This is a genomic window from Streptomyces tibetensis, from assembly GCF_007655005.1.
GTDB classification, from domain to species: Bacteria; Actinomycetota; Actinomycetes; order Streptomycetales; family Streptomycetaceae; genus Streptomyces; species Streptomyces tibetensis.
The window spans coordinates 114915-172263 of the sequence record NZ_SZVW01000012.1; the positions used below are offsets into that span (position 1 = coordinate 114915).

The 57349-nt window shown below is 71.3% G+C and carries 50 protein-coding genes and 7 tRNA genes (2 of these 57 only partly in view); 20 read left to right on the forward strand and 37 right to left on the reverse strand.

Features of this window, described 5'->3' with window-relative positions:
• From mutM to FDO69_RS21220, 8 genes are all read right to left on the reverse strand, one after another.
• Positions 1 to 742, reverse strand: partial view of a bifunctional DNA-formamidopyrimidine glycosylase/DNA-(apurinic or apyrimidinic site) lyase gene (gene mutM / locus FDO69_RS21185; protein WP_104781439.1) — the 5' portion only. It extends 119 nt beyond the left edge of the window; 742 of the gene's 861 nt are visible here — the first part of the coding sequence; it begins with the start codon at positions 740 to 742; its stop codon lies beyond the left edge, outside the window.
• A gap of 101 nt (positions 743 to 843) precedes the next feature.
• Positions 844 to 1692 carry a ribonuclease III gene (rnc, locus tag FDO69_RS21190; RefSeq protein WP_104781440.1) on the reverse strand — a complete coding sequence of 283 codons (849 nt, stop codon included), beginning with the start codon at positions 1690 to 1692 and terminating at the stop codon, positions 844 to 846.
• Positions 1693 to 1699: 7 nt separating this feature from the next.
• On the reverse strand, positions 1700 to 1873 hold the full coding sequence (rpmF, locus tag FDO69_RS21195) for a 50S ribosomal protein L32 (RefSeq protein WP_003951102.1): 174 nt from the start codon (positions 1871 to 1873) through the stop codon (positions 1700 to 1702).
• A 2-nt stretch (positions 1874 to 1875) separates the two neighbouring features.
• Positions 1876 to 2526 carry a YceD family protein gene (locus FDO69_RS21200; protein WP_104781441.1) on the reverse strand — a complete coding sequence of 217 codons (651 nt, stop codon included), beginning with the start codon at positions 2524 to 2526 and terminating at the stop codon, positions 1876 to 1878.
• Positions 2527 to 2653: 127 nt separating this feature from the next.
• Complete coding sequence (locus FDO69_RS21205) at positions 2654 to 3802, reverse strand: ATP synthase F0 subunit B (protein ID WP_104781442.1); 1149 nt, start codon at positions 3800 to 3802, stop codon at positions 2654 to 2656.
• A 121-nt stretch (positions 3803 to 3923) separates the two neighbouring features.
• Positions 3924 to 4403, reverse strand: coding sequence for a pantetheine-phosphate adenylyltransferase (gene coaD, locus FDO69_RS21210; protein WP_104781443.1), 480 nt, complete (start codon positions 4401 to 4403; stop codon positions 3924 to 3926).
• Positions 4404 to 4429: 26 nt separating this feature from the next.
• Positions 4430 to 5017: a 16S rRNA (guanine(966)-N(2))-methyltransferase RsmD gene (rsmD, locus tag FDO69_RS21215; protein ID WP_104781444.1), complete on the reverse strand. Its 588-nt coding sequence runs from the start codon at positions 5015 to 5017 to the stop codon at positions 4430 to 4432.
• Between the two features lie 79 nt (positions 5018 to 5096).
• Complete coding sequence (locus FDO69_RS21220) at positions 5097 to 8339, reverse strand: helicase-related protein (RefSeq protein ID WP_104781445.1); 3243 nt, start codon at positions 8337 to 8339, stop codon at positions 5097 to 5099.
• 186 nt (positions 8340 to 8525) lie between these two features.
• Between FDO69_RS21220 and FDO69_RS21225 the strand changes: the two genes are divergently transcribed.
• Entirely contained in the window at positions 8526 to 10364 is a 1839-nt protein-coding gene (locus FDO69_RS21225; RefSeq protein ID WP_104781583.1) for an HSP90 family protein, read from the forward strand.
• Positions 10361 to 13318 carry a hypothetical protein gene (locus FDO69_RS21230; protein ID WP_104781446.1) on the forward strand — a complete coding sequence of 986 codons (2958 nt, stop codon included), beginning with the start codon at positions 10361 to 10363 and terminating at the stop codon, positions 13316 to 13318. Before FDO69_RS21225 ends, FDO69_RS21230 begins: the two co-directional genes overlap by 4 nt.
• Before the next feature lie 25 nt (positions 13319 to 13343).
• Here FDO69_RS21230 and FDO69_RS21235 read toward each other — a convergent pair whose 3' ends face one another.
• Entirely contained in the window at positions 13344 to 15269 is a 1926-nt protein-coding gene (locus FDO69_RS21235; RefSeq protein ID WP_104781447.1) for a DAK2 domain-containing protein, read from the reverse strand.
• A 267-nt stretch (positions 15270 to 15536) separates the two neighbouring features.
• Here FDO69_RS21235 and rpmB point away from each other — a divergent pair, with 267 nt between their 5' ends.
• On the forward strand, positions 15537 to 15722 hold the full coding sequence (gene rpmB / locus FDO69_RS21240; RefSeq protein WP_004924906.1) for a 50S ribosomal protein L28: 186 nt from the start codon (positions 15537 to 15539) through the stop codon (positions 15720 to 15722).
• Positions 15723 to 15814: 92 nt separating this feature from the next.
• Here the strand turns inward: rpmB and thiD are convergent, their stop codons facing one another.
• Both thiD and FDO69_RS21250 read right to left on the reverse strand, forming a co-directional pair.
• Positions 15815 to 16612 carry a bifunctional hydroxymethylpyrimidine kinase/phosphomethylpyrimidine kinase gene (thiD, locus tag FDO69_RS21245; protein ID WP_104781448.1) on the reverse strand — a complete coding sequence of 266 codons (798 nt, stop codon included), beginning with the start codon at positions 16610 to 16612 and terminating at the stop codon, positions 15815 to 15817.
• The gene (locus FDO69_RS21250) at positions 16609 to 17574 is read right to left on the reverse strand and encodes a thiamine-phosphate kinase (RefSeq protein ID WP_104781449.1); all 966 of its coding nucleotides are present in this window, start codon (positions 17572 to 17574) and stop codon (positions 16609 to 16611) included. The genes thiD and FDO69_RS21250 overlap by 4 nt, the downstream gene beginning before the upstream one ends.
• Positions 17575 to 17780: 206 nt before the next feature.
• Here FDO69_RS21250 and FDO69_RS21255 point away from each other — a divergent pair, with 206 nt between their 5' ends.
• Positions 17781 to 18014, forward strand: a complete 234-nt coding sequence (locus FDO69_RS21255; protein WP_104781450.1) for an Lrp/AsnC ligand binding domain-containing protein — start codon at positions 17781 to 17783, stop codon at positions 18012 to 18014.
• A gap of 20 nt (positions 18015 to 18034) precedes the next feature.
• Positions 18035 to 18553 carry a DUF3515 domain-containing protein gene (locus FDO69_RS21260; protein ID WP_234388022.1) on the forward strand — a complete coding sequence of 173 codons (519 nt, stop codon included), beginning with the start codon at positions 18035 to 18037 and terminating at the stop codon, positions 18551 to 18553.
• An 82-nt stretch (positions 18554 to 18635) separates the two neighbouring features.
• On the opposite strand, the gene FDO69_RS21265 is transcribed toward FDO69_RS21260, so the two are convergent.
• Genes FDO69_RS21265 through FDO69_RS21275 form a run of 3 tightly spaced genes read right to left on the reverse strand, consistent with a single transcriptional unit; the run spans position 18636 to position 21651 of the window.
• Positions 18636 to 19793 (reverse strand): D-alanine--D-alanine ligase family protein, encoded by a 1158-nt coding sequence (locus FDO69_RS21265; RefSeq protein ID WP_104781451.1) that lies wholly within the window; start codon positions 19791 to 19793, stop codon positions 18636 to 18638.
• Between the two features lie 59 nt (positions 19794 to 19852).
• Positions 19853 to 20863: an NAD(P)H-dependent glycerol-3-phosphate dehydrogenase gene (locus FDO69_RS21270; protein WP_104781452.1), complete on the reverse strand. Its 1011-nt coding sequence runs from the start codon at positions 20861 to 20863 to the stop codon at positions 19853 to 19855.
• Positions 20860 to 21651: a lysophospholipid acyltransferase family protein gene (locus FDO69_RS21275; RefSeq protein ID WP_104781453.1), complete on the reverse strand. Its 792-nt coding sequence runs from the start codon at positions 21649 to 21651 to the stop codon at positions 20860 to 20862. Before FDO69_RS21275 ends, FDO69_RS21270 begins: the two co-directional genes overlap by 4 nt.
• A gap of 158 nt (positions 21652 to 21809) precedes the next feature.
• On the opposite strand from FDO69_RS21275, the gene cofC reads away from it, so the two are divergent.
• Together cofC and FDO69_RS21285 are read left to right on the forward strand one after the other, a co-directional pair.
• Positions 21810 to 22448 (forward strand): 2-phospho-L-lactate guanylyltransferase, encoded by a 639-nt coding sequence (gene cofC / locus FDO69_RS21280; RefSeq protein ID WP_104781454.1) that lies wholly within the window; start codon positions 21810 to 21812, stop codon positions 22446 to 22448.
• Between the two features lie 9 nt (positions 22449 to 22457).
• A complete protein-coding gene (locus FDO69_RS21285; protein WP_104781455.1) occupies positions 22458 to 22661 on the forward strand; it encodes a hypothetical protein in 204 nt (67 codons plus the stop codon).
• Between the two features lie 79 nt (positions 22662 to 22740).
• Here the strand turns inward: FDO69_RS21285 and FDO69_RS21290 are convergent, their stop codons facing one another.
• The 4 genes from FDO69_RS21290 to leuC form a co-directional block, all read right to left on the reverse strand.
• The gene (locus tag FDO69_RS21290; protein WP_030851950.1) at positions 22741 to 23382 is read right to left on the reverse strand and encodes an HU family DNA-binding protein; all 642 of its coding nucleotides are present in this window, start codon (positions 23380 to 23382) and stop codon (positions 22741 to 22743) included.
• A gap of 136 nt (positions 23383 to 23518) precedes the next feature.
• Positions 23519 to 23749: an SCO5555 family protein gene (locus tag FDO69_RS21295; RefSeq protein ID WP_053668772.1), complete on the reverse strand. Its 231-nt coding sequence runs from the start codon at positions 23747 to 23749 to the stop codon at positions 23519 to 23521.
• A 276-nt stretch (positions 23750 to 24025) separates the two neighbouring features.
• The gene (gene leuD / locus FDO69_RS21300; RefSeq protein ID WP_104781456.1) at positions 24026 to 24619 is read right to left on the reverse strand and encodes a 3-isopropylmalate dehydratase small subunit; all 594 of its coding nucleotides are present in this window, start codon (positions 24617 to 24619) and stop codon (positions 24026 to 24028) included.
• A 2-nt stretch (positions 24620 to 24621) separates the two neighbouring features.
• Positions 24622 to 26049 (reverse strand): 3-isopropylmalate dehydratase large subunit, encoded by a 1428-nt coding sequence (gene leuC / locus FDO69_RS21305; RefSeq protein WP_104781457.1) that lies wholly within the window; start codon positions 26047 to 26049, stop codon positions 24622 to 24624.
• Positions 26050 to 26244: 195 nt separating this feature from the next.
• Here leuC and ndgR point away from each other — a divergent pair, with 195 nt between their 5' ends.
• Entirely contained in the window at positions 26245 to 26961 is a 717-nt protein-coding gene (ndgR, locus tag FDO69_RS21310; RefSeq protein WP_003993203.1) for an IclR family transcriptional regulator NdgR, read from the forward strand.
• Between the two features lie 185 nt (positions 26962 to 27146).
• Here ndgR and FDO69_RS21315 read toward each other — a convergent pair.
• The 12 genes from FDO69_RS21315 to FDO69_RS21370 all read right to left on the reverse strand — a co-directional run bounded on the left by FDO69_RS21315 (position 27147) and on the right by FDO69_RS21370 (position 33745).
• Positions 27147 to 27219: transfer RNA gene (locus tag FDO69_RS21315), tRNA-Glu, on the reverse strand.
• A 28-nt stretch (positions 27220 to 27247) separates the two neighbouring features.
• Positions 27248 to 27319 (reverse strand) — tRNA-Gln (locus FDO69_RS21320).
• 20 nt (positions 27320 to 27339) lie between these two features.
• Positions 27340 to 27412, reverse strand: a tRNA-Glu gene (locus tag FDO69_RS21325).
• Positions 27413 to 27459: 47 nt separating this feature from the next.
• Positions 27460 to 27532: transfer RNA gene (locus FDO69_RS21330), tRNA-Glu, on the reverse strand.
• Positions 27533 to 27579: 47 nt separating this feature from the next.
• Positions 27580 to 27652: transfer RNA gene (locus FDO69_RS21335), tRNA-Glu, on the reverse strand.
• A 47-nt stretch (positions 27653 to 27699) separates the two neighbouring features.
• A tRNA-Glu gene (locus FDO69_RS21340) sits at positions 27700 to 27772 on the reverse strand.
• A 21-nt stretch (positions 27773 to 27793) separates the two neighbouring features.
• A tRNA-Gln gene (locus FDO69_RS21345) sits at positions 27794 to 27865 on the reverse strand.
• Between the two features lie 89 nt (positions 27866 to 27954).
• The gene (locus FDO69_RS21350) at positions 27955 to 28686 is read right to left on the reverse strand and encodes an HAD family hydrolase (RefSeq protein WP_104781458.1); all 732 of its coding nucleotides are present in this window, start codon (positions 28684 to 28686) and stop codon (positions 27955 to 27957) included.
• Positions 28687 to 28715: 29 nt separating this feature from the next.
• On the reverse strand, positions 28716 to 30932 hold the full coding sequence (locus FDO69_RS21355; protein ID WP_138430135.1) for a FlgD immunoglobulin-like domain containing protein: 2217 nt from the start codon (positions 30930 to 30932) through the stop codon (positions 28716 to 28718).
• A gap of 173 nt (positions 30933 to 31105) precedes the next feature.
• Positions 31106 to 32590, reverse strand: coding sequence for a glutamate--tRNA ligase (gene gltX / locus FDO69_RS21360; protein ID WP_104781459.1), 1485 nt, complete (start codon positions 32588 to 32590; stop codon positions 31106 to 31108).
• Positions 32583 to 33359, reverse strand: a complete 777-nt coding sequence (locus FDO69_RS21365; RefSeq protein WP_104781460.1) for a fumarylacetoacetate hydrolase family protein — start codon at positions 33357 to 33359, stop codon at positions 32583 to 32585. The genes gltX and FDO69_RS21365 overlap by 8 nt, the downstream gene beginning before the upstream one ends.
• Positions 33360 to 33553: 194 nt before the next feature.
• The gene (locus FDO69_RS21370) at positions 33554 to 33745 is read right to left on the reverse strand and encodes a hypothetical protein (RefSeq protein WP_104781461.1); all 192 of its coding nucleotides are present in this window, start codon (positions 33743 to 33745) and stop codon (positions 33554 to 33556) included.
• A 603-nt stretch (positions 33746 to 34348) separates the two neighbouring features.
• On the opposite strand from FDO69_RS21370, the gene FDO69_RS21375 reads away from it, so the two are divergent.
• The 8 genes from FDO69_RS21375 to FDO69_RS21410 all read left to right on the forward strand — a co-directional run bounded on the left by FDO69_RS21375 (position 34349) and on the right by FDO69_RS21410 (position 45314).
• Positions 34349 to 38488 carry a sensor histidine kinase gene (locus FDO69_RS21375; RefSeq protein ID WP_104781462.1) on the forward strand — a complete coding sequence of 1380 codons (4140 nt, stop codon included), beginning with the start codon at positions 34349 to 34351 and terminating at the stop codon, positions 38486 to 38488.
• Between the two features lie 9 nt (positions 38489 to 38497).
• The gene (locus FDO69_RS21380; RefSeq protein WP_030851929.1) at positions 38498 to 38911 is read left to right on the forward strand and encodes a roadblock/LC7 domain-containing protein; all 414 of its coding nucleotides are present in this window, start codon (positions 38498 to 38500) and stop codon (positions 38909 to 38911) included.
• A 110-nt stretch (positions 38912 to 39021) separates the two neighbouring features.
• The gene (locus tag FDO69_RS21385; protein WP_030851927.1) at positions 39022 to 39417 is read left to right on the forward strand and encodes a DUF742 domain-containing protein; all 396 of its coding nucleotides are present in this window, start codon (positions 39022 to 39024) and stop codon (positions 39415 to 39417) included.
• Entirely contained in the window at positions 39398 to 39973 is a 576-nt protein-coding gene (locus tag FDO69_RS21390) for a GTP-binding protein (protein ID WP_104781463.1), read from the forward strand. The genes FDO69_RS21385 and FDO69_RS21390 overlap by 20 nt, the downstream gene beginning before the upstream one ends.
• A 376-nt stretch (positions 39974 to 40349) precedes the next feature.
• A complete protein-coding gene (locus FDO69_RS21395) occupies positions 40350 to 43655 on the forward strand; it encodes a sensor histidine kinase (protein ID WP_167526649.1) in 3306 nt (1101 codons plus the stop codon).
• 10 nt (positions 43656 to 43665) lie between these two features.
• The gene (locus FDO69_RS21400; protein WP_003993185.1) at positions 43666 to 44079 is read left to right on the forward strand and encodes a roadblock/LC7 domain-containing protein; all 414 of its coding nucleotides are present in this window, start codon (positions 43666 to 43668) and stop codon (positions 44077 to 44079) included.
• Between the two features lie 94 nt (positions 44080 to 44173).
• Positions 44174 to 44752, forward strand: a complete 579-nt coding sequence (locus tag FDO69_RS21405) for a DUF742 domain-containing protein (protein ID WP_029181511.1) — start codon at positions 44174 to 44176, stop codon at positions 44750 to 44752.
• Positions 44733 to 45314 carry a GTP-binding protein gene (locus tag FDO69_RS21410; protein WP_014675207.1) on the forward strand — a complete coding sequence of 194 codons (582 nt, stop codon included), beginning with the start codon at positions 44733 to 44735 and terminating at the stop codon, positions 45312 to 45314. Before FDO69_RS21405 ends, FDO69_RS21410 begins: the two co-directional genes overlap by 20 nt.
• Positions 45315 to 45491: 177 nt before the next feature.
• On the opposite strand, the gene FDO69_RS21415 is transcribed toward FDO69_RS21410, so the two are convergent.
• From FDO69_RS21415 to FDO69_RS21430, 4 genes are all read right to left on the reverse strand, one after another.
• Positions 45492 to 45686 (reverse strand): acyl-CoA carboxylase subunit epsilon, encoded by a 195-nt coding sequence (locus FDO69_RS21415; RefSeq protein WP_104781465.1) that lies wholly within the window; start codon positions 45684 to 45686, stop codon positions 45492 to 45494.
• A gap of 35 nt (positions 45687 to 45721) precedes the next feature.
• Positions 45722 to 47305, reverse strand: coding sequence for an acyl-CoA carboxylase subunit beta (locus FDO69_RS21420; protein ID WP_104781466.1), 1584 nt, complete (start codon positions 47303 to 47305; stop codon positions 45722 to 45724).
• Positions 47306 to 47459: 154 nt separating this feature from the next.
• Positions 47460 to 49829 carry a polysaccharide lyase 8 family protein gene (locus FDO69_RS21425; protein WP_104781585.1) on the reverse strand — a complete coding sequence of 790 codons (2370 nt, stop codon included), beginning with the start codon at positions 49827 to 49829 and terminating at the stop codon, positions 47460 to 47462.
• Between the two features lie 113 nt (positions 49830 to 49942).
• Positions 49943 to 50800, reverse strand: a complete 858-nt coding sequence (locus FDO69_RS21430) for an SDR family NAD(P)-dependent oxidoreductase (RefSeq protein ID WP_104781586.1) — start codon at positions 50798 to 50800, stop codon at positions 49943 to 49945.
• A 360-nt stretch (positions 50801 to 51160) separates the two neighbouring features.
• On the opposite strand from FDO69_RS21430, the gene FDO69_RS21435 reads away from it, so the two are divergent.
• Positions 51161 to 51760: a YceI family protein gene (locus tag FDO69_RS21435; RefSeq protein WP_104781467.1), complete on the forward strand. Its 600-nt coding sequence runs from the start codon at positions 51161 to 51163 to the stop codon at positions 51758 to 51760.
• A 218-nt stretch (positions 51761 to 51978) separates the two neighbouring features.
• On the forward strand, positions 51979 to 52764 hold the full coding sequence (locus FDO69_RS21440; protein ID WP_104781468.1) for a S1 family peptidase: 786 nt from the start codon (positions 51979 to 51981) through the stop codon (positions 52762 to 52764).
• 56 nt (positions 52765 to 52820) lie between these two features.
• Here the strand turns inward: FDO69_RS21440 and FDO69_RS21445 are convergent, their stop codons facing one another.
• Both FDO69_RS21445 and FDO69_RS21450 read right to left on the reverse strand, forming a co-directional pair.
• Positions 52821 to 53399: a YdeI/OmpD-associated family protein gene (locus tag FDO69_RS21445; protein ID WP_104781469.1), complete on the reverse strand. Its 579-nt coding sequence runs from the start codon at positions 53397 to 53399 to the stop codon at positions 52821 to 52823.
• 39 nt (positions 53400 to 53438) lie between these two features.
• Positions 53439 to 54023, reverse strand: a complete 585-nt coding sequence (locus FDO69_RS21450; RefSeq protein ID WP_104781470.1) for a TetR/AcrR family transcriptional regulator — start codon at positions 54021 to 54023, stop codon at positions 53439 to 53441.
• Positions 54024 to 54094: 71 nt separating this feature from the next.
• On the opposite strand from FDO69_RS21450, the gene FDO69_RS21455 reads away from it, so the two are divergent.
• Positions 54095 to 55033, forward strand: a complete 939-nt coding sequence (locus FDO69_RS21455; protein WP_104781471.1) for a DMT family transporter — start codon at positions 54095 to 54097, stop codon at positions 55031 to 55033.
• 167 nt (positions 55034 to 55200) lie between these two features.
• A complete protein-coding gene (locus FDO69_RS21460) occupies positions 55201 to 56373 on the forward strand; it encodes a Cmx/CmrA family chloramphenicol efflux MFS transporter (protein ID WP_104781472.1) in 1173 nt (390 codons plus the stop codon).
• 360 nt (positions 56374 to 56733) lie between these two features.
• Here FDO69_RS21460 and FDO69_RS21465 read toward each other — a convergent pair whose 3' ends face one another.
• Positions 56734 to 57349: the end of a hypothetical protein gene (locus tag FDO69_RS21465; protein WP_104781473.1), read on the reverse strand. Its footprint extends 734 nt past the window's final position; only the last 616 of its 1350 coding nucleotides appear in the window; the start codon falls outside the window, past its right edge; its stop codon occupies positions 56734 to 56736.

A 57349-nucleotide genomic window follows, 5' to 3' on the forward strand; every position in this document is an offset into this window, starting at 1 on the left:
ACGCGTCGAGCGACCGGTCGAAGTAGCCCGACTCGCCGTTGACGTTGACGTACAGGCTGTCGAAGCTGGTGCCGCCCACCGCGAGGGCCGCGTTCATCACGTCCCTCACATGCCCCAGCAGCATCAGCGTGCGCGGGCGGGTGAAGGTCGCGGTCGGGCGTTCGTAGTGGATGCGGGCGCGCCACAGGGCCTCGTCCGCGTAGATGTTGCCGACGCCGCTGATCAGCGACTGGTCGAGCAGGGCCCGCTTGATCGTGGACCGCTTGCGGCGCAGCGCCTGATGGAAAGCCTCGTCGTCGAAGAGCTCGTCGAGCGGGTCCCGGGCGATGTGCGCGATGACGTCCGGCAGACCGTCGGGGGTGTTGTCGTGCAGCGAGAGGCCGCCGAAGGTGCGCTGATCGACGAAGCGGAGTTCGGTGTCCGCGGCGTCGGTGAAGCGGACGCGGATGCGCAGGTGCTTCTCGTCCGGGGCGGTGTGCGGCTGGACCAGGAGCTGGCCGCTCATGCCGAGGTGGGCCAGGATCGACTGGTCGGTGTCCTCAAGGGGCAGCCACAGGTACTTGCCGCGCCGGCTGGGGACGCCGATGCGGTGGTCCTTCAGACGGTGTGCGAAGTCGTCGGCGCCCGCGAGATGGCGGCGTACCGCGCGCGGGTGCAGTACCTCGGCCTCGGCGACGGTCCGGTGGGCGACCCACCGCTCGAGACCGCGCCGCACGACCTCGACCTCGGGCAACTCGGGCATGTCTCCCCCGTCACGGACCTGCGGATGACGCGAGCGCCCGCCCCGGGCAGGGGCGGGCGCTCGGGTGCGCTGTGCTTGCCGCCCGGTGAGGGCGGCGGCGGTCAGTCGCCGGCGCTGCCGTCGGCGACCGTCTGGGCGGCCTGAGCGGCTGCCGTCTGCGTCGCCTCGGCGTCCTTCGCCGCCTTGGCGCGCTCGTCCGCCGCGGCCCGGATGGACCGCCATGCGGACTCGGCGGCCTGCTGCTCCGCCTCCTTCTTGCTGCGGCCGGTGCCGGTGCCGTACGAGACGCCTCCGACGCGGGCGGCAGCAGTGAAGGTCTTCTCGTGGTCGGGGCCGGTCTCCGTGACCAGGTACTCGGGGACACCGAGCCCTTCGGTCGCGGTGAGCTCCTGGAGACTGGTCTTCCAGTCCAGGCCGGCTCCGAGGTTCGAAGACTTCTCGATCAGGGGGTCGAACAGGCGGTGCACGAGCTCCGCCGCCGAGTCCAGTCCCTGGTCCAGGTAGACCGCGCCGATCACGGCTTCCAGCGTGTCGGCGAGGATGGACGCCTTGTCCCGGCCGCCCGTGCCCTCTTCACCCCGGCCGAGCCGGATGAAGGAGCCCAGGTCGAGCCCGCGGCCCACTTCGGCGAGCGCACGCGAGTTCACCACCGCGGCCCGCAGCTTGGCCAGCTGGCCTTCTGGCAGGTCGGGGTGGGTGCGGTACAGCGTGTCCGTGACCACGAGGCCGAGGACGGAGTCCCCGAGGAACTCCAGACGCTCGTTGGTCGGCAGACCGCCGTTCTCGTATGCGTACGACCGGTGGGTCAGTGCGCGCACCAGAAGGGCGGACTCGAGCTTGTACCCGAGCCGCCCTTCCAGAAGCGTGTGGGACGAGGCCTGGTTGTCCGCCGGAGCACTCCCGCTCGCACGGGAAGACTTGTTCTTAGGCGTGGACACAGTGCCTCTCACCAGCCGCTCAGACCTCGAGGACCTGGCGCTTGTTGTAGGTGCCGCACGACGGGCACGCGATGTGCTGCTGCTTGGGCTCGTGGCAGCGCTCGCACGCAACCAGGGTGGGGACCGCAGCCTTCCACTGCGACCGGCGGTGGCGCGTGTTGCTGCGCGACATCTTCCGCTTCGGAACAGCCACGGCTACTTCTCCTGCTTCTCGTCGACGCCCGCTTCCGCTTCGGCGCCGCTCATCTCGTCCTTCTCGCCGTCCTTCATGGTGCCGGCGAGTCCCTGCAATGCCGCCCAACGGATGTCGACGGCGTCGTGGTGGTGGTCCGGATCGTCCGCCAGCCGCGCGCCGCACTCGGCACACAGCCCGGGGCAGTCTTCCCGGCACACCGGCTGCATCGGCAGTGCGAGCACCACCGCATCACGCAGCACGGGCTCGAGGTCGAACAAGCCGTCCTCGAGGAAGAGCCTGTCCTCGTCGTCCTCGGCGTCGTCGCCCGGTTCCGCGATCACGCGGCCCCGGTCGTCGGCGTCAGGGTACGAGAACATCTCCTGGAACTCCGCTTCGAGCTCCTGCTCGAGCGGCTCCAGACACCTTACGCACTCCCCTTCGGCCGTGGCACGGGCGGTGCCCGTGACGAGCACCCCTTCCATGACCGACTCCAGGCGGAGTTCGAGCTCCACCGGGGCGCCTTCCGGCACTCCGATGACTCCCTTGAGACCGAGGTCCTTGGGAGCGTCGACCGAGCGGGTCAGGCGCTGTAGCGCACCGGGCCGCCGGCCCAGCTCGTGCGTGTCGAACACGAGGGGGTTGCGGTGGTCGAGGCGGGCGTTCAGGGCCATTCCAACTTTCGGTCTGCTGAGCTCGGGGGCGCTGCCCTTCGTTGTTCCCGGGCAGCGTTGATCGCGGACGTACGCGCGACCGAAGAGCCAGGATACTGGACCTTTCGCTCTCGTCCCAATCCGGGGCTCAGCCCTGGCCGCGACCCTGCTCGTAGGCCCGCAACTGCTCGGCGCTGATCATGCCGGTGTCGAAGAGGCTGGTCTCGTCGAGGGCGTAACCCTGCTGGGCGTGGTGACCCTGCTGCGGCTGCTGCTGGGCATGGCCTTGCTGCGGCTGCTGCTGGGCGTGGTGGCCCTGCTGCGGCTGCTGCTGGACCTGGTTCGGGTCGTAGGCGGCCTGCTGAGGGTCGTAGCCCTGGAAGGCGTAGGGATCGGCGTGCTGATAGCCGTAGGGGTCCTGCTGGGCGGCGTAGGCCTGCTGCGGGTAGCCGCCGTACGGATCGGACTGCTGGGCGGGGTCGCCTCCCGCGGGGGCGTAGCCGGGGGCCTGGGCATACGCCGGCTGCGGCTGCCCGTAGTCCTGCTGCTGGGCGGGTCGCCCGGCCGGGGGCTTCTGGTCGGTGAGGGCGGCCAGATCGGCCAGGTAGTCGGCGTCGCTGGAGTGCTGGACGGTGCTCGCGTCGTCGGCGAGGGAGCCGAGGTCGTCGGTGGCGATCCGGCCGTGCAGCTTCTGCCGACCGCGGCCGACGGCCTCCAGGGTCTTGGCGAGGACCGCCTCGAAGGCGCCGAGCTTGACGTCGACGTATTCGTCGGCGCTGCGGCGCTGGGTCTCCGGGTCGTGGCTACGCTCGGGGGCGTCCTCGTCCTCGTAGCCCTGCTCGTCGGTGCCGGGGCCGGTGCCCAGGAGCTTCTCGCGGCCGCGGCCGACGGAGCCCAGGGTCTTGGTGAGGACGACCTCGAAGTTGGCGAGCTTGGAGTCGACGTACTCGTCGGCCTCGGCGCGGATCTCCTCGGCCTCCTGGCGGGCCTCGGCGAGGATCCGGTCGGCCTCGGCCTGGGAGCGGCGGGCGACCTCGGTGCCTGAGATCAGCGATCCGCGCTCGGCGTGCGCGCTCTCGATGATCTGCTGAGCCTCGTGGCGGGCCTGCTCGACCATCTGCTCGCGGCCGCCGATCAGCTCCTGGGCCTGGGCGAGGGAGTCGGGCAGGGCCGCGCGCACCTCTTCCAGCATCGCGAGCAGGTCGGCGCGGTTGACCACGCACGAGGCCGACATGGGCATGGACCGGGCGCCGGAGACCGCGGAGACGATCTCGTCGAGCTTCTTCTGCACGTCCACCGTGTGCTCGCCACTCTCTACAGATGCGTTGGAGACGGACGGGACGACTGTACGGCCACGAGGTCGCCCCGGAACACCGGGTGACGGGCCGTCAGACCCCGTGGGGACGCCGGGGGCCGGTTCAGTCCTTCCTCAGGCGCTCGGTGAGCTCCTGGAGGACCTCGGCCGGGACCAGGTGGGACACGTCGCCGCCCCAGGTCGCGACCTCCTTGACCAGAGAGGAAGACAGGAAGCTGTAGGTGGGGTTGGTGGGGATGAAGAGGGTCTCCACGCCGGAGAGGCCGTTGTTCATCTGGGCCATCTGCAGCTCGTAGTCGAAGTCGCTGACCGCGCGCAGACCCTTGACGATGGCGGGGATGTCGCGCTGCTTGCAGAAGTCGACGAGCAGGCCGTGGAAGGCCTCCACGCGGACGTTGCCGTACTCGGCGGTGACCCGGCGGATCAGGTCGATCCGCTCTTCGATCTCGAACAGGCCCTTCTTGGCCTGGTTGATCATCACCGCGACATAGACCTCGTCGTACAGCCTGGAGGCGCGGGAGATGATGTCGAGGTGTCCGTTGGTGATCGGGTCGAACGACCCGGGACATACGGCGCGGCGCACTTGTGATCCCTCGCTCTCCGGTCCGGTCATCGTGCGTCTTCGCACGTAGAGGCGGCGCGACCGTACCAAAACGTTCCCTCGCCGTAGCGACGGGCCCGGAGGGGTTCGAAACCCTCGGGCCACCGGAATTCACCGCCTCTGGTGCTGCGCTCCACGGTGACGAGGGCTTCTCCAGCGAGCCAGCCTTCGGTGCGGAGTGTGAGGAGGATCTCCCGAAGATCGTCGTCCGTGACGGCGTAGGGCGGGTCGAGGAAGACGAGGTCGTACGGGTCGCCGGGGGGTGCCGTGCGGATGATCTGCTCCGCTTTGCCCGATCTGACCTCGGCGCCGGGAAGTCCGAGGTTCTTCACGTTGTCGCGGACCGTGCGGACGGCTTTGGCGTCGGCCTCGACGAGGAGGGTGTGGCTCGCGCCTCGGGAGAGGGCCTCGAGGCCCACGGCGCCCGAGCCTGCGTAGAGGTCCAGGACGCGTTCGCCGTCCAGGGGGCCGCCGAGGAGGGACTGCCAGGTGGAGAAGAGGCCCTCGCGTGCGCGGTCGGAGGTGGGGCGGGTGCCGGTGCCGGGGGGTACGGCCAGTCGACGTCCGCCGGCTGTGCCGGCGATCACGCGGGTCATCTGTGGTCCTTGGTCGTGGGCGGCTTCAGGTTCATTGTGGCCGGTCGCGCAGTTCCCCGCGCCCCTCAGGGCGGCAAGCTCACCCCTTCTCCAGGTACTGCTCCCTTTCCTCGTCCAAGAGGGCGTCCAACGCGGCCCGAAGAGCAGGGAAGCCGGTCAGCTCCGGGTCGCCGGCCACGACCGCCGTCGCCTCCTCCCTCGCCTCCGCGATGATCTCCTCGTCCTCGATGACGGCGAGGACCTTCAGGGAGGTCCTGGCGCCCGACTGGGCCTGGCCCAGGACATCGCCCTCGCGGCGTTGTTCCAGGTCGATGCGGGAGAGCTCGAAGCCGTCGAGCGTGGAGGCCACGGCGCCCAGACGCTGGCGGGCCGGGCTCGCCTCGGGCATCTCGGTGACCAGGAGGCAGAGGCCGGGGGCCGAGCCACGGCCCACGCGGCCGCGCAGCTGGTGGAGCTGGGAGACGCCGAAACGGTCGGCGTCCATGATCACCATGGCGGTGGCGTTGGGGACGTTGACGCCGACCTCGATGACCGTCGTGGCGACCAGGACATGGGTCTCGCCGGCGGCGAAGCGGCGCATGACGGCGTCCTTGTCGTCGGGGTGCATCCTGCCGTGGAGCACCTCGACCTCGAGTCCCTGGAGGGGGCCCTTGACGAGCTGGTCGGCCACGTCGAGGACGGCGAGGGGCGGGCGCTTCTCCGCCTCGTCCTCCGGGGACTTCTTCTTGGCGGACTTCTTCGGGTCGTCCTCCTCGTCGCCGATGCGGGGGCAGACCACGTAGGCCTGGTGGCCGTTCTCCACCTCCTCGCGGACCCTTTCCCACGCGCGGGACAGGAAGTGGGGCTTGTCGGCGGCGGGGACCACATGGCTGGCGATCGGCGAGCGGCCGGCCGGCAACTGGTCGAGGACGGAGGTCTCCAGGTCGCCGAAGACGGTCATGGCGACGGTGCGCGGGATGGGCGTGGCGGTCATGACCAGCAGATGCGGGGGTTGTTTGCCCTTGCCGCGCAGGGCGTCGCGCTGCTCGACGCCGAAGCGGTGCTGTTCGTCGACCACGACCAGGCCCAGGTCGTGGAACTGCACCTTGTCCTCGATCAGCGCGTGCGTGCCGATGACGATGCCGGCCTCGCCGGTGGTGAGGTCGAGCAGGGCGTGCCGCCGGGCGGCCGCTCCCATGGAACCCGTGAGCAGCACGACCTTGGTGGCCCGCTCGGCCCCGCCCAGCATGCCGCCCTCGGCCAGTTCGCCCATCATCTCGACGATGGAGCGGTGGTGCTGCTGCGCGAGCACTTCGGTGGGCGCGAGCATGGCGGCCTGCCCGCCGGCGTCGACCACGGCGAGCATGGCGCGCAGCGCCACCATGGTGTTGTGGGTGACGGTGAAGTTGTCGGTGACGTAGGCATGGCTGGGGTGGGCGACGCTGATGCACTGGACAGGCTTCCGCCCCACGTACTCGACCGCCCGGATGCCGCGCCGGAACGTGTTGTACTTCGGCCTCGGACGCACGCGTTCTGCCTTGCGGGTGAGCCGGAACGGGGCGTACGCATCCGGCAGCGACACCTGCACGTTGTACGCGGTTTTCTTCGGAAACACGCGCGCCCGGCCGCCCAGAGAGCGCACGAGCCATGCGACGTCCTCCGCGAGCCGGCGTGAAGCCGAGGAGAGGGAGATGCTCATGCCGTCGGCCTGGACGGTGCCGTCCGTGTCCAGAAGCCCTTGCAGGACGGCGAGACGGTCCTTGATGGAAGCGTTCTTGAAAGCCGGGGGGACGAACTTGTCGTGGGACGTCCTCCCCCAGAGGCCCAGCTCGCGCAGGACCTGGATGACGGGATTCCGCACGCCTCCGGCACGTTGCTTGAGCTGGATCGTGTAGTCACAGTGGGACCCCTTCACCGGTACGAGCGAGCACTCAGGTGCCACTGCCGCCGCCACCGCCTCACGGATTTCGTCGTCGATGGTGGAAAGACGGAAGTTGTGCCGGAATGAACCATCCCCCAGCAGCAGCCCGATCAGGTAAGGGTCGAGGGGTAGCCCGGCGTCACCGCCGAGATCGACCGGCTGCGCAGGCGGGATGTACCACTTCGAGGACCCGTTGGCCTTGAACGTGTCGAGACGGATCTCCCGGGTCGTCATGACCTTGGGAGTCTGGCCGCGGTGCCAACCACAGCTCGTGCCGACGATCCAGAGATGCTCGTCGTCGCACTCGACGGAACTCCCGTCGGAAAGGACCAAGCGCCACACATCACGCTCACCCTGTGGGAAGACGCCATCGATCAGCCCGATGCCTCCATCCGGTACGACCACCTCGTCGCCCACACTCAGATCTCCCATGCGACGGAAGCCCATGGGTGTGAGCACCTGGGCGTCGAGGGGCTGGGCCTTGCCGGAACCCACCTCCCCTTGCAGCAGCCGGTGCATCGGGTGGTCGGTGGCCAGGTCGTCGAAGATCTCCCGGGAGACGCGCTGCTGGCCGTCGGTGAGGGTGAAGGGGAGTCGGGCGTCGAAGGCGGTGAGGAGGCCGTCGGGGGCGGGTTTGCGGGGGACGGCGGGGAGTTGGGCGTCGGCGTGCCGGCGGCGGGCCAGGGCGACCTGGAGCACGAAGGCCTCGTCCCACTTGAGGCGGGAACGGGCGTCCTCGATGTCGGCCTTGGTGTGCGGGCGGTGGATCTTGAGGAGGGCTTCGGGGAGCGGGACCAGGCCGCGGCCCTGGCGCAGGGAGTCCGGGAGCGGGTCGACGGCCTCCTGGGCGGTGGGCAGGACCGTCTGGATCGCTTTGCCGATCTTCCAGGACTCGAGCTTGGCGGTGGCGGGGTAGATCGGGATCAGGGCGCCCGCCCATGCCTCGACGGACTCCGCCGGATCGTCGTCGGTACCGCGCAGCAACTCGTAGGCCGGGTGGGCGAGTTGGAGTCGGCGGTTGAAGACCGAGACCTTGCCCGCGAACATCGCGCGGGTGCCCGGCAGGAGTTCCTTGTGGGGCTTGTGGACGCCCGCGCCGAAGAAGACCAGTTGGAGCCGGCCGCTGCCGTCCGTGATCGTGACCTCCAGGCGCTGGCCCTTGCCGCGCGGGGCCTTGGCGGAGGCGAACGTGTGCAGGCGGGCGTCGGCGACCTGCGCGACCACCGTGACGTGCTCGTCCATCGGGAGGTCGGCGAGGTGGGTGAGCTGGCCTCGCTCCTCGTATCTGCGCGGGTAGTGGTGCAGGAGGTCGCCGACGGTGAGCAGGCCGAGGTGCTCGGCCATCACCTTCGCGGTGGCGGGGCCGAGCACCGACTTCAGCGGTTGTCGCAGGGGTTCTTCCAGTGCGGGCACGAGATCCATTGCACACCACGCCACTGACAATGGCTTCCAGGCCCGCGGCCGGATCGCCGTAAAGATACCGGAAACCCCTGGTCAGGCTGCTCGCCGGGGCCTTAGGATGACGCGCTCCCGGCCCCTTCGCGGTCACCGCCCCACCGGGACCGCCCGACCCCGCGCCGTCGCGAGTCCCCCACCGGCGCCGTGATGATGGACTCCCAGACCTCACAGCCCTCCCAGGCACCCCATTCGCCCCCGTCACCTCATACGTTCCAGGTCGACCTGCGCGGTCTGGTGGACCTGCTCTCCCACCACCTCTACTCCAGCCCCAGGGTGTATCTGCGCGAACTGCTGCAGAACGCCGTGGACGCCGTCACGGCCCGACTGGTGGACGAGCCGGACGCCCCTGCCCGGGTCCGGCTGCACGCCGAGGGCGGTGCCCTGCGCGTCGAGGACACCGGCGTGGGGCTCACCGAGGCGGACGTGCACAGCCTGCTGGCCACCATCGGGCGCAGCTCCAAGCGGGCCGAGGGGCTCGAAGAGGCGCGGTCCGACTTCCTCGGGCAATTCGGCATCGGGCTGCTGGCCTGTTTCGTCGTCGCCGAGCGGATCCGGGTCGTCAGCCGCAGCGCCCGTACGCCCGGGGCGCCGCCGGTGGAGTGGACGGCGTCCGACGACGGTTCGTACACCGTGCGGACGCTGCCGGACGCCGAGCGGCCCGAACCGGGCACGACCGTTCACCTGGTGGCCCGGGCCGGTGCCGCGGAGTGGCTCGCGCCCGGGCGGGTCGAGGCGCTGGCCCGGGACTTCGGGTCGCTGCTGCCGTACGACGTCCGGGTCGGCGACGAGGCGGTCACCGACCTTCCGGCGCCCTGGGACCGCCCGTATCCGGGCCCGGCCGCCCGCCGCGTCGCCCTCGCCCGGCACTGCCACGACCTGTTCGGCTTCACCCCGCTGGACACGATCGACCTGTCCGTGCCGCTGGCCGGCATCCGAGGAGTGGCGTACGTGCTGCCGTCGGCGGTGAGCCCGGCCCAGCGCGCTGGCCACCGGGTGCACCTGAAGGGCATGCTGCTGACCGAGCGGGCCGAACAGCTGCTGCCCGACTGGGCGTTCTTCGTGCGCTGCGTCCTCGACACGGACAGTCTGCGGCCCACGGCGTCACGCGAGGCGCTGTACGAGGACGAGACGCTGGCCGGCGTGCGGGAGGCGCTGGGCGAGCGGATCCGTGCCTGGCTGACGGGGCTGGCGGCCGGTGATCCGGACCGGCTGGCCGCGTTCCTGGCGGTGCACCACCTGGGCGTGAAGTCGCTGGCCCGGCACGACCGGGAGATGCTGCGCACGATGCTTCCGTGGCTGCCGTTCGAGACGACCGACGGGCGGCTGTCCCTGGAGGAGTTCGCGCAGCGGCACCCGGTGGTGCACTTCACGCGGACCGTCGAGGAGTACCGGCAGGTCGCGCCGATCGCGTCCGCGCAGGGCATCGGCGTGATCAACGGCGGTTACACGTACGACAGCGAGCTGGTTCAGGCGCTGCCGTCGGTGCGGCCGGGGACCGTGGTCGCCGAGCTGGACGCGGAGACGGTCACCGCGCATCTGGACGCGGTCGACCCGGCCGAGGAGCTGGCCCTGTCCGGTTTCCTGGCGGCGGCCCGGGCCCGGCTCGACCCGCTCGGCTGTGACGTCGTCCTGCGGGCCTTCCACCCGCTGTCCGTGCCCGCGCTGCACCTCGACGACCGGGACGCCCGGCACGAGCAGGCCCGGGCGGACGCCGAGGAGCGGGCCGACGACCTGTGGGCGGGCATCCTCGGCTCCCTGCGCGGCAGCGCACCGCGCGCGCGGCTGGTGCTCAACCATCTCAACCCGCTGGTGCGGCGGATCAGCGCGCTGCCCGACCCGGAGCTGATCGGCACCGCCACCGAGTCGCTGTACGGGCAGGCGCTGCTGATGGCGCAGCGGCCGCTGAGGCCGGCCGACTCGGCGCTGCTCAACCGCGCGTTCATCGGCCTCCTGGAGTGGGCCACGCACAGCGAGGACGGTCAGGCATGACGGAGATCACGGACTTCGACGCCCTGCGCGAGGCGATGGCGGAGAACTCCGGACAGCCGGAGGGGCCGGCCCGCAACGCCCGCGCGGAGGAGCTGCTGACGGCGGCCGAGAAGCTGGGCATTCCGCTCGCCGTGATCGAGGCACTCGGCCACCAGCTGAAGGTCTACAACTACAGCTCCGAGAAGGGGAAGATGTTCGTCCCCTTCGCACGGCTGCTGCGGATGTGGGACGAACGGCCCGAGGACTTCGACGAGTACGAGACCCACTCGCTGCACTGGGTCTTCAAGTGGGTCTCGGCCGGCATGCTGGACCAGCCGCACATCCCGCTCGCGTCGATCGAGCAGTGGCTCGGCGAGATGGAGCACCGCTACCGGCTCGCCGGGCACTCCGAGCGGGCCGTGCGCAGCGCCGAGCACAGTGTGGCCGCGCACATAGGGGACGTTGCGCGGGCCGAGCGGGCGTACGCCGCGTGGCTGGCCGCCGACCGGGACGCCATGGCGGACTGCCACGCCTGCGAGTTGCACGGGCAGGGCTGGTGGCAGGCGGAGCAAGGGCGGGACGCCGAGGCGCTTCGGTTGTGGCGGCCGGTGCTGGAGGGCGAGTTCACCTGCGCACACGAGCCCCACACGGCCTTCGCGTCCTCCCTCGTGCCGCTGCTGCGGCTGGGCCGCCCGGACGAGGCCCGGGCCAACCACCTGCGGGGCTTCCGGCTCGTCCGGGCGATGGAGAGCATGCGCGGTGCGTACGCCGAGCACGTGGAGTTCTGCGCGCTGACCGGCAACGAGGCCCGGGGCCTGGAGCTGCTCGCGGAGCGGCCGGCGTACTTCACCGACGACGGGCATCCGCAGAGCAGGCTGGACTTCCTGAGCGTGGTGGCCCTGCTCATGGACCGGCTGACCGGGCTCGGGCTGGGCGAGCGGCAGGTGCCGGGTCCGGCCGGGCGGGAGTGGACCGCCCGCGAACTCGCCGCGCACGCGCGCGGGGAGGCCCTCGCCCTGGCGGCGCGCTTCGACGAGCGCAACGGCACGGCGTACGTGAGCGAGCGGGCACGCGCGCGTATGGCGCGGCAACCGCTCGCGGAACGGCTGCCGCTGGGCGTGCGCTCGGTTCGCCCGGCTCCCCCGCCCGTTCCCCCCGCCGCTCCGGTCCGCGCCACTGGCCGGTCTGATCTGCCCGCCCTGCTGGCCGAGGCACGGCGGCTGTCGGACGGCCTGCGGCCGAACGCCGTGGAGGCGTGGGCGGCGGCCGCCGCGGCCGCCGAAGACGCCGAGCTGGACCCGCGCGACCGTGCCGAGATGGCCGACCACGAAGCGATGTCCCTCGGCCCCGAGGGCACCGGCCTGTTCGAGCGGGCCGCGGACCTCTACGCCGAGGCGGGCGACCCGGGCGAGGCTCTCGCCGCACGCGCGCGTGGGGCCTACGTCCGTGCGCTCGCGGGTGACGTGGACGGCGCCGTCGCGGCGGTGGCGGGCCTGTACGACGAGGTCCTCGCGCTGTACGCCGCGGAGGGCACGGGGATGCGGCAGACGGCGTCCGTCGTGATGAGCCGGGCCCGGATCCTGACCCGCCGGGCGCACGAGGGCGAGGACGACGGGTCCGCTCTCGCCGAGGCCGAGGCCGCCGTCCGTGAGGTCCTCGCGCTCGTCGACGGCCGGACCGGCGAGGACGTACGGCTGGCCGCGCGGGTCGCCGAGGCGCAGGCGATGCTCGGGGAGCTGGCGGGGCTGGCCGGGGACCTGCGGAGGGCCGCGGAGCTGTTCGCGCGGGGCGCGGCGGCGTTCGTCGCGGCGGGACTGCCGTGGTACGCGGTGGAGTACGAGGCCCGCCTGGCGACCCTGGCCCACCACCTCGGCGACGCGGCGGAGACCGAGCGGGCGCTGCGGGGGGCACTGGAGCACGGCGGAGCGCACCTGGAAGCGCCGGGCCGGGCCCAGCTGCACCTCCAGCTCGCCGAGGTCCTCGGTGGCCGCGGTGATGCCGTGGAAGCCGCCCGGCACGCCCTGAAGGCCGCCCACTGGGCCGACGAGGCGGGTGAGTCGGCGACGCTGGGTGCCTGGGCGCGACAGCAGCTCGGCGGGTTCCTGCTGCGGCAGGGGCGGTGGGCCGAGGCCGCGGAGGTGCTGGAGTCGGCGCTGCCCGACGTGACCGCCGAGACGCACGGCGACGGGGCGGTCGTGCAGACGCAGTGGTGGCTCGGCGACTGCCTGAGCGAGCTCGGCGAGCACCGCGCGGCCGCCGAACGCCGTCTGCAGGCCGCCGAGATCGCCCGGCACTGGCCCGAGCAGCACGACCACGCGACCCTCGCCCACCTGGCCGGGGAGTCCCTCGGGCAGGCCGGACTGCCCGTCGAGGCGGACCGGGCCTACGCCCGCGCGGGCGACCTGTGGCGCGCGCTGGGCAACTCCCCCGGCCTGATCCGCGCCCTGCGTGCCCGCGCCTGGCTGGCGTTGGAGACCGAGGGCGGGCCGGCCGAGGCACGAGCGATGATGGCGGAGGCGATCCGCGCGTGCGAAAGGGCACGGGAGGAGGCGGTCTCCGACGAGGAGACCCGGCAGCAGCTCGTCGCCGAACTCGGGGACACCCACCGGCAGTTCGCCGACCTGCTGACCCGATCCGTCCCCGAGGGCGCCGAAGGCCCCGCGGTCCGGGCCGTGTTCGAAGAGGCCCTGTCCCGGCTGCAGCGGGCCGCCGAGATGTTCGCCTCACTCGGGGAGGGTGCCCTGCACAGCCGCACCGGCGCCGAACTCACCGCGGGCTGGCTGGAGATCGAGCTGGACCGCCCGGCCGCCGCGAGAGCACGGGCGCGCACGGTGCTGTCGGCCTACGACGGCTACGACGGCTACGACGGCGCAGACGCGGATGCGGAGACCGAGGGCGAGGGCGAGGGCCGCTCGACGGTGCGGGCCCGGCGGGCGGAGGCGGAGCACATGCTCCGCGTCGCGTCGCAGGACTGACCGCCGCCGTTCACTCCACGCCGATTCACTCCACGCCGATGAGGAGCAGGGCCCCCTGCCGTCCGCCCCGGTACAGCACCGTGTCGACGGCGAGGTATGCCTCGCGGACCCGGCTCTCCAGACGCGCGGCGACGGTGTCGGGGACGTCGTCGCCGAGGACCAGGGTGACCATCTCGCCCCCGGCCGAGAGCATGCGGTCCAGAACGGTCTCGGCGGTCACCGCGACATCCGTGCCGATCACGGCCACGTCCCCGTCGATCAGGCCCAGGACGTCGCCGGCCTGGCAGATGCCGGCCATCGTCCAGGACTGCCGTTCGGCGACGGTGACCTCGGCGTAGCGGGTGGCCCCGGCGGCCGATGTCATGGACACGACGTCCTCGTCGAAGCGGCGGTCCGGTTCGTGGACGGCCAGCGCCGCGATGCCCTGGACCGCCGAGCGGGTCGGGATCAGGGCCACCCGGATGCCCTCCGCGCGGACCTGCTCGGCGGCCGCGGCGGCGGTGTGGCGCAGGTCGGCGTCGTTGGGCAGCAGCACGACCTCGCGCGCGTGGGCCCGCCGTACGGCCTGGACGAGCTCGCCGCTCGCGGGCGGCTCCCCGGGGCGGGCGAGCACGGTCGTCGCCCCCGCCTCGGTGTACAGCCCGGCCAGGCCCTCGCCGGGCACGACGGCCACGACGGCCCTCTCGGCGCGCTCCCGAGGCTGCCGCTCGGCGCCGGTGGTGTGCACGTCACCGGCACCGAAGTGCGTGATGCGGACGCGGTGGGGCCGCCCGGCCTCGATACCGGCCTCGACGGCCGCACCCGCGTCGTCGACATGGACGTGGACGTTCCACAGCCCGTCGCCGCCGACCACGACCAGGGAGTCCCCGAGGGCGTCGAGCCGCTCCCGCAGCCGCTCCACCGCCGCGTCCTCGGCCTCCAGCAGGTAGATCACCTCGAAGGCGGGCCCTTCCTGGCCGGGCACGGCGGCGGCGCTGTCGATGCACTCACCCGGGGCGCCGTCGGCCGGGGCGTGGCCGTCGGCGAAAACCTGGCCTTCGGCGAGGGCCCGGCCGTCGGCGAGGACCTGGCCTTCGGCGGGGTGCACGCGCGCGTGGGGGACCCCGGCGGGCCCGGTGCACGCGCTTCCCGCCACCGCCCGCGCCCTCTCCCCCGTGAACGTCTCCACCAGCGCCCCGAGCACCGCGACCAGTCCCCGCCCGCCGGCGTCGACCACCCCGGCGCGTTCCAGGACGGGCAGCTGGCCCGGGGTCGCGGCGAGAGCCGTGCGGGCGCCGTCGTAGGCCGCCCGGGCCACGGTCCCGCAGTCGCCCTCCGCGCCGTCGGCCGCGTCGGCGGCGGCCGAGGCGACCGTGAGGACGGTGCCCTCGACGGGATGGGCGACGGCCCGTCGGGCGGAGTCGGCCGCGTGCCGCAGGGCGAGCCGCAGGCCCCGCCCGTCGGCCCGGGCGGTGTCGTCGTCGGCCAGCACCTGGGCCATGCCGCGCAGCAGCTGGGCGAGGATGGTCCCGGAGTTCCCGCGGGCGCCGATGAGGGCCCCGTGCGCCATCGCCCGGGCGGCGTCGGCGAGCGTCGGCTCTCCCGCGCCCCCGGCGTCCCTGCCACCTGCGTCCGAGCCCCTGGCGTCCCTGCCACCCGCGTCCGAGCCCCCGGCGTCCCTGCCACCCGCGTCCGAGCCCCTGGCGTCCGCACTCCCGGCACCCGCACTCCCGGCACCCGCGGCACCCACCGCGGCTGCGGACCCCGCCGCGTGCCCCGCGAACACCGCCTCGACCGCCGCGACCGCCGACTCCACGGTCAGATACAGATTGGTGCCGGTGTCGCCGTCCGCCACCGGATAGACGTTGATCGCGTCGATCTCCTCACGCGCCCGCCCCAGTGTCTGCAGCGCGAGACCGCACCAGGTGCGCACCGCGAGAGCATCGAAGAATGTCTGCGGCACCTGCGCCACTACGCCTCCCTGAGCTGTCGGACGTGGCAGGCAGCGTAGACCCCGGGGCGGTGTTCACCGGAAGCGGGAGGCGCCGGGCCCCTGAGCTGCCATGGTAGTTTCGCTCTACGGGTGCAGCCGTTGTATGCTGCTCCGGTTGCCCGATCTGATCGGGCCTTCCCCCTGGCAACGCCACTCAGATTTCGACCGGCTGGTCACAGCCCGAGAGTCCTGATCCCGGCCTGCCGGGATCAACCGTAAGTGCATCTGAAGTCTTTGGAGTGACCCGTGGCTGCCAACTGCGACGTCTGCGGCAAGGGGCCGGGCTTCGGCAACAACATCTCGCACTCGCACCGCCGTACGCCCCGTCGCTGGAACCCGAACATCCAGCGTGTGCGTACCGTGGTGGGCGGGACGCCGAAGCGCGTGAACGCTTGCACCTCGTGCATCAAGGCCGGCAAGGTCTCGCGCTGACGCTCAGCTAGCGCGCAACCACTGCTGGTTCGCTGCAGAGCCGGTCCACCTCTGGTGGGCCGGCTCTTTGCCGTGCCTGAGCATCAGCTCCGTCAGCGTTCGGTGCCCGTCCGAAAGCGCCAGCCGTGATCCACCGGCCCGATCCCCCCGCCGAGCGCGAACCCGGCCGCGACGGCCCCCGTGACGTAGTCCTTCGCCGCCGCCACCGCCTCCGGCACGGACTGCCCCTTGGCGAGCTGGGAGGCGACCGCGGAGGCGAGGGTGCAGCCGGTGCCGTGGGTGTGGCGGTTGTCATGCCTCGGCGCCCGCAGCCAGTGCTCCTCGGAGCCGTCGGTGAGCAGGTCGACGGCGTCCCCAGGCAGGTGGCCGCCCTTGATCAGCACCCAGCGCGGCCCGTACGCCAGCACCGCCGCGGCGGCCGTGCGCATGTCGCGCTCCGCCTCGACCCGGACGCCCGCGATCTGGGCCACCTCGTCGAGGTTCGGGGTGGCGACCGTCGCCACCGGCAGCAGCTTCGTGCGCACGGAGTCCAGCGCGGAGGCGGCGAGCAGGGCGTCGCCGTGCTTGGAGACGCCCACCGGATCGACGACCGCCGGGGCGTCCGTCCCGGCGATCAACTCGGCGACCGCCTCCACGAGTTCCGCCGAGGCCAGCATGCCCGTCTTGACCGCCTGCACGCCGATGTCGTCGACGACACTGCGGTACTGGGCCCGCACGGACTCCACGGGCAGTTCCCAAGCCCCCTGCACACCGAGCGAGTTCTGCGCGGTCACCGCCGTCACGACGCTCATGCCGTGCACGCCGAGCGCGAGCATCGTCTTGAGGTCGGCCTGGATGCCCGCGCCGCCGCCGGAGTCGGAGCCCGCGACCGTCAGGACGCCCGGGATCACGACTCTATGTCCGCGAAGTGGTCCCAGCCGCCCTTGCTGGTCCAGGGTGCCCCGTCGACCGTCACCTGGGGCAGCGCCGAGGGGTTGAGGACCTCCCCGATGACCTTCCAGCGGGCGGGCAGCTTCACGTCCGGCGGGAAGGTCGCCACGATCGCGTGGTCCTCTCCCCCGGTCAGCACCCACTGCATGGGGTCGACGCCGACGGCCTGCCCGATGTCGTTCATCTGGGACGGGATGTCGATCGCCCCGGAGCGGATGTCGATCCGCACCTTGCTCGCCTCGGCGATGTGCCCGAGGTCCGCGATCAGCCCGTCGCTCACGTCGCACATCGCGGTCGCCCCGAGCCCGGCGGCGGCCGGACCCGCGTGATACGGCGGCTCCGGGCGCCGGTGGGCCTCCACGAACGCCCGCGGTGAACGGAATCCCCGCGACAGCACCGCGTACCCGGCGGCCGACCAGCCCAGCCAGCCGGTCACCGCGACGCGGTCGCCGGGGCGGGCGCCCGCCCGCGTCACCGGCTCCTGGTTGCGCAGATCGCCGAGCGCCGTGATCGACACCATGATCGAGTCGCCGCGTACGACGTCACCGCCGACCACGGCGGCGCCCGCCACCTGGCATTCGTCACGCAGGCCGTCCATCAGCTCGCTCGGCCACGTCACCGGCAGCTCGGCCGGGACGACCAGGCCGAGCAGCAGCGCGGTCGGTACGGCGCCCATGGCGGCGATGTCGGCGAGATTCTGCGCGGCGGCCTTGCGGCCCACGTCGTAGGCCGTCGACCAGTCGCGCCGGAAGTGCCGGCCCTCCACCAGGATGTCCGTGCTCGCCACGACCCTGCGGTCGGGCGCGGCCACCACGGCGGCGTCGTCGCCGGGGCCGACCCGGACCGCCGGGGTGGTGGTCAGACGGGAGGTGAGCTCCCTGATGAGCCCGAACTCACCGAGCTCACCAACAGTGCCCTTCATTGCCCTTGCTCCCCTTCTGTCCCTGTCCGTGCCCGGTCGCGAGGCATCTCGGTCCTCGCTACGGTCGAAGTGACCGTCAAGTTCTGCCGGACCTGAACCCCGGCGCGCACAACCCGGTCCCCGCGGGTCTCCCCGCGGCGAGCGGCGACGCGATACCGTGGCGTTCCTTTTCCCCACATGATCCTCGTGGCCGCCCTGGAGGTTCCGTGGTACAGGCGTACATCCTGATCCAGACGGAGGTCGGCAAGGCGTCGACCGTCGCCGAGACGATCGGCAAGATCTCTGGGGTGATCCAGGCCGAGGACGTGACGGGACCGTACGACGTGATCGTGCGGGCCCAGGCCGACACCGTCGACGATCTCGGCCGCATGGTGGTCGCCAAGGTTCAGCAGGTGGACGGCATCACCCGCACCCTGACCTGCCCGGTCGTCCATCTGTAGCCCCCGTCTACCCTGTGCCGGTGAACTCTTTCCGTCACCGGCACCGTTGTGTCTTCCGCGTGTTCCGCCTGCCCGCTGTCGCGCTGTTGATCACTGCTGCGGGCTGCTCCTCAGCAGACGACAGCGCGTCGGCGGCGGTTCCCAGTCCGGACGGGAAGGTCGTGGGACTGTGCCGGAACCTGGACAAGGTACTGCCCGCGAAGGTGGACGGTGAGCGCCGCGCGGATCCCGAACCCGCGTCGGCGCTGACGGCGGGCTGGGGCAGCCCGGCGATCATACTGCGCTGCGGTGTGCCGCAACCGCCGAAGATGATCGACCCGAAGGTGGCGGACGGCCGGGATCCGGATGCCGTCGCCGGGGGCGTGAACGGGGTCGACTGGCTGATGGAGAAGCAGGACGGCGGGGGGTATCTGTTCACCACCGCCAACCGGGAGGCGTACGTCGAGGTCCGGGCGCCCGAGGGCGTGGACAGCTCGGGTGTGCTGATCGATCTGGCCGCGGCCGTGAAGAAGGCGATCCCCGAGGGGATCGCCTCCTGAGCGCCGCGCCGGTGCTTGTGTCCTGAGCCCGCGGGCCGTTCGTGGCTGATCGCGCAGTTCCCCGCGCCCCTCGATGGGCGCTTCAGCGCAGTCCCGTCGACCTGCGCAGTGCCGCCTGCACCAGCCGGTCGATCAGCTCCGGGTAGCTCACCCCGCTCGCCTGCCACATCTGCGGATACATCGAGATGGGCGTGAAGCCGGGCATCGTGTTGATCTCGTTGATCACGAACTCGCCGTCCTCGGTGAGGAAGAAGTCCGCGCGGACCAGGCCCTCGCAGGACGCCGCCTCGAACGCCTCCACCGCCAGGCGCTGGACCTCGGCCGTCTCCTCGGGCGTGAGGGGTGCGGGGACGAGGCCCGGAGTGGAGTCGATGTACTTGGCCTCGAAGTCGTAGTACGCCTGCGCCTCGGGCGGGGGGATCTCCGCGGGCAGGGAGGCCCGGGGGCCGTCCTCGAACTCCAGGACGCCGCACTCGATCTCGCGGCCGCGCAGCGCGGCCTCCACGAGGATCTTCGGGTCGTGCCGCTGGGCCTCGGCGATCGCCTCGTCGAGTCCGGAGAGGTCGTCGACCTTGGTGATGCCGATCGACGAGCCGGCCCGCGAGGGCTTCACGAACAGCGGCCAGCCGTGCTCGCCGGCGAAGTCGACGATCTTCTTGCGGGCTGCGGCCTGGTCGTGTTCCCACTCCCGCGGCCGGATCACCACGTACGGGCCGACCTTCAGCCCGAAGGAGGTGAACACCCGCTTCATGTACTCCTTGTCCTGGCCGACGGCCGAGGCGAGCACACCCGAACCCACGTACGGGACGCCGGAGAGCTCCAGGAGGCCCTGGAGGGTGCCGTCCTCGCCGTACGGGCCGTGCAGCACCGGGAAGACCACGTCGACCTCGCCGAGCGCCTTGGGGACCGATCCCGGCTCGCTGTAGACGACTTCGCGGTTGGCGGGGTCGACCGGGAGGATCACTCCGCCCTCGGCCGACTCCGCGAGCGCGTCGACGCTCGGCGGGCGCCGGTCGACGATCGCCATCCGCTCCGGTTCGTCCGCCGTGAGCGCCCAACGCCCGTCCTGGGTGATACCGATCGGCAGGACGTCGTACTTCGTCCGGTCGATGGCTTTGAGGACGGCGCCGGCGGTGACCACGGAGATCCCGTGTTCGGAGCTGCGCCCGCCGAACACGACGGCCACACGCGGCTTGCGAGGCGGCTGCTCGGGGCTCTGGGGGAGGTTCTCGGTGCTCATATCGCGTTGAGAGTACCCGTTGGTAGGGCCGCTAGTAAGCGCCGCCGGCCTCGCGTCGCTCAGCGTCGTTCGGGCTTCGCGCTGCGCGACATCAGCTCCTTGAGGGCCACCACCGGAGGCTTGCCCTCGTGCACGATGCCGACGACCGTCTCCGTGATGGGCATGTCGACGCCGTGCCGACGGGCCAGATCGAGCACCGACTCACAGGACTTGACGCCCTCCGCGGTCTGCTTGGTGACGGCGATGGTCTCCTGGAGGGTCATGCCCTTGCCGAGGTTGGTGCCGAAGGTGTGGTTGCGCGACAGCGGCGAGGAGCAGGTCGCCACCAGGTCGCCCAGGCCCGCGAGTCCGGAGAAGGTCAGCGGGTCGGCTCCGAGGGCCATGCCGAGCCGGGTGGTCTCGGCGAGCCCGCGGGTGATGAGGGAGCCCTTGGCGTTGTCGCCGAGGCCCATGCCGTCCGCGATGCCGACGGCGAGACCGATGACGTTCTTCACGGCTCCGCCCAGTTCGCAACCGACCACGTCCGTATTGGTGTACGGGCGGAAGTACGGCGTGTGGCAGGCGGCCTGGAGCCGCTGGGCGACCGCCTCGTCGGTGCAGGCCACCACGGCCGCGGCCGGCATCCGCGCGGCGATCTCCCGCGCGAGGTTGGGCCCGGTGACCACGGCGATCCGGTCCGGGCCGACCTTGGCGACGTCGTCGATGACCTCGCTCATCCGCATCGCGGAGCCGAGTTCGACGCCCTTCATCAACGACACCAGCACCGTGTCGGGGGCCAGCAGCGGGCTCCACTCGGCGAGGTTGCCGCGCAGGGTCTGCGAGGGCACCGACAGCACCGTGAAGTCGGCGTCCGCCGCGGCCTCGGCGGGATCGGTGGTGGCCCGGACGTTCTCCGGGAGCTCGACGCCCGGGAAGTAGTCGGGATTGGTCCGCGTGGAGTTGATCGCCTCCGCGACCTCCGGGCGTCGCGCCCACAGGGTGACCTCGCACCCCGCGTCGGCGAGCACCATGCCGAAGGCCGTACCCCACGAACCGGCGCTCAGGACCGCCGCCTTGACCGGCTTGCTCACTTGCCCAGCCCCTCTTCCTGCACGGTCTGCCCGGCCTCCTGGTGCGTCTGTGTCTGTGCCTGTGTGCGGCGCCGCTGCTCGATCCGCTCCCGGCGCGGGTCGTACGGCGTCTCGGGCGCCTTCTCGCCGCGGATCAGCTCCAGCTGGGCGGTGACGGCGGCCATGATGACCTCCGTGGCCTCCTTCAGCAGCTCCGCGGTCATCTCCCGGTCGTAGAACCGCGCGAGGTCCACGGGCGGCCCGGCGAGCACGCGGTGCGTCTTGCGGGGCAGCAGATTCGGCTTCTTCGCGTACGGCGGCAGCAACTCGTTGCAGCCCCACTGGGCGACGGGGATGACCGGGCACTTGGTCTGCAGGGCGACGCGCGCGGCCCCGGTCTTGGCGGTCATGGGCCAGCCGTCCGGGTCGCGCGTGAGGGTGCCCTCCGGGTAGAAGGCCACGCATTCCCCGCGGTCCACGGCGTCGATCGCGGCCCGGAAGGCGCTCAGCGCGTCCGTGCTCTCGCGGTAGACGGGAATCTGCCCGGTGCCCCGCATCGCGGCCCCGACGAATCCCTTCTTGAAAAGCCCGCTCTTCGCGAGGAATCGCGGGACGCGCCCGGTGTTGTACTGAAAGTGCGCGTAAGCGAAGGGATCGATGTGCGAATTATGGTTCACCGCGGTGATAAATCCACCCTCGGCCGGAATGTGCTCCATTCCACGCCAGTCCCGCCTGAGCAGAACCACCAGCGGCGGTTTGCAGATCACCGCGGCGAAGCGGTACCAGAAGCCGATTCTGCGGCGGGGCACGCGGACACCTTCCTCTAAAGCCTGAAGCCGGGGCCACGGGGGGCCGCACAAGTGTCGCCCCAGGCCGCCGGTCTGTCGAGAACACCGTACGCCCCGGCACGCCGCCCGCCCGAGGCCCCGGGTGACAATGACCGCGACAAGAGGAGGACGGAACACCCGTGCAGTGGACCTTGGTCGTACCCCTGAAGCCCCTGGCCCAGGCCAAGAGCAGGCTTGCGGACACCGCGGACGACGGGCTGCGGCCGGACCTGGCGTTGGCCTTCGCCCAGGACACGGTGGCGGCCGCGCTGGCCTGCCCGGGGGTGGGGGATGTGGCAGTCGTCACGGACGATGCCCGGGCGGGCCGTGAGCTGGCCGCGCTGGGCGCCGCGATCATCCCCGACGAGCCGGGCGGCGGTCTCAACGCCGCCCTCGCACACGCGACGCGGGCCGTACGGTCCGCCCGCCCGGCCCGAGCGGTGGCCGCACTGAACGCCGATCTGCCGGCTTTGCGCCCGACGGAATTGTCCCGGGTACTGGATACCGCCGCCGAATTCCCGCGCGCATTTCTCCCGGACGCGGCCGGAATCGGGACGACCCTGTTGGCCGCCGCCCCGGGCCGGGAATTGCACCCGGCCTTCGGCACGGACTCCCGGGCCCGGCACCGCGCGTCGGGAGCCGTGGAACTGCCCCTCACCGAGGTCGATTCCGTACGCCAGGACGTGGACACCGGCGACGACCTGCGCAGCGCGCTGGCCCTGGGGGTCGGCCCTCATACGGCCGCGACCGCCGCGCGGTTGCTGATTCCCGGGCAGTAGGCTGCGGCCATGCAGGCGACCGCGTACACGTACGACCCCGAAAGCCGCAGCGGGCAGGTGCTCCTGGACGACGGCACCCCGGTGCCCTTCGACGCGGCCGCGTTCGACGCGGGAGGCCTCAGACTGCTGCGCCCGGGCCAGCGGGTGCGCATCGAGGTCGAAGGGGCGAGGGACGCGCTCCGGATCACTCTGGTGACCCTGCAGACCCTCTGACCACGACTGACGTGCTTGAACACGCCGCGGGCCGGACTCCGTGCGGAGTCCGGCCCGGCGCGTGAGTACCCCGGTGCCCCTACTTCTTGCGGGCGGTGGTCTTCTTGGCGGTGGTCTTGCGCGCCGTCGACTTCTTGGCGGGCGCCTTCTTGGCCGTGGCCTTCTTCGCCGGGGCCTTCTTCGCGGTGGTCTTCTTCGCGGCGGTGGTCTTGGACGTCGCCGTGGTCTTCTTGGCGGGCGCCTTCTTCGCGGTGGTCTTCTTCGCGGCCGCGGTCTTCGTCGTGGCCTTCTTCGCCGTCGTCTTCTTGGCGGTGGTCTTCTTCGCGGCGGCCGACTTGGTGGTCGCCTTCTTCGCGGCGGCCTTCTTGACCGTCGCGCCGGCACCGCCGGTCAGGCTGCCCTTCGGCGCCTTCTTGACGGAGACCTCGCCGCCGCGCGGCAGCTTCTTCGAGCCGCTGACCAGGTCCTTGAAGCCCTGACCGGCGCGGAAGCGCGGAACGGAGGTCTTCTTGACCCGAACCCTCTCGCCCGTCTGGGGGTTACGGGCGTACCGGGCCGGACGGTCGACCTTCTCGAACGAACCGAAGCCGGTGACCGAGACCCGCTCACCCGAGACGACCGCTCGGACGATGGCGTCCAGTACATGGTCGACAGCGTCGGCGGCCTGCTGGCGGCCGCCCATCTTGTCGGCAATCGCTTCTACGAGCTGCGCCTTGTTCACGTCTTCCCCTTCGGAGACATCGCCAGAACGAAAGTGTTCAAGCTTTTTCGCACGTTAGGCAGATATATACCGCAAATCAAACACGAAACGGGCTTATCACCCTTGTGCCGCAGCGAACTCGACGGTGTCGAGAGGTTCAGCGTTCCTCGACGGGGAGACGTCCCTCGTCGAGGTCCGTATTGAACCGCTCCAGCCGCCTTGCCGCGTCGGCGAGATCGTGCTTGGCCGCGGCCGTAATGACCAGCAGCTTCCGGGTCAGCGCCATCCGTACGCCCTCCGGGACTTGCAGTGCGCGCACCCTTGTGTGCGCTTCCTTGAGTTGGTCCGCGACTGCCGCATAGAGCTCGAGTTGGCCGTCGTGTTCCATGCACAGATTGTGCCATCTGGGGCGAGTTGTCGCCTGCGCAGGGGACAACTGCCGCCTCAAACGGCCTTCCCGGCACACGTGGAAGTCACGGCTGTACCCCTCGCTTACCCCAGCAACCACGGGCTTAACGTGGGAAGTTGGCAGCCGAACAACGGGTGGGCAGGGCCGTTCGGGTGCAGACACGGCTGTACCCCCGATCGGGCTGATCGGGGGTACAGAGGGGATGTTGCTGTGGCCGAAAGTCGCCTTGCTCTCAGGCGGCGGACCGTGCCGGGGTCAGACCGGGAGGGTGCGCGGCTTGAAGGAGGGGCGCTTGGCCTCGTAGGTGGCGATGTCGGCCTCGTTCCGCAGGGTGATCGAGATGTCGTCGAGGCCGTTCAGCAGCCGCCAGCGGGAGTTCTCGTCCAGCTCGAAGGCGGCGGTGATGCCCTCGGCGCGCACCTCGCGGGCATGAAGGTCGACGGTGATCTCGGCCTGCGGGTCCTTCTCGGTGAGTTCCCACAGCGCGTCCACGATCGGCTGCTCCAGAACGACCGTGAGCAGGCCGTTCTTGAGCGAGTTGCCGCGGAAGATGTCGGCGAAGCGGGAGGAGATCACGGCCTTGAAGCCGTAGTTCTGCAGGGCCCAGACGGCATGCTCGCGGGACGAGCCGGTGCCGAAGTCCGGGCCGGCGACGAGGACGGTCGCGCCCTTGCGCTCGCTCTGGTTGAGCACGAACGTCTCGTCCTTGCGCCAGGCCTCGAACAGCCCGTCCTCGAACCCGTCGCGCGTGACCTTCTTGAGCCAGTGGGCGGGGATGATCTGGTCGGTGTCGACGTTGGAACGGCGCAGCGGGACGGCCCGGCCGGTGTGGGTGGTGAAGGCTTCCATGATCAGACTCCAGCGGGCGTGGGGGCGTCGGCGGACAGGTCGGCCGGGGAGGCCAGGTGGCCAAGGACGGCGGTGGCGGCCGCGACCTGCGGCGACACCAGGTGGGTGCGTCCGCCCTTGCCCTGCCTGCCTTCGAAGTTGCGGTTGGAGGTGGACGCGGAGCGCTCACCGGGGGCCAGCTGGTCGGGGTTCATGCCGAGGCACATCGAGCAGCCCGCGTGCCGCCATTCGGCGCCGGCCTCCTTGAACACCACGTCCAGGCCCTCGGAAACGGCCTGCAGACCCACCCGCGCGGAGCCCGGGACGACCAGCATCCGTACGCCGTCGGCGACTTTGCGGCCCTTCAGCAGCTCGGCGGCCGCCCGCAGGTCCTCGATGCGGCCGTTGGTGCAGGAGCCTACGAAGACGGTGTCCACGTTGATGGAGCGCAGCGGCTGCCCGGCCTCCAACCCCATGTACTCCAGGGCCTTTTCGGCGGCGTAGCGCTCCGATGCGTCTTCGTACGAAGCAGGGTCGGGGACGGACGCCGAAAGGGGTGCGCCCTGCCCGGGGTTGGTGCCCCAGGTGACGAACGGCGACAGTTCGGCGGCCTCGATGACCACCTCGGCGTCGAACTCGGCGTCCTCGTCGGTCCTGAGGGTCTTCCAGTACGCGACGGCCGCGTCCCAGTCCTCGCCCTCGGGGGCGTGCGGGCGGCCCTGGAGGTAGGCGAACGTGGTCTCGTCCGGGGCGATCATGCCCGCGCGGGCACCGGCCTCGATCGACATGTTGCAGATGGTCATCCGGGCTTCCATCGACAGCTTCTCGATGGCCTCGCCGCGGTACTCCAGCACATAGCCCTGGCCGCCGCCGGTGCCGATCCTCGCGATGATCGCCAGGATCAGGTCCTTGGCGGTGACACCCTCGGGCAGCTCGCCGTTGACCGTGATCGCCATGGTCTTCGGCCGGGACATCGGCAGCGTCTGCGTGGCCAGCACGTGCTCCACCTGGGAGGTGCCGATACCGAACGCCAGCGCCCCGAACGCGCCGTGCGTGGAGGTGTGGGAGTCACCACACACCACGGTGGTGCCCGGCTGGGTCAGACCCAGCTGCGGGCCCACCACGTGCACGACGCCCTGCTCGACGTCGCCCAGCGGGTGCAGACGCACCCCGAAGTCGGCGGCGTTCTTGCGCAGCGTCTCCAGCTGCACCCGCGAGACCGGGTCCGCGATCGGCTTGTCGATGTCCAGGGTCGGGGTGTTGTGGTCCTCGGTGGCGATGGTGAGGTCCAGACGCCGCACCGTGCGGCCGCTCTTGCGCAGACCGTCGAAGGCCTGCGGACTGGTCACCTCGTGCAGCAGGTGCAGATCGATGAAGAGAAGGTCGGGCTCGCCCTCCGCGCGCCGGACGACATGGTCGTCCCAGACTTTCTCCGCGAGTGTCCTACCCATCGCTGTTCCCTCCGGTCGGCGACGGTCCGCCGACCCAACTAGAGATCTTGAGGAGGCAGTGCCCGTACCCCTGATTCCGGGCACCCACCGCCAGGCCCTTACGTCACGGGCCGTTGTGACTTCGTGATTCCAGGGTGGCGCGTTCCACGGAAAATTGAACTTGCGTTTCACAGAGTGAGACGCGAGTATCGTTTCATGGACAACAGTAGCGGCGTCGGCGTTCTGGACAAGGCGGCCCTCGTCCTGAGCGCTCTGGAGTCCGGGCCGGCCACCCTCGCGGGATTGGTCGGCGCCACCGGACTGGCACGACCCACGGCCCACCGCCTGGCCGTGGCCCTGGAACACCACCGCATGGTGGCGCGCGACATGCAGGGCCGTTTCATTCTCGGCCCTCGCCTGGCGGAGCTCGCCGCGGCCGCGGGTGAGGACCGTCTCCTCGCCACCGCAGGACCGGTGCTCACACACCTTCGGGACATCACGGGCGAGAGCGCGCAGCTCTATCGCCGCCAGGGCGACATGCGTATCTGTGTCGCCGCGGCGGAGCGCCTGTCCGGCCTTCGGGACACGGTCCCGGTCGGTTCCACGCTCACCATGAAGGCCGGCTCCTCGGCGCAGATCCTGATGGCCTGGGAGGAGCCGGAGCGCCTGCACCGCGGCCTGCAGGGGGCACGCTTCACGGCTACGGCTCTGTCGGGTGTGCGGCGGCGGGGCTGGGCCCAGTCGATCGGCGAGCGGGAGCCGGGCGTCGCGTCCGTGTCCGCGCCGGTGCGGGGGCCTTCGAACCGGGTGGTCGCCGCGGTGTCCGTGTCCGGGCCGATCGAGCGGTTGACGCGCCACCCGGGGCGTATGCATGCGCAGGCTGTGATCGATGCGGCGGGGCGTCTCTCCGAGGCGTTGCGGCGCACCGGCTGAACCGACGGAGCGTTTCGGGCGAGGCCGGCCTCAACGCCGCGGCAGGCCTTCCCGATCACGCGCCATGGCACGGACGGCTTGATCGTCGCGTGCGGGCCGGCAGGGGTTGCTCGCGCAGTCCCCGCGCCCCCAAGCAGGCATACGCAAGAGGCCCCTCACCGAAGTGAGAGGCCTCTTGTGATGTGTACCCCCGACCGGATTCGAACCGGCGCTACCGCCTTGAGAGGGCGGCGTGCTAGGCCGCTACACAACGGGGGCCTGGACACTGCGTTTCCGCAGGTCCGAGCTGGTCTACCTGGACTCGAACCAAGACTAACTGAACCAGAATCAGTCGTGCTGCCAATTACACCATAGACCAATGTGGTTTAGACCAGTCAGTACCCCCGACCGGATTCGAACCGGCGCTACCGCCTTGAGAGGGCGGCGTGCTAGGCCGCTACACAACGGGGGCCCTAGCAGTTCCGAGGTGATCGTCGATCTGTCGATCTCCGGAACCAGTACCCCCGACCGGATTCGAACCGGCGCGACCGCCTGGAGAGGGCGGCGTGCTAGGCCGCTACACAACGGGGGCCCTAGCAGTTCCGAGGTGATCGTCGATCTGTCGATCTCCGGAACCAGTACCCCCGACCGGATTCGAACCGGCGCTACCGCCTTGAGAGGGCGGCGTGCTAGGCCGCTACACAACGGGGGCCCTAGCAGTTCCGAGGTGATCGTCGATCTGTCGATCTCCGGAACCAGTACCCCCGACCGGATTCGAACCGGCGCTACTGCCTTGAGAGGGCAGCGTGCTAGGCCGCTACACAACGGGGGCGATGCAGATGAGCTCTGCGAGCTGGCCTACCTGGACTCGAACCAAGACTAACTGAACCAGAATCAGTCGTGCTGCCAATTACACCATAGGCCACTGGAACGCAAGACCCGGAGGGTCTGTGTTCTAGCTGTGCGCCTGGGATTCCGGCCTTCCGGCCCGTTCCCCGCGGCGCAGGAAGAACATTACCTGAAGGTGGACGGGGCTCCAAAACGACTATCCGAGCCGAGCAGGGAAGGCAGTTCGCCCAGGGACGCGATGCGGTGCGGCCCGACGGGCGGGTCGATCGTGGCGTACAGGCCACCACGGTCGATCCACACCGACAGCAGTCCCGCGTCGGCGGCGCCCCGTCCGTCGATCTCCGGGTGGTCGCCGACGTAGGCGACCTGGTGCGGCGGCAGACCGAGGGCATCGCAGGCCGCGAGGAACGCCGCGGCCTCGGGCTTGGAGACGCCGAGCTCGGCCGCGCACAGGATGGTCTCGAAGCGGTCGTGGACGCCGAGGGCGCGCAGCTTGCGGTCCTGGACGTGGAGGCTGGAGTTGGACAGCACGGCGTGCCGGTGGCTCGCGGAGAGGGCGTCGAGGACGGGCAGGACGTCCGGGAAGAGGGCCCAGACCGCCTCGTAGTGGGTGACGTACCGCTGGAACCACGCGTCGGCCTCGGCGTCGGTGAGGTCCCGGTCCAGGAACACCCGTACGCGCTCGCGCCGCTGGCCCTCGAAGGTGGCCTCGCCGGCCGAGAAGCGGGTCCACTGCTGGTGGGTGATCTCCCGCCAGTGGTCGATGGCCTGCTCGACGCTGTCGTAGCCGTCGAGCAGGCCCTCCGCTGTGAGATGGGCGCGCATGCCGAGGCGGTCGGCGGTGGTGTAGTCGAAGAGGGTGTCGTCGACGTCCCAGACCACGGCTTGGATGCTCATGCTCCGACCGTACCCACCGCGTCCCGTGCTCAGCCCAGGGTCATGGTGCCGGTGAGGGTGAGGTCCGGCCCCTGGTCGTCGCGGGGGTGGGCGGTGAGCTTCCAGGTGTACGTGCCGCCCGTGGTGCCGCCGCCGCTGTCGGTGGTGCCGTCCCAGGCCGGGCGTACGGCGGCTCCGGTGGAGGCGCCGGTCAGGGTGCGGACGGTCTTGCCGAAGGCATCGGTGAGGGTCAGGGTCCAGGTGGAGGGCTTGTTCAGCTGCCAGACCGGTGCCCAGGGGAAGGACTTGCCGATCACCGACGGCGAGTGGACCTGGGCCTCCATCTGTGCGAGGGGCGATGTGGGGACGCCGCTGGGGACGATCGAGACCTCGCCGTACGTGCCGTCGAGGTAGGCGACAGGGCCACCGAAGCGGTCGACGGCCCAGCGGCCGTTGCTGCCGCCGGTGTTCTGGTCCGTGGCGGGCAGTCCGACCAGGGTCCGGGTGGTGGCCGTACCCGTGTGGAAGTCGGTGAGCAGCAGTTCGTGGGTGGTGCGGTTCTCGCGGAGCAGGAAGCCGTCGGCGAGGCGGGCCGGGCCGAGGTCGGCCGGGACCGTGATCTTGCGGTTGGTGGCCCGGTCGTAGACGCCGGCCGAGCTGCCGCAGGACCAGTACAGCCAGGCGTTGACGGCCTGGATGTCGGTGGGGACGCAGGGGGCGCCGGTGGTGACGGTGGTGGTCGTGCCGGTCTTGAGGTTGCGGCCGGTGACCTGGCCCTGGGTGCTGCCCGGGGCCCACAGGGTCTGCCCCCACACGGCGGCGGCGGTGCGGTCGCGGGTGAGGACGGTCTCGCCCGCGGTCGCGGCGCGCGGGAAGTCGACGACCCGCTGCTTGCCGGAGCCGCCGTTGTAGAGCACGTACCGGCCTGTGCCGCCGCCGGCGCGGCCGCGGGAGTCGCCGTCCGTGGGCGCGCTGAGGACGGTGGTGGTGTCGAGGCCGACGGTGACGACGGACTCCTGGCCCGTCTCGCTGGTCCACAGGTGGCTGACGCGGCCGTCACCGAGGGCCTCCAGCTGGGGGCAGGCGGCGTCGCCGGTGAGGCAGGTGGACGGGCTCAGCCCCGGGCCGCGGCGCGTCTGGGGGCCGCTGGGCCGGCCGGCTGCGTCCAGTTGGAAGCTGCTGTAGCGGAGCGAGGCGCCCGGCGTCGCGCCGTAGAGGAACAACTCGCCGCCGGCGACGGCCAGTCCCTGTACGCCGGTCGCGGCGGCGGGGACCTCGGCCACCTCGGCGGTGGTGAGGCCGCCGCTGCCGTCGGGGGTGATGCGGTGGATGTTCCAGTCGAGGCTGGAGGGGCCCGCGGTGGCCAGGGCGCCGCCGTCCAGGGTCGGGCCGATGCCGCCGAACGACGAGGGGAGCACGGTGGTCGAGGCGCCGGTGACCAGGGAGCGTGCGGTGAGCGCGGCCTCGGTGCCGCCCAGCACGAAGGTCGGGTTGCCGATCAGGAGCTGGTCGCCGACGACGGCTTCGAGTTGGGCGTCGGTGCTGGTCAGGGCGGTGGGCTCGGTGCCGGGTGCGCCGTCCACCCGGATCGCCTTCCAGTCGGCGACCAGCCAGCGGTCGTTGAACGCGAGCTGCGGGGTCGCGGTGTCGCCGGTGACGTACGTGCGGAACGCGCCGTCGGAGAGGTCGACCAGGCCCACGGACGTCTTGCCGTCCAGCGCGTAGACGATCGCGAGACGGCCGACCGAGCCGCCGGTGCGGTAGAGGACGGGCCGGGCGCCCGCGGGGAAGCCGGTGACCGGGGTGTCCACGGTGAGGGTGCCGTCGACGGTGCGCAGCATGTGCAGGGCGCCGGTGGCGTCCATGGTCAGCACGCTCCAGCCGACGGCGGCCCGGTAGGCCTGGCCGGTGGGGATCGTGACGGTGGCGGTGACGCCCGTGGAGCGGTGTTTCTGGATGACTCTCTGGCCGTCACGGGTGTTCACGACGTCGGTGCCGGTGGCCGGGTCGTCCGGGCCGGCGTGGGCGGGCGGGATCGCGTCGGGGTAGTCCACCGTGGTGACCGAGGTGGTCCCCGGCCGGTACTGGAAGCCGGACGCGCCGGCCCAGGGGTAGTCGACGGTCACGCGCTTCTCGGTGGCCAGCCGCACCGTGCCGGCCGGCTCGTCGACTCCGGGCGCCGCCTGCGCGGGCGCGGTCAGCACGGTGCAGGACAGGGCCACCACCCCGCCGACTGCCGCGTGGACGAGTCTTCGTGAACGGATCACGCTCTTCCCCCCTGTACCTGGGCGCACACGCGCACCGTGCGCACAGGGGGCATCCAACGTCCCCTCCGAAGACGGGAGTTGGCCGGAAGGGTGAACTCCGGGTGACGGCTGAGCGGACACGGCGAGGGCGGCGCCCGGAACCGGACGCCGCCCTCGCGGTGTGGTGCTTCGCGTTACGCGGCGAGCTTCGCCAGCGCCGCGTCGATCCGGGCCAGGGTGGTCTCCTTGCCCAGGACCTCCAGGGACTCGAACAGCGGCAGGCCGACCGTGCGGCCGGTGACGGCGACGCGGACGGGGGCCTGGGCCTTGCCGAGCTTGAGGCCGTGGGCCTCACCGGCGGCCAGGACGGCCTCCTTGAGCGACTCGGCGGAGGTCCAGTCGGCGGCCTGAAGCTTCTCGCGGGCCGTGCGCAGCAGGGCGTCCGAGCCTTCCTTCATCGCCTTGGTCCAGGAGGCCTCGTCCTCGGCCGGCTCCGCCAGGAACAGGAAGTCGACGTTGTCGGTGATCTCGGAGAGGACCTTGAGGCGGGTCTGCGCGTGGGGCGCGATGGCCTGCCACTTCGCCTCGTCGAAGGCCTCGGGCGCCCAGGGGGCGAACGGCGCCTGGAGCCAGGGGCGGCAGCGCTCGGTGAAGTCCTTCACGTCCAGCAGGCGGATGTGGTCGCCGTTGATGGCCTCGCACTTCTTGAGGTCGAAGCGCGCCGGGTTGGGCTGCACGTCGGAGATCTCGAAGGCCGCGGTCATCTCGTCGATTCCGAACACGTCCTGGTCGGCCGAGAGGGACCAGCCGAGCAGGGAGAGGTAGTTGAGCAGGCCCTCGGGGAGGAAGCCGCGCTCCCGGTAGAGGTTGAGGGAGGACTGCGGGTCGCGCTTGGAGAGCTTCTTGTTGCCCTCGCCCATCACGTACGGCAGGTGGCCGAAGGACGGGATCTCCTTGGCGATACCCAGCTCGATCAGTGCCTTGTACAGGGCGATCTGGCGGGGGGTGGAGGAGAGCAGGTCCTCGCCGCGCAGGACGTGGGTGATCTCCATCAGGGCGTCGTCGACCGGGTTGACCAGCGTGTACAGCGGGGCGCCGTTGGCGCGGACGATCCCGTAGTCCGGGACGTTCTCCGGGGTGAAGGTCAGCTCGCCGCGGACCAGGTCGGTGAAGGTGATCGTCTCGTCGGGCATCCGGAAGCGGACGATCGGCTCGCGGCCCTGGGCCTGGTACTCCTCGACCTGGGCGGCGGTCAGCTCACGGCAGTGGCCGTCGTAGCCGGAGGGCTTGCCGGCGGCGCGGGCGGCCTCGCGGCGGGTGTCCAGCTCGTCCTGGGAGCAGTAGCAGCGATAGGCGTGGCCGGCGTCGAGCAGCTTGGCCGCGACGTCCTTGTAGAGGTCCATGCGCTGCGACTGGCGGTACGGCGCGTGCGGGCCGCCGACCTCGGGGCCCTCGTCCCAGTCGAAGCCCAGCCAGCGCATCGAGTCGAGCAGCTGGGTGTACGACTCCTCGGAATCGCGGGCCGCGTCGGTGTCCTCGATGCGGAACACCAGGGTGCCCTGGTGGTGCTTGGCGAACGCCCAGTTGAACAGGGCGGTGCGCACCAGACCCACGTGGGGGTTACCGGTGGGCGAGGGGCAGAAACGGACGCGTACGGGGGAGCCGGGTGCGCTAGCCACGCTTGACAACCTTGTTGGTGAGAGTGCCGATGCCTTCGATGGTGACGGCGACCTCGTCGCCGACGTTGAGGGGGCCGACCCCAGCCGGGGTGCCGGTGAGGATGACGTCGCCGGGGAGCAGCGTCATGGCCTCGGAGATGTTGACGATCAGGTCCTCGATGGAGTGGATCATCTCGCTGGTGCGGCCCAGCTGGCGCTGCTGGCCGTTGACCGTGAGCTGGATGGTGAGGTCGCTCGCGTCCAGGTCCGTCTCCACCCAGGGGCCGAGCGGGCAGGAGCTGTCGAAGCCCTTGGCCCGGGCCCACTGCTTCTCGCGCCGCTGCACGTCACGGGCGGTGATGTCGTTGGCGCAGGTGTAGCCGAAGATCACGTCCTTGACGCGTTCGCGCGGCACCTCGCGGCACATCCGGCCGATCACCACGGCCAGCTCGGCCTCGTGGTGCACCTCCTCGGAGAAGGAGGGGTACTGGATCTCGTCGCCGGGGCCGATCACCGAGGTGGACGGCTTGAAGAAGGCGAAGGGAGCGTCGGGCACCTCGTTGCCCAGCTCGCGCGCGTGCTCCGCGTAGTTGCGGCCGAAGGCCACGACCTTGTTGGGGAGCACCGGCGGCAGCAGCCTGACCTTGCTCACCGGCACCTTGGTACCGGAGAGCTCGAAGTCCGCGAACGGGATGCCCTTGATGATGTTCAGGACGAGTTCGTCCTGCTTGTCGCCCTCGATGGCGCCGAAGGCGACGTTCCCGTCGATGGAGAACCTGGCGATGCGCACGGGTTGCTTGGCCCCTTGACTGAAGCGGCTGGAGTCTGACGGTCCAGGCTAACGCGGGGAGGTGGCCTCGCCCCGCGCATTACGAGGGGGCGCCCCGTCACATACGAGGGGGCGCCCCCGTCACGGGGGCGCCCCTCGGAAATCCGGTCCCGTCGCCGTGAGCATCCGGCGGCCGGCACACGTACTGGCTGGTGTCACTCCGCGGCCGCGGCGGCCGCGACGGGGATCTCCATGAGGACGGTGCGCTTGGGGTTTGCGGTCTGGGCCGGCAGTTCGACGGGGTGCTCCGGCTGCTCCGGCGTCTGCAGTTCGCCGGCGTCGTCCAGGTGTGCCAGCGTCGTGCGTCGCGGGTTGGCGATCTTGTGGAACATCGTCGTCGTCTTCACTGTTTACTTGACCCTGTCCTGTGACGGGCGCCCCGGGGATGTGTGAACCCCCGTACGGGCGCGGGTTGTCGGTTGTGCCATCGCTGTAAAGCGTCAGGCTAAACATCCGATTCCCCGGCCCCGTCGCGTGGGGGTCATGATCGGCATGTGAGTTTTCTCACGAATCAGAGGGCGAATCGGTCAAACCGGACTCGCACCCCACCCCAACGAAACGGACATTGGCCCACTGAAGCCATCATTCCGCTGCTGATCATGGCGACTGGGACACCCGGCGCGGCTCGTCGACTCGCGGGATTACGCCCGAAATGGGCGAACTCTCTTTCTACGACCGGTGATCCGCCACTCACATGGTGTCACCTACATCACGGCTCGGCCTACGGGCCTTGTTGGAGATCCTGTGCTGTGCTGGAATCTCACGGACCGCCGCAGGATCGAGCCGGCGCACAGGGGGCGCACAGACGCGCCGAGTGGCGGTGAGAAGGGGAAGCCAGCGCCGGTCACTCAAGACCACCACGGGGGCGTTTTTCAGGGCGTCCCCAGAACGCCGACACCGTGCCCCGCCGTTCAGGCGACGGGGTGCCTGGTCCAGAGGTTGCGACGCTAGTGCAGGGACGTTTCAAGAGGGATGGCAGCGCTTCGGCGGAGCCGGAGCCGCACGGCGGGACTGGCCCCGTGAAAGGCGGCCCCGCGCCCCAGCACGCCCAGAACCAGGGCCCGGCCGGTGACGGCGGTGAGCGCTCCGCGCGCGCCGGTACGTCGGGGGCCGCGGGTTCTTCCCCGGCGCTGAAGCCGCCGACGGGCCCGACCGGCCCGGGGCCGCGAATAGCCCTGCGCAACTGGCGCATCTCCACGCGACTGGTGTCGCTGCTCGCCCTGCCGGTGGTCGCGGCCACCTCGCTGGGCGCGCTGCGTATCGACCAGTCCATGGACGACATCCAGCAGCTGGACAACATGAAGCTGCTGACGGACATGACCAAGCAGGCCACCGAGCTGTCGGCCGCGCTCCAGGAGGAGCGTGACCAGTCGGCCGGCCCGCTGGCGCACGGCGGCAAGGCGACCGACTTCACGGTCAAGGGACTTCGCGAGAAGACCGACCGGGCGCGGAAGAACTTCCTCGACAGTTCCGAGGAGATCGACGGCGCCAGCAAGGACGGCAACCTCAAGGGCGTCCGCGAGTACCTCGTCCAGCTCGCCGGCGAGCTCGGCGACCTGGAGCAGATCCGCAAGGGCGCCTACGCCTCCGAGGGCAACTCCACGCAGACGATCGAGGCGTACCACCGTCTGATCGAGAACCTGATCGACCTCTCCCAGGACATGGCCGAGGCGACCAGCAACCCGGACATGATCCAGCGCACGCGTGCGCTCGCGGCGTTCTCCTCCGCCAAGGAGTACTCCTCGATCCAGCGCGCGGCCCTCGCGGCGGCACTGCCCGCGAGCAACACCACGACCGGCAAGCTCTCGCCCAACGACCGGCTCTACGCCGAGTCCGCCCTGGAGAGCCAGAACTCCGAGATCCGCAGCTTCAAGAGCATCTACGGCGAGGACGCCGCAGCCGAGCTGCTGAAGCCGATCGAGGACGGCGGAAACTCCACCATCAAGGCGACCGACACCTACGCCGGTCGTGCCCTGGTCTCCGCGAGCGGTCTCGCCCAGCAGGACAAGCGGTCCTACCGCGACTGGCTGGACGACAGCTCCACCAAGATCCAGCAGATGAAGAACATCGAGCACACGCTGCTCGAGGAGATGGAGCAGAAGGCCCGCGAGCTGCGCAGCGCCACCGAGCGCGACGCGATCATCTCCGGTGTCCTGATCCTGATCGTGCTCGGTGTGTCGCTGGTCGGCGCCTTCGTCGTGGCGCGGTCCATGATCCGCTCGCTGCGCCGCCTGGAGGACACCGCGACCAAGGTCGCCTCCGACCGTCTGCCCGAGCTGGTCAAGCAGCTGTCCGAGTCCGACCCGCAGGACGTCGACACGTCCGTGGAGTCGGTCGGTGTGCACTCCCGGGACGAGATCGGCCGGGTGGCCGCGGCCTTCGACGACGTGCACCGCGAGGCGGTCCGCCTCGCCGCCGAGCAGGCCCTGCTGCGGGGCAACGTCAACGCGATGTTCACCAACCTCTCGCGCCGCTCCCAGGGTCTGATCCAGCGCCAGCTGTCGCTGATCTCCGAGCTGGAGTCCCGCGAGGCCGACCCGGACCAGCTGTCCTCGCTGTTCAAGCTCGACCACCTCGCCACGCGTATGCGCCGTAACGGTGAGAACCTCCTCGTCCTCGCGGGTGAGGAGCCCGGCCGCCGCTGGACCCGCCCGGTCCCGCTGGTCGACGTGCTCCGCGCCGCCGCGTCCGAGGTGGAGCAGTACGAGCGCATCGAGCTGGCCTCGGTGCCGACCACCGAAGTGGCCGGCCGCGTGGTCAACGACCTCGTGCACCTGCTCGCCGAGCTGCTCGAGAACGCGACCTCCTTCTCCTCGCCGCAGACCAAGGTCAAGGTCACCGGTCACGCGCTGCCCGACGGCCGTGTGCTGATCGAGATCCACGACACCGGTATCGGTCTGTCGCCGGAGGACCTGGCGGCGATCAACGAGCGGCTCGCCTCTCCCCCGACGGTGGACGTCTCCGTCTCCCGCCGCATGGGCCTCTTCGTGGTCGGCCGGCTGTCGCAGCGCCACGGCATCCGCATCCAGCTGCGCCCGTCCGACTCCGGTGGTACGACCGCGCTGGTCATGCTGCCCGTCGATGTCGCCCAGGGCGGCAGGAAGCCCCAGCCCAAGCAGCCCGGTCAGCCGTCGGCCGGCGGCGGTCCGGCCGCCGCGCAGGCCGCCGCCGGTGTGGCCGCGGCTCGGCGTGCCGCCGGGTCCGGCCAGGGCGGCGGTGCCCTCGGCGCCGGTGCGTCCGGCGGGGCCTTCGGTGGCGGTGCGTCCGGCGGCGGCCGGCTCGCTTCCGGTCAGGGCCCGCGGGCCGCGCTGCCCGGGCGTGACGCGGACGGTGGCCGTCCGGGAACGCCCGGTGGGGCGCGCGGACCGCAGGGTCCCGGGACCTCGTCGTTCGAGCAGGGTGGTTCCTCGCAGGGCCGTCCCGCTCCCGCGGGCACCGGGTACGGCCAGCAGGCGCCGGGTGCCCCGCAGGGTCTGCAGGCGGCGGGCACCAACGGGCCCCAGGGCCAGGACGCCTTCGGCGGAGGCCGGAGCCGCAAGAAGCAGGGCGGCGACGCCGAGCAGGGCACGGGCCGCAGGCCGCAGCTGCCGCCGCGCGGCGGACCGCGTGCCGAGCTGCCCGGCGGTGACGCGCAGCCGCGCGTGCCGAGCTGGAGCGACGAGAACGCCCAGCCGCCGGCGCCGCGCGCCTCGCTGGACGCCCCGCGCGGGCACGAGGAGCCGGACCTCTCCCGTACGTCTTCGCTGCCGCGCGCCGACGACCGGCAGGGCCCCGGCGCGACGGCGGAGATGCCGGCCGTGCCGCGCGACGACGACCGGCAGGGCCTCGGCTCCCCGGCCGACTTCGGCGCCGCCCAGCAGGCGGACCCGTTCGGCCCCGGTGCGAACACCTCGCAGGGCCAGGGCCAGTTCGTCCGCCCGGACGTCTTCGGCACCCCCGGCGGTCGCCACGACGCCTCGTCCGCGTCGGGCCAGTACCCGGCACCGCAGTCCTACGACAACGGCTCGACGGGCCAGTACCCCGCGCCCCGCCAGGACAACGGCAACCAGTCCCCGGCCCCGCGCCAGGACAACGGCTCCACGGGCCACTACACGCCGCCGCGTCAGGACAACGGCTCCACGGGCCACTACACGCCGCCGCGTCAGGACAACGGCTCCACGGGCCAGTACCCCGCGCCCCGCCAGGACAACGGCAACCAGTACCCGGCCCCGCGCCAGGACAACGGCTCCACGGGCCAGTACCCGGCGCCGCGTCAGGACAACGGCTCCACGGGCCAGTACACGGCGCCGCGTCAGGACAACGGCTCCACGGGCCAGTACCCGGCGCCGCAGTCCTACGACAACGGCTCGACGGGGCAGTACCCCGCGCCCCGCCAGGACAACGGCAACCAGTACCCGGCCCCGCGCCAGGACAACGGCTCGACCGGTCAGTACCCCGCACCCCGCCAGGACAACGGCTCCGGGCGGCCCACCCTCCCGGCCACGCCGGCCGACCCCACGGGCACGGGCCGGTTCGAGCAGCCGCAGTCGGGCGGCGGCCGGGGTCCGGCCGACTTCGGTGCCCCGCGTCCGCCCGCCCCGCAGGCCCGGCCCGTCCGGCAGGAGCCCGAGGCCCTGCCGCCGGCGTCCGGTCCGGGCGACGGTCGTACGCCACTGTTCGACACGCTGGAGACCAACTGGTTCCACGGCCAGCAGGAGCAGCAGCCGCAGAACAACGGCTCCGCCCCGGCAGCCCCCCAGCAACCGCAGCAACCGCAGCAACCGCAGGGACCCACCGGTCCGCAGCGGTCCGCCCCCGCCGGCTGGCGCACCTCGCCGAACGACGACCTCGTCCGACAGGCCGAGCGAGTCCGCCAGCCCGCCGCGGGTGGTGTCACCACCTCCGGCCTGCCGCGCCGGGTGCCCCGGGCCAACCTCGTCCCGGGCACGGCGCAGCAGCAAACCCACCAGAGCGGTCCGCAGGTCTCGCGTGCGCCCGATGACGTGCGCGGCCGGCTGACCAATCTCCGTCGGGGAATCGCACAGGGTCGTCAGGCCGGGTCCACCCAGACCGGCAGCCACCCACGGCCCACTCACCAGCAGGAGCGTTAGTTGAGTCCGATGAGCCAGGCGGCACAGAATCTCAACTGGTTGATCACCAACTTCGTGGACAACACCCCCGGGGTGTCCCACACCGTCGTCGTGTCCGCCGACGGTCTCCTCCTGGCGATGTCGGAGGGCTTTCCGCGCGACCGCGCCGACCAGCTCGCGGCCGTCGCCTCGGGTCTGACGTCCCTGACGGCAGGCGCTTCCCGGATCTTCGAGGGCGGCGAGGTGGCGCAGACGGTCGTGGAGATGGAGCGGGGATTCCTCTTCCTCATGTCCGTCTCGGACGGCTCGTCCCTCGCGGTACTCGCCCACCCCGAGTGCGACATCGGCCTCGTCGGCTACGAGATGGCGCTCCTGGTCGACCGCGCGGGCGCGGTCCTCACCCCCGACCTCAGGGCTGAGCTCCAAGGCAGTCTGCTCCACTGATCGGCCCCGGCACCACCCGTCTCACCACATCACCGTCCGGCCGCCACACACCCCACACAGGCCCCGTCAGACGGCTTGCTGACCGACTTGCTGTCCCGCCCGGAGGACCCATGACCCCGCCCACCGCCTCTCATGATCCGTACGCGGAGCCGTACGAGGACGAGGGCGACCAGCCGCTGGTCCGGCCGTACGCCATGACCGGCGGCCGGACCCGGCCGCGCTACCAGCTGGCCATCGAGGCACTGATCAGTACGACCGCGGACCCCGCCGCGCTCATGGGGCTGCTCCCTGAGCACCAGCGGATCTGCCACCTGTGCCGTGAGGTCAAGTCGGTGGCCGAGGTGTCGGCGCTGCTCAACATGCCGCTGGGCGTGGCCCGGATCCTGGTCGCGGACCTCGCCGAGGCCGGTCTCGTCGCGATCCACCAGCCGGGCGGCGACGACGCCACCGGCGCGCCGGACGTGACACTGCTCGAAAGGGTGCTCAGTGGACTTCGCAAGCTCTGACGCGGGGCGGTCCACCACCTCCGCGAAGATAGTGGTGGCCGGCGGCTTCGGCGTGGGCAAGACCACGTTCGTGGGGGCCGTCTCGGAGATCAACCCGCTGCGCACCGAGGCCGTCATGACGTCCGCCTCGGCCGGCATCGACGACCTCACCCACACCGGGGACAAGACCACCACGACGGTGGCCATGGACTTCGGCCGTATCACCCTGGACCAGGACCTGATCCTGTACCTCTTCGGTACGCCGGGCCAGGACCGCTTCTGGTTCATGTGGGACGACCTGGTGCGCGGCGCCATCGGCGCGGTGGTGCTCGTGGACACCCGGCGCCTGGCCGACTGCTTCCCGGCCGTCGACTACTTCGAGAACAGCGGCCTGCCCTTCGTCGTCGCACTGAACGGCTTCGACGGACAGCAGCCCTACCAGCCGGAAGAGGTGCGCGAGGCGCTGCAGATCGGGCCCGACACCCCGATCATCACGACAGACGCCCGGCACCGGGCCGATGCGAAGAGTGCCCTGATCACGCTGGTCGAGCACGCTCTGATGGCACGGCTGAGGTAGCACCCAATTCAGAAGTGCGATACGGCAGTTGTCGTAGATACACCGGAGCCGACTGTGTCCTTTGACACGGTCGGCCAAGGTGTTCATAACGTTTCGGCAGAGGAATCGGGTGGTACGGCCACGCGTCGCGCACATCCGGTCTCGCTGCGCGCACAATCGCCCCGCCTTTTGGCGGGGCTCGCTCTTTATGACCGTTTTATCTGGGGCTTACATCGCCGGGAATCCGCCCCCAGGACTGTTTGGAAGAGCGCTGGTCGTCGTGCTGGAATGCCTGAACTGCCCAATAGTCAATGACGCCCTCGTGCGTCGCTGGCGTCTTGGGCTCTGAACACTGCGGCACAACGTTGGTGCCGACCGCCGAGAGGTTGTTGGTCGAGTGAGGCGAAGCAAGAACAGTCCCGAGCCGTCGGCCCGGGGCAACTTCACCCCGCCGCCGCGCACAGCGGCGCCCGCCCCCGTGCCCGGTTCGGAACCGACGGCCGCGCCCGCCGAGAGCGGCGGCCGTCTCTCCCCGCGCAACTGGCGTGTGGCGACCAGGCTGAACGCGATCCTGCTCATACCCGTGGTGGTCGGCCTCGTCATGGGCGGCTTCCAGGTGAAGAGCTCGATCGACACCTGGCAGGAGGCCGAGGACGCGGAGAACACCGCGCGCCTGGTCCGCGCCTCGCTGCTCTACGCCAACGCCCTCTACATCGAACGCGACATCACCGCCGCCCCGCTGCTGCAGGGCAAGGGCAAGGACGACAAGACCGTCGTCGACGCCCGCAAGCTCACCGACCGGGCCGCCGACGAGTTCGACGCCGCGGCGCAGAACATGCCGGCCAAGCCGGGCCTGGAGCGCCGGCTGGACCTGTTCCGCAAGGCGGAGCCGAAGCTGGCCACCCTCCGCCAGGTCGCCTACACCTCCAGGCTCAAGGGCGTACAGACCGAAGAGGGCTACGTCGAGGTCGCCCACCCGCTGACGGAGTTCGCCAACGAGCTCGGCCTCGGCACCGGCAACATCACCAGCTACGGCCGGACCGTGTACGCCATCGAGCTCACCAAGGCCGCCCTGTCGCTGCAGCGGTCCATCGGCATGCACATCCTGGTCAAGCCGGGTCCCGACGACGGCAACCTGTCCAGCCAGCGCATCGCCCTGTCCTCGTACGCCTACCTCGAGCGCATCGCCGTGCAGGAGTACATCGGCGGTGGTACCGAGCAGGACGCGGCCAAGCTCAAGACGGCGGAAGCCAAGATCAAGGCCGACGGTGCCGCGATGGCCCGGGAGGCCAAGGCCAAGAACCCCGACTACGTCCCGCCGCCGGCCAACCCGACGACGATGATCTCGGCCGTGGCGACGCTGCCGAGCACGGACGCGAGCGCCCGTGCCGCGCTCGCCCAGAGGGGCATCACCGCCGAGAACTGGTGGGCGGTCAACACGCTCAAGTTCGACGCGTACGAGAAGATCGAGACGGACATGGCCGACAAGGCCGTGAGCGAAGCGTCCGACATCGCCGACGACGCCCAGCGTGACGCCTACATCACCGGTGCCGCCGTCGTGGTCGCCCTGCTCCTGGCCTTCATCCTGGCCGGCGCGGTCGCCCGCCAGATGAGCCGCTCGATGCGCCAGCTGCGCAACGCCGCCTTCGGCATCGCCGAGCAGCGCCTGCCGATGCTGGTCGACCAGCTCTCCCGCACCGACCCCGGCCGCGTCGACACCCGTGTCCAGGCCATCCCGATCTCCACCACGGACGAGATCGGCGAGGTCGCCCGGGCCTTCGACCAGGTCCACCGCGAGGCCGTCCGGCTCGCCGCCGAGCAGGCCCTGCTGCGGGGCAACATCAACGCGATCTTCACCAACCTCTCGCGCCGCAACCAGTCGCTGATCGAGGGCCAGCTGACCCTGATCACCGACCTGGAGAACAACGAGGCCGACCCGGACCAGCTGGAGAACCTCTTCCGCCTGGACCACCTCGCGACCCGTATGCGCCGCAACGGCGAGAACCTCCTGGTCCTCGCCGGCGAGGAGCCCGGCCGCCGCTGGGACCAGCCGGTCCCGCTGGTCGACGTGCTGCGCGCCGCCTCCTCCGAGGTGGAGCAGTACGAGCGCATCGAACTCTCCGGCGTCCCGGAGGCCGAGATCCACGGCCGCGCCGTGACCGACCTCGTGCACCTGCTCGCCGAGCTGCTGGAGAACGCGACGACGTTCTCCTCCCCGCAGACCAAGGTCCGCGTGACCGCCACCCGTCTTCCCGACGGCCGCGTCATGATCGAGATCCACGACAAGGGCATCGGCCTCACCGCCGAGGACTTCGCGGACATCAACCACAAGCTGGCCAACCCGCCGACCGTGGACGCCGCGATCTCGCAGCGCATGGGTCTGTTCGTGGTCGGCCGGCTGTCCGACCGGCACGGCATCCGTGTCCAGCTGCGCCCCTCGGGCGAGCAGGCCGGCACCACCTCGCTGGTCATGCTGCCGGACGCGATCACCCACGGTGGTGGCGGCGAGCAGCACGTGGACCGCGACGAGTTCACCGTCTCGCAGATCATCCCGGAGCAGAACTTCGGTGGCGGCGGCGAGAACTTCAACCAGCAGCCCATGCGCACGGCCGCGGAACTCGGCTTCGACGACAGCCGCTACTCCGACGTCCCCGACGACATACGGGAGCTGGACCCCGTGGGCCGCTCCCTGATGCGCGAGGAGCGCCGGGCGGCCCTGGAGTCCCAGTCGCACGAGCAGCCCGCGCTGCCCGCGCAGAGCGGCCAGGAGCCTTCCCAGGCGACCGGCTACCGCGACGAGTACAACGGGCAGCAGGGCTACGACGCCGGGCAGGCCTACGACACCGGCCAGACCGGCTACCCGGAGCAGCAGCCGTCCGCGTACGACCGTCAGGCGCCGTACGAGCAGCAGCAGCCGTCCTACGACGAGCAGCGGCACACGGCGTACGAGGAGCCGCAGCGGTCTGCTTACGACGAGCAGTACTACGCGCCCAACGGCAGCGTGCCGCAGAACGACACCTTCTCGCCGAACGGCGGCTACCCGGAGCCCTCCTATGCGGAGCCGGCCCGGGAGGAGCCCTCGGGGCAGGGTGCGGGCGGCGCGGGCGGTTTCGCCGCGTTCGAGCAGCGACGTCACCAGGACGACTGGCCGCAGCAGGACGGTTACCAGAACGGCTACCCGAGCCAGTACCCTTCTCAGGCCCAGGAAACGGAATCTGCGCAGGCCGCTGACGCAAGTGAGCAGGACCGCGTAGGCTTCGACCGTCCGGGATCGAGCCCCTCCGCCGCTCACACGATGACCGACGCCGGGCTTCCCCGCCGTGGACCCACCGCGAGCGGTGGGAACGGTACGGGTGGCGCACGGCATGTGAGCCAGGAACCGCCGGCCTCCACTCCGGAGAGCAACGGCGACGACTGGCGCTCGGCCAACGACGAGCGGTGGCAGCAGGCCTCGCAGCTCCGGAAGCCCAAGGCGGGTGGGGTCACCTCCTCCGGCCTGCCGCGGCGGGTACCCAAGGCGAACCTGATCGAGGGTGCCGCCGAAAGCACCCCCCAGGGAGGCCCACAGATCTCCCGCGCCCCGGAGGACGTCCGGGGCAGGCTGAGCAACCTGCGTCGAGGCGTCCAGCGCGGACGCAGCGCAGGCAGTGAAACGAACGGCCAGGGCTTCGGTCCTGACAGCACCTACAACCAGGAGCGTTAGTGTGAGCCCGATGAGCCAGGCGGCACAGAACCTGAACTGGTTGATCACCAACTTCGTGGACAACACCCCGGGGGTGTCCCACACGGTGGTGGTCTCCGCCGACGGACTCCTTCTGGCGATGTCCGAAGGCTTCCCCCGCGACCGCGCCGACCAGCTCGCGGCCGTCGCCTCCGGTCTGACGTCTCTGACGGCAGGCGCCTCCCGGATCTTCGAGGGAGGCGCGGTGAACCAGACGGTTGTGGAGATGGAGCGGGGATTCCTCTTCATCATGTCCGTATCCGACGGTTCGTCGCTCGCCGTTCTCGCTCATCCCGAGGCGGACATCGGCCTCATCGGGTACGAGATGGCACTGCTGGTCGACCGAGCCGGTACGGTCCTGACACCGGACCTTCGTGCAGAGCTCCAGGGGAGCCTGCTCAACTAGTAGACGGACGGTGCGTTTTGGCGTCCCGGGGCCGTAAGGTTTCGGGACGCGGCTCCACAGCGATGGGTGCCAGGCACAGTCGGAGGAGGAGAAAGTGGCAACACCCCCAGGCGGTTCGTCTTCGGGCAACTGGTCGTACGGCCCTGCCCAGGGCCAGGGCGACGGTGGTCAGAACCCGAACCGTTACAACTTCCCCTCTGCACCGAGCCACCGGCAGCCGTACGCGCCGCAGGGCCCCGGCCCGTCGCCGTACGACCAGCCGCCGGCCCCGCGTATCCAGCCTGTGCAGCCGCAGCGCCGCACCCCCGAGCCCGCGCCCGCCGGGGCGTCGAACAACCCCCTGGTGCGTCCGTACGCCATGACCGGCGGCCGGACCCGCCCGCGCTACCAGCTCGCCATCGAGGCGCTGGTGCACACCACTGCGCAGCCGCACCAGATGCAGGGCCAGTTGCCCGAGCATCAGCGGATCTGCAACCTCTGCCGGGAAATCAAGTCGGTCGCCGAGATCTCGGCGCTCCTCACGATCCCTCTCGGCGTGGCCAGGATCCTCGTCGCCGACTTGGCGGAGGCGGGACTGGTCGCCATCCATCAGCCCGGCGGCGACGAGAACGCCGGCGGCCAGCCAGACGTGACACTGCTCGAAAGGGTGCTCAGTGGACTTCGCAAGCTCTAGCGGAGGGCCTTCCCGCTCCACCACGTCCGCGAAGATCGTGGTGGCTGGCGGCTTCGGCGTGGGCAAGACCACGTTCGTGGGTGCCGTCTCGGAGATCAACCCGCTGCGCACCGAGGCCGTCATGACGTCCGCTTCGGCCGGCATCGACGACCTCACCCACACCGGGGACAAGACCACCACCACGGTGGCCATGGACTTCGGCCGTATCACCCTGGACCAGGACCTGATCCTGTACCTCTTCGGTACGCCCGGTCAGGACCGCTTCTGGTTCATGTGGGACGACCTGGTGCGCGGCGCCATCGGCGCGATCGTGCTGGTCGACACGAGGAGGCTCGCCGACTGCTTCCCCGCCGTCGACTACTTCGAGAACAGCGGCCTGCCGTTCGTCATCGCGCTGAACGGCTTCGACGGTCAGCAGCCGTACACGCCGGACGAGGTCCGGGAAGCCCTCCAGATCGGTCCGGACACCCCGATCATCACGACGGACGCGCGGCATCGGGCCGATGCGAAGTCGGCGCTGATCACGCTGGTCGAGCACGCTCTGATGGCACGACTGCGTTAGTTCTCCTGCTGTGGGACAGCCCCTGGCGGCCTTAGGGCTGCCGGGGGCTGTCGCGTTGCCGGGTGCGGGTTTGCGGGGGCTTGTCGCGCTCACGCGGCGGAGCCGCATATCGATACAGCCCCGCGCCCCCAAACCGAAGAAGGCCCCTCCGAGAGGGGCCTTCTTTCGGGTTCCGGGTCAGCGCCAGCTGTGCGGGGCGCGGAAGCCGGGCTCGCGTTCCAGGCGGCGCCAGCCGGCCTTGACGCGGCCGCGGTGGGCCGGGGTCGGGTCGGTGGGGCGGGCGGCGGCGCGGGCCAGGAGGATGGCCGTGATGGCGGCGACCTCCTCGGGCTCGGCGTGGCCCTTTTCGACGCGGATGTCAGGCGATTCCATGGGTGTCAGTCTCCATGAGGAAGATGTCCGCAGGGTTACTGCGGCGGGTTGCCGTGCTTGCGGGACGGCAGGTCCGCGTGCTTGGTCTGGAGCATGGCGAGGGACTTGATCAGCACCTCGCGGGTCTCGGCGGGGTCGATGACGTCGTCGACCAGGCCGCGTTCGGCCGCGTAGTAGGGGTGCATCAGCTCGGACTTGTACTCCTTGACCATGCGGGCCCGCATGGCCTCGGGGTCCTCGGCCTCGGCGATCTGGCGGCGGAAGATGACGTTGGCGGCGCCCTCGGCGCCCATGACGGCGATCTCGTTCGTCGGCCAGGCGTAGGTGAGGTCGGCACCGATGGACTGGCTGTCCATGACGATGTACGCACCTCCGTAGGCCTTGCGCAGGATCAGCGAGATCCTCGGCACGGTCGCGTTGCAGTAGGCGTAGAGGAGCTTCGCGCCGTGGCGGATGATGCCACCGTGCTCCTGGTCGACGCCCGGGAGGAAGCCGGGGACGTCCAGAAGAGTGATGATCGGGATGTTGAACGCGTCGCACATCTGCACGAAGCGGGCCGCCTTCTCGGAGGCCTCGATGTCCAGCACGCCCGCCAGGGCCTGGGGCTGGTTCGCCACGATGCCGACGACCTGGCCGTCCATCCGGCCCAGCGCGCAGATGATGTTGCGGGCCCAGCGCTCGTGGACCTCCAGGTATTCGCCGTCGTCGACGATCTCCTCGATGACCTTGGCCATGTCGTACGGCCGGTTGCCGTCCGCCGGGACCAGGTCCAGGAGGACGTCCGAGCGGCGGTCGGCCGCGTCCGAGGACTCCGAGCGGGGCGGGTTCTCGCGGTTGTTCTGCGGGAGCAGGGAGAGCAGGTAGCGGACCTCGGCGATGCAGGTCTCTTCGTCGTCGTAGGCGAAGTGGCAGACACCGGAGGTCTCGGCGTGGACGTCGGCGCCGCCCAGGCCGTTCTGCGTGATCTCCTCGCCCGTGACCGCCTTGACGACGTCGGGGCCGGTGATGAACATCTGCGAGGTCTCGCGGACCATGAAGACGAAGTCGGTGAGGGCGGGGCTGTAGGCCGCGCCGCCGGCGCACGGGCCGAGCATCACCGAGATCTGCGGGATCACGCCCGAGGCCTTGGTGTTGCGCTGGAAGATGCCGCCGTAGCCGGCGAGGGCGGACACGCCCTCCTGGATACGGGCGCCGGCGCCGTCGTTCAGCGAGACCAGCGGGGCACCGGCCGCGATGGCCATGTCCATGATCTTGTGGATCTTCGTGGCGTGGGCCTCGCCCAGGGCGCCGCCGAAGATGCGGAAGTCGTGCGCGTAGACGAAGACCGTGCGGCCCTCCACCGTGCCCCAGCCGGTGATCACACCGTCGCTGTACGGCTTCTTGCCCTCCAGGCCGAAACCCGTGGCCCGGTGCCGGCGCAACTGCTCGACTTCCCGAAAGGACTCCGGGTCCAGGAGGAGCTCGATCCGCTCCCGCGCGGTCAGCTTGCCCTTGGCGTGCTGCGCCGCGGTCGCCTTCTCGCTCGGTCCGGCCACCGCCTGCGCACGGATCTCGTGCAGTTCGGCCACGCGTCCGCGCGCGTCGGTCGGCTCACCCGGCGCCTCATCCAAAACGGTCATGTAGCGACCTTACGAAGTCAACCTAGGAATGCGAGCCGTCGACTCCTCACAGTCTCCGGCGTGTTTTCCTGGTACCCCTGAACAGAACCCTGACGGGGTTGACCCTTTCTGACTGCTCAGAGGGCGTGTCGCTTGTAGGGGTCATACAAAGCGGTCAGGCGAGAGTCACCTCGCAGACATGTGTGGCGCATGCCTCCCCCGGAGTGACGCACAGGCGCAGCCCGCGGCCGGTGGACAGCACCTCGACCGTCTCGTCCGCGCGGCCGACCCGCCGGACCGGGCGGTCCCAGGCGATCTCCAGGGGCTCGCCGGTGCGGGGCGGTTCGCTCATGCAGAGGGTAGCGGTGCGGCCCCGGACGACGGTCAGCACGCTCGCGGCGGCGGAGACGGTGAGGGGGCCCGCGGTGCCGGCCCTCCAGAAGTTCGCGGCCGTGCAGCCGAGAAAGGGCACGGTGACGGCCTGCCGGCCGGGGTCGTTGGCGAGCACCGACATCCAGTGGCGGTCGGCGGCCCGGCGCGCGACAGCCCGGCGGGAGGCCCCGGGCATCAGGACGTAGGCGTACGTGGCGTCCTCGGGGTCGGTGCCGTGGTCGAGCCAGAGGGTCTGCCAGCGGCGGGTGCGCCGCTCCCGCGTGCCGCCGGTGTTGATGTCGGCCCAGGCGCCGGTGCGGTCCTCGCGCAGCGCCTTCGGCTCGCGGCCGAGCAGGAGCCAGCCGCCGTGGTCCTCCAGGTGGGCCCAGTTGGGGCCTTTGACGAAGCGCGGGGTGCCGGACGCGCCGAGGTTGCGGTTGTCGACGACGGTCTCGACCGGGACGCCGTCGGAGCAGGTGATGCCGGCGCCCAGGCAGATCACCGCGTCCTCGACGCAGAACCAGGACGTGCGGGCCTCCAGGGTGGAGCCGAGGCCCTTGAGGTGCTGGCCGAGGGCCGCGTACCTGCCGTCGGTGGTGCCGCCGACCCAGCGCGTGTCCGGGCGGGCCGTGCCCCACTCGCCGCCTTCGCGGTCGGCGAGCCGTTTGGTGGAGACGGTGGTGCCGGGCAGCCGGTACCAGTCGACGGTCGGCCAGAACCAGTCCGTGTACTGGTCGCTCGCGCCGGACCACCAGCTGACCATGCCCGCGCCGGTGTGCCAGCCGCGGGGGTTCTCGCCGTTGCCGCACTCGTAGTGGGCGATGCGGTCGCTGGCCATGGCGATGTTCACGGTGAAGCCGGAGCCGCGGTGGACGGCACGGTCCATGGCGGGGAAGAGGTGGTGTCCGGCGGGTTCGGGCGCGGCCGGGGCGGGTGAGGCGGCGATGGTGTGCAGCCGGGCCAGGTCGGCGACGCCGAACTGGGGCGCCGTCAGGATCGGGCTCACGGTGTCCCGTTCGATCCAGCCCTTGATGCGGGCGTGCCAGCGGTCCCGTTCCGCCGGGCTCGCGCCGGCCGCGAGGAGGGCGATGGCGGCGATGAGCTGGTGGCCGTGGTAGTGGTCGCTGCGCAGGACCTTGCGGTCGTCGGCGGTGAGGTGACCGCGGCTGATGGCCCGGCCGTTGACGCTGTCCATGACCAGTCCGTCGTGGAGGAGCGGCGCGTAGGCACGCTCGACGCTGTCGAGGACGATCTGCCGGTTCGGGTCGGTGACCTCCCATGCGGATCCGGCGAGCAGGGCGAAGAGCCGGCCGAGGCCGTCGAGCACGACCTGGCCGTAGGTGCCCGAGTAGGCGACCCAGGTGTGCTGGACGAAGGAGCCGTCGGCGTAGAGGCCGTCGCCCCGGGTGACGTACGGGAAGACCGGGGAGAGCGCGTCCCGGGCGAGGGCGATCTTGGCGGGGTCGCGGCCGAGGACACCGCGCACGGCCACGGAGCGGCACAGGTCGACGCGATTGGCGCCGGTGGAGGTGCCGCTGTAGTCGCGGAGGGCCGAGGCGGGGACGAAGTGGTCGACGGCGGCGCAGGCGGCGCTGACCCGGGCCTCCCCCAGCTGCTCGTACAGGGCTGCCGTGATGTCGGTGAGCAGGCGGGGGCTGCCGATCTGCCACTCCCACCAGTTGCCGTAGGGGGTGGTGGAGGGGTGGTAGACGGTGGCGGAGAGGTGGTCGAGGCCGCGCAGGATGCCGGCGAGCAGGGCGGGGTCGGCGGTGGAGCCGGTGCCCTGCTGGACGTAGGCCTGGGTCATGGTCCACAGGCGGGCGTAGCCGAGGGTGAGGCCGGCCGGTGGGTCGAAGGGGTGGCCGGGCCAGAGGGAGTGCGCCGTCGGGGCCATGCTCGCGTGCAGGTCGCGGGCGAGTGCGCCGGTCTCGGCGAGCCGGGCGGCGTAGGGCTCGGCGGTCGGGTCGTAGCCGGTGCCGAGGGAGATGCCCAGCCAGCGGCGGCGGAGGGTGTCGTACGGGTCACCGGGCACGTCGGCGGGCCGGTGCACGGGCGCCGCGCCCCCGGTCGCCGCGAGGGCTGCGGCCGCGAGCAGCACGGCGCGACGGCCGGGCCGGAGCGCGGCGGCGGCCCCGGCGGTGCGGCGGGGGAAGACGCGACGCTGCGGAGTCATGCCCATGCCCTACCACGGGGAGACGGCCACCTGAACGGTGGATCAGGCCGGAGTGACCGGAACGGGGGAACGGCCGCACGGGCCGGCCACTGCGGCTCGGCGGATACGACGGCTCAGCCGAAGCGGTCGAGCAGGCGGCGGTACAGACCCGGTGCGAGGCCTCGGACCCGGCCGGGGACGGTCAGCCAGGTGGGGACGTAGGCCTCGTCGCGGTTGTGCCGGACGGCCTCCCAGATCGTGCCGGCCACGCAGCCCGGCGAGAGGAGACCGGTGCGGGTGCCGTCGTAGGGCCTGCCGCGGCGGGTGTGGAAGGCCGTGTCGACGGCTCCGGGCACGACGAGGGTGACGCCCACCCCCGTGCCGCGCAGTTCCTGGCGCAGTGCCTCGGCGAAGGCGGCGAGGCCTGCCTTGGCGGCGGAGTACACCGCCTCCTCCCGCAGGCCCACGCAGCCCGCGACCGAGCCGAGCAGCACCACGCGGCCGCGTCCTGCGGCGATCATGGAGGGCAGCACCTCACGCACGAGGTGCAGCGTGGCGTTGAGGTCGAGGGTCAGCACCCGGTCGATGTCGGTGTGCGGCATGGCGGTGAAGGGGCCGGTCCAGCCCATGCCCGCCCCGGCGACCAGGACGTCGATGCGGCCGGTGGTGTGCAGTGCGGACTGGGCCAGCAGGCGCGGGCCGTCCGGGGCGGCGAGGTCGGCGGGCAGTACGACGGCAGAGGTGCCGGACGCCGTCTGCTCAAGGCGGCGCCTGTCGCGTCCGCTGAGGAGCAGCTGCCAGCCGTCCATGGCGAAACGCCGTGCCGTGGCCGCGCCGATGCCGGAGGAGGCGCCGGTGACCAGGGCCACGCGCCGGTCGAGGCGTCGCGGTGGCCCGTACTGGTGCACGCGGGCGGGGACGGGGGCCGTGGAGCGGCGCGGGGCGGGATCCGCCGTCGGGTCGTGGGCCGAGCCGGAGCCGGTGAGTGTCACGAGTCGCTCTCCCCTGCGCTGGGCGTCCGCCGTGGTCTCGTCTGTCTCCATGCGCTCCCTTTACACGGAACCCCGTCTCGCCGGACGCCGCCACCGCACCGGGTACCGGCCGGGGTCGGGCGCTTTGGCCACGGTGGGTCGGCGACCCCTGGGCCGACCGGTGCAGAGCCGCCGTGCACCGCGTCCGGCGGGTCCACCCCGGCGGGCCGTGAGATTGCGCCAAGCGGTGGAACGAGAGGGGTGCGGCAGACGCGGCGGAGGAAGCCTCAACGAAGATGTTGAACATTGAACGGAATAGGTCTACGGTGGGTCGCGTTGGAGTAGTTAAACATTCAACATCACGCACAGGAGGCGTACACCATGAGCATCTTCAGCCGCAACGACACCCGGACCGCCGCCGACACCGCCGTGAACCCGGAGCTGGCCGCCCTGACCGGCGACTACACGATCGACCCCGCACACTCGACGATCGGCTTCACCGCCCGGCACGCCATGGTCACGAACGTCAAGGGCAGCTTCCAGGACTTCACCGGCACGCTGCGGCTCGACGGCACCGATCCGGCGCGCTCGACGGCCTCCCTCGACGTCGTGATGGCCAGCATCGACACCGGCAACGCCGACCGCGACGGCCATCTCAAGAGCGCGGACTTCTTCAAGACGGACGAGTTCCCGGCCATGACCTTCCGCTCCACCGGCGTGGAGGCCCTGGGCGGCGACGACTACCGGATCACCGGCGACCTGACGATCCTCGGCACCACCCGCCCGCTCGCCATCGACCTCGAGTTCAACGGCGCCGCGACGGACCCGTTCGGCAACGAGCGCGTCGGCTTCGAGGGCAAGGCGGAGATCCTGCGCTCCGAGTTCGGCCTGACCTGGAACGCCGCGCTGGAGACCGGCGGCGTCCTGGTCTCCGACAAGATCAAGCTGAACTTCGACATCTCGGCCATCAGGAACGTGTGAGCCCCGTGGGACCGGCTCGGTGAGTCATCGCCGGGCCGGTCTGGCCGGTTCCCGCCCCTTGTGCAGAGACTGTCGGCGTTCTCATAATCCAGCAGCAATATTTTGACCAGTCCATGCCAGCACATGGACGTTCTTTTTGCCCTTGCTGCTGTCATGTGCTCGTCAATTTGATGCTTCGGTTGCACCTCCCCAGTCAACCCCCCACGGAAGGCATCACGTTGAAGAGACTTCTCACGGCCCTCAAGAGATGCGCGGTCCTCGGCGCCGCCGCGCTCGCGATCGCCAGTCTCCAGCCCGTCTCCGCCGCGCAGGCCGCCCCGTCGCCCGTCGTCGGCGGGACCCGGGCCGCGCAGGGCGAGTTCCCGTTCATGGTCCGGCTCTCCATGGGCTGTGGCGGCGCGCTCTACACCCAGCAGATCGTGCTCACGGCAGCGCACTGCGTGGGCGCCTCCGGCAACAACACGAGCATCACGGCCACCGCGGGGGTCGTCGACCTCCAGTCCACCAGCGGCCGTGTCCAGGTCCGCTCCACCAAGGTGCTGCGCGCCCCCGGCTACAACGGCACCGGCAAGGACTGGGCGCTCATCAAGCTCGCCCAGCCCATCAACCTGCCGACCCTGAAGATCGCCACCACGACGCAGTACAACACCGGTGACTTCACCGTCGCCGGCTGGGGCGCGAACCGGGAAGGCGGCTCCCAGCAGCGCTACCTCCTCAAGGCGACCGTGCCGTTCGTCAGCGACGCCGCGTGCAAGGCCTACGGCGGCCTCTACAGCGACCTCGTCGCGAACGAGGAGATCTGCGCCGGCTTCGACGCGGGCGGTGTCGACACCTGCCAGGGTGACTCCGGCGGCCCGATGTTCCGCAAGGACAACGCCGGCAACTTCGTCCAGGTCGGCATCGTGAGCTGGGGCGAGGGCTGCGCCCGGCCCGAGGCTCCCGGCGTCTACACGGAGGTCTCCACCTTCGCCTCCGCCATCGCTTCGGCGGCGTCGACCCTCTGACACCCGGCTTCGGGCCCGGCACCGAGGGGTGTCGGGCCCGTTCGGCCTGTGCGGGCTCAGCTGTCCGGGCCCGCCGACTCCAGCTTCGCCACCGCCACCGCCACCTGAGCGGCCCGGCTCCGCGCCGTCCTGGCCCGCAGCACGCCGAGCATCGCCAGGTACCTGTCCGTCCGCCCGAGGGCCGCGAACGCCGCGGCGGCCCGGGGATTTTGCTCCAGCGCCGCCGCCAGGTCCTCGGGGACCTCGGCCTCCTTCTGTGACGCGTACGCCGTCTCCCACCGGCCGTCCGCCCGTGCGGCCGCCACCTCCGCGAGCCCGCCGGGCCGCATCCGCCCAGTGGCGGTCAGCTCCCCGACCCTCCGGACGTTGGCCAGGGACCAGAGACCGCCCGGACGCCGCGGCGTGATCCGCTGGAGGTAGTACGCCTCGTCGAGCCCCTTGCGCTGCCCGGTGATCCACCCGTGGCACAGGGCCACGTCGTTGACGCCTGCGGCGCTGACGGAGGGGATGCCCGAGCCCTTCTTCGCGACCCTGACCCAGAGCCCGGGATGCGACGCCGGGGCGGCGGAAAGCCAGGAGTCCAGTTCGGCCGCGTCCTCGAAGGACAGGGGGCCGGTGCCGTCGGAGGTGGTCATGACGCCACCGTAGGGCGAGGTCAGGACAGTTCCTGTCCGCTACGCGAGCAGTGCGCGGGCCTGTTCGCGGGCCTGGGCGATGGCGTCGGGGAAGACGCCCAGGCCATGGGCGACCAGGGCACCCTCGTGCAGCAGCATGAGCGTCCGGGCCGTCACCTCCGCCGTCTCGGGCTCGATCTCCGCGGCGAACGCGGTGAACAGTTGGAGCATCCACCGCTTCTGCCCGGTGATGACCGGGTGGGCCGGATGGGCGGGGTCGCTGATCTCCGCATGGGCGTTGACCATGCTGCACCCCTTGGGACTGAACTCCTCCGCCCAGGCGCGCGAGGCGTCGAACACCGTCAGGACGCGCACGCGCGGGTCCGGGTCCGCCGCGTCGAGGCGCTCGGCGAGGAAGGCCCGCCAGCGCTCGTCGCGCTCCGCGAGGTACTCCACGACGATCTGCTCCTTGGAGCCGAACCGGTCGTAGAGGGTCTTCTTCGTGACCCCGGCCTCGGCGGCGATGAGGTCGACGCCGACGGCGTGGATGCCGCGCTCGTAGAACAGCCGGGCGGCGGCCGCCAGGGCCCGGCGGGCGGCGGGCGTCATCGTGATCCGGCGCGGGGTCGGTGTGGTGGTACCCATGACACCGACTATACCGATCTGTATAGTCGACGGGGAACAGGTAAACAGATCTGTCTACTGGTTGTGATGTCGTGAACGTCCTCTTCTCCCTCGCCTTCGTCCTGTGCTGGAGTTCCGGTTTCATCGGCGCCAAGCTCGGCGCCGGCAGCGCGTCCGCGCTCACGATCCTGATGTGGCGGTTCCTGCCCCTGGCCGTCGTCCTCGTCGCCGTCGCCGTCGTCATGCGGGCGGCCTGGCGGGGCCTCACCGCCGGGGACCTGACCCGGCAGGCCGTGGTCGGCGTGCTGTCGCAGAGCGGCTATCTGCTCAGTGTCTACCAGGCCATCCAGCTCGGTGTCTCCAGCGGAACGACGGCCCTGATCGACGGGGTTCAGCCCCTGGTCGCCGGGGCCCTCGCGGGGCCGCTGCTGGGGCAGTACGTCTCGGGCCGGCAGTGGATCGGTCTGGGCCTGGGACTCAGCGGCGTCGCCGTGGTCACCCTGACCGACGCCGCGGCGGGCGGCGATGTGGCGTGGTGGGCGTACGCGGTCCCGCTGCTCGGCATGCTGTCCCTGGTCGCGGCGACGTTCCTGGAGGGCCGGTCCCGCTCGCGGGTCGCCCCGTCGGTGTCGCTGACCGTCCACTGCGCCACCAGCGCGGTTGTCTTCTCCGTCCTGGCCCTCGGCACCGGGACCGCCGCGCCGCCCACCCGGGGGGACTTCTGGGTGGCGGTCGCCTGGCTCGTGGGACTGTCCACGTTCGGTGGCTACGGGTTGTACTGGCTCATCCTGAAGCGTTCCGGTGTCACCAGGGTCAACACACTGATGTTCCTGATGGCCCCGGTCACCGCGGTGTGGGGCGCGCTGATGTTCGGGGAGCCGTTCGGTGTGCAGACCGTCCTCGGGCTCACCCTCTGCCTCGCCGCGGTCGTGATCGTCCACCGCGGGGGCGGCCGGAGGGACACGAGCCTGACCGCCGCCCGCGCGGAGTCCGGGGAAAACCGGTGGACCCGGTCCCCCGGGCCTGCCTAGCCTGCCGTCCATGTCCAGCCCCGAGGCGTCCAGAGTGCGGCCACCGGCTCTCCGGTGGCTGTTCGTGACGCCGATGCCGGGCCGCTGAGGCCGCCCGCTCCGCTCCGCTGCCGGTTTGCCGTCCGACGTGTCATGTCCGACGTCGACTTCCGGTGCGGAGTTCTTTCATGCCGTTCGCTCTTCTTCTGCTGGGCCTTGCCGTGTTCGCGCAAGGCACGTCCGAGTTCATGCTGTCCGGGCTGGTGCCGGACATCGCGCGGGACCTGGGGGTGTCCGTCCCCGCGGCGGGCACGCTGACCTCGGCCTTCGCGGCCGGGATGGTGGTGGGTGCGCCCCTCGTGGCGGGGCTCGCGCGGCGCTGGCCGCGGCGCGGCGCCCTGCTGGCGTTCCTCGTCGTGTTCCTCGCGGTCCATGTCGTCGGTGCGCTCACCGGCAGCTTCGCCGTCCTGCTCGCCACCCGGGTGGTGGGGGCGCTCGCCAACGCCGGTTTCCTGGCCGTCGCCCTGGTCGCCGCCGCGGGCATGGTTCCACCCGATGCGAAGGGGCGGGCCACGTCCACGCTGCTGGGCGGAGTGACGCTGGCGTGTGTCGCCGGGGTCCCGGCCGGGGCCGTGCTCGGCGAACTGTGGGGCTGGCGCGCCGCGTTCTGGGCCGTGGTGCTGGTGTCGCTGCCCGCGCTGTTCGCGGTGGCGCGGTCCGTTCCGGGTGGTGCGGCCGAGGGTGAGCCGCCCGCGCTGCGCGGTGAACTGCGCTCGCTGCGCCGCTCCCGGCTGCTCGTCACCCTGCTGCTGGGCGCCCTGGTGAACGGCGCGACGTTCTGCACGTTCACCTATCTCGCGCCGCTGGTCACCGAGGTAACAGGGCTGGGCAGCGCCTGGGTCCCCGGAGTCCTGGCCCTGTTCGGGGCCGGGGCGTTCCTCGGCGTGACCGCCGCCGGGCGTTTCGCCGACCGGCGTCCCGTGCCGGTCCTCGTCGGCGGGGGCCTGGCACTGGGCGCGGGCTGGTGCGCCCTGGCCCTTGGGGCCGGGCACCCTGCCGTGGCACTCGCGCTCGTCTTCGCGCAGGGCGCCCTGTCCTTCGGCGTCGGCTCCACACTGATCGCCCGGGCGCTGTACGCGGCGCAGGGCGCGCCGACCATGGCCGGCGGCTTCGCGACGGCGGCGTTCAACGTGGGCGCGGCGCTGGGCCCTTGGGCCGGAGGTGCGGTGATCGGCGCGGGGCTCGGGTACCGGGCGCCGGTGGGGGTCAGCGCGGGTCTGGTGGCGCTGGCGTTCCTGGTCGCCGGGGTGGCCGCCCGGAAGCGTGAGCGGACCGTCGGACCGGAGACGCTTCGAGCCTGAGCTATGCGGCACGGGCGCGCCGGGCGCGGAGCTGCCAGGCCTTTTGTCCGGTGCGGCGAACGTGTGCGCCGGGCGTCGCGACCCCGCTCGGCGCACCCTCGGCACCTCGCCACCGGCACCCGCCCCCGCCGCGTGTCCGGTTGCGGCGAACGTATGTGCCGGGCGTCGCGACCCCGCTCGGCGCACCCTCGGCACCTCGCCACCGGCACCCGCCCCCGCCGCGTGTCCGGTTGCGGCGAACGTATGTGCCGGGCGTCGCGACCCTGCTCGGCACACCCTCGGCACCTTGGCACGGGCACCCGCCCCCGGCGCGCTCCGGCCAGTCGCTCGTACCGGAGTCCGGGCCGGGCGCGGGATCGCTCAGAACCCGCCCCCGAAGTCCCCGCCCCCACCGAAGTCCCCGCCTCCGAATCCGCCTCCGAAGTCACCCCCGAAATCGCCGGCGCCGAAGTCCGCGCCCGAGAGGTCGCCGCCCTCGTAGCCGCCGAAGTCGCCGTAGCCGGAGCCGTAGTCGGCAGCGTAGGCGGGGCCGGCCATCATGCTGCCGAGCATGGTTCCGACGAGGAGGCCGGGCAGCAGGCCGCCGCCGAAGTAGCCGCCGGCCCAGGGGCCGTACGCCGGTCCGGCCTCCCAGTAGGGGCGGCGGCCGTAGTCCGTGTCGACCTCGCGGATCACCGGGTCGCGGCCCTCGGCCAGACGCCTGCCGTCGGCCGCGCAGACGGGGACCTCCCGGGCGGTGCCGGCCGGTGGCGTCCAGGTGGCATCGGCGACGGAAGGGCCGTGGCGCGGGTCGAAGAAGCAGGGCGGGCGGCGCTCCGGCAGGGCCCCGCCCGCACGGCGGGCCGCGAGCCGGACCAGGGAGAACCGGCCGTCCTCCACGGCCTGGGTGACGGCCCGGACGTCCTCCGGTTTGGTCGCGGCCGCCATCAGGGACTTGGCCTGTTCGTAGGAGTCCAGGGCACGCTCGTAGTCGGTG

Bases quoted from the DNA above. Each gene is read 5' to 3' on its own strand.
- FDO69_RS21200 (WP_104781441.1), bottom strand. From the start codon at position 2,526: ATGGCCCTGAACGCCCGCCTCGACCACCGCAACCCCCTCGTGTTCGAC.
- rsmD (WP_104781444.1), bottom strand. From the start codon at position 5,017: ATGACCCGCGTGATCGCCGGCACAGCCGGCGGACGTCGACTGGCCGTA.
- FDO69_RS21220 (WP_104781445.1), bottom strand. From the start codon at position 8,339: ATGGATCTCGTGCCCGCACTGGAAGAACCCCTGCGACAACCGCTGAAG.
- FDO69_RS21225 (WP_104781583.1), top strand. From the start codon at position 8,526: ATGGACTCCCAGACCTCACAGCCCTCCCAGGCACCCCATTCGCCCCCG.
- FDO69_RS21230 (WP_104781446.1), top strand. From the start codon at position 10,361: ATGACGGAGATCACGGACTTCGACGCCCTGCGCGAGGCGATGGCGGAG.
- FDO69_RS21250 (WP_104781449.1), bottom strand. From the start codon at position 17,574: ATGAAGGGCACTGTTGGTGAGCTCGGTGAGTTCGGGCTCATCAGGGAG.
- FDO69_RS21265 (WP_104781451.1), bottom strand. From the start codon at position 19,793: ATGAGCACCGAGAACCTCCCCCAGAGCCCCGAGCAGCCGCCTCGCAAG.
- FDO69_RS21285 (WP_104781455.1), top strand. From the start codon at position 22,458: ATGCAGGCGACCGCGTACACGTACGACCCCGAAAGCCGCAGCGGGCAG.
- FDO69_RS21295 (WP_053668772.1), bottom strand. From the start codon at position 23,749: ATGGAACACGACGGCCAACTCGAGCTCTATGCGGCAGTCGCGGACCAA.
- leuD (WP_104781456.1), bottom strand. From the start codon at position 24,619: ATGGAAGCCTTCACCACCCACACCGGCCGGGCCGTCCCGCTGCGCCGT.
- leuC (WP_104781457.1), bottom strand. From the start codon at position 26,049: ATGGGTAGGACACTCGCGGAGAAAGTCTGGGACGACCATGTCGTCCGG.
- ndgR (WP_003993203.1), top strand. From the start codon at position 26,245: ATGGACAACAGTAGCGGCGTCGGCGTTCTGGACAAGGCGGCCCTCGTC.
- FDO69_RS21350 (WP_104781458.1), bottom strand. From the start codon at position 28,686: ATGAGCATCCAAGCCGTGGTCTGGGACGTCGACGACACCCTCTTCGAC.
- FDO69_RS21380 (WP_030851929.1), top strand. From the start codon at position 38,498: ATGAGCCAGGCGGCACAGAATCTCAACTGGTTGATCACCAACTTCGTG.
- FDO69_RS21385 (WP_030851927.1), top strand. From the start codon at position 39,022: ATGACCCCGCCCACCGCCTCTCATGATCCGTACGCGGAGCCGTACGAG.
- FDO69_RS21400 (WP_003993185.1), top strand. From the start codon at position 43,666: ATGAGCCAGGCGGCACAGAACCTGAACTGGTTGATCACCAACTTCGTG.
- FDO69_RS21415 (WP_104781465.1), bottom strand. From the start codon at position 45,686: ATGGAATCGCCTGACATCCGCGTCGAAAAGGGCCACGCCGAGCCCGAG.
- FDO69_RS21420 (WP_104781466.1), bottom strand. From the start codon at position 47,305: ATGACCGTTTTGGATGAGGCGCCGGGTGAGCCGACCGACGCGCGCGGA.
- FDO69_RS21425 (WP_104781585.1), bottom strand. From the start codon at position 49,829: ATGACTCCGCAGCGTCGCGTCTTCCCCCGCCGCACCGCCGGGGCCGCC.
- FDO69_RS21435 (WP_104781467.1), top strand. From the start codon at position 51,161: ATGAGCATCTTCAGCCGCAACGACACCCGGACCGCCGCCGACACCGCC.
- FDO69_RS21445 (WP_104781469.1), bottom strand. From the start codon at position 53,399: ATGACCACCTCCGACGGCACCGGCCCCCTGTCCTTCGAGGACGCGGCC.
- FDO69_RS21450 (WP_104781470.1), bottom strand. From the start codon at position 54,023: ATGGGTACCACCACACCGACCCCGCGCCGGATCACGATGACGCCCGCC.
- FDO69_RS21460 (WP_104781472.1), top strand. From the start codon at position 55,201: ATGCCGTTCGCTCTTCTTCTGCTGGGCCTTGCCGTGTTCGCGCAAGGC.